The following is a 57,502-nucleotide window of genomic DNA, read 5'->3' as shown; positions in this document are numbered from 1 at the left end:
GGGGTCTTCGGTGATTCGCGACCACACGGTGGGCACGCCGAAGTACATGGTGCCGTGCGCGTCGGCGTACGCCTTCGGGGTGGGCTTGCCGGTGTGGACGAGCGGGCTGCCGGCCCGCAGCGGGCCCAGCACACCGAGAATCAGGCCGTGCACGTGGAACAGCGGAAGACCATGCACCAGAACATCTTTCGAGGTCCATCCCCACGCATCGACGAGCGCGTCCAGGCCCGCCGCGATGGCGTCGCGACTGAGCATCACACCCTTGGGCGCGCCGGTGGTGCCGGAGGTGTAGAGGATGAAAGCCGTTGCCTTCCCGGCCGGTTCGGCGTATCGATGCCAGGACCGCGCGTGCTTGCGCACCGGGATCACCGGCAGGTCGGAGCCCTCGGGAGCCTTGCCCAGCCAGGCCTGCGCACCCGAATCCCGCAGGATGTGCGCCAGTTCCGCACTGCCGGAGTCCGGCGGCACCGGCACCACGGTCACCCCGGCGATCAGGCAGCCCACCACGGCGAGCACGGTGGTGACGGTCGGTTCGGCCAGCACGGCCACCCGGCGCGCCTGGGCCACCCGTTCGGCGACGGAGGTGGCCGCGCCGAGCAGATCACTGCGCGACAACGTCTCCCCGTCGATGGTGACGGCATCCGGGATATCGGCTCCGGCGGCGATGGCGGCCGGGTTCAACGAGCTCAGCAACAGCGGCGACACGGGCCCACGCTACCGGAGCCGCTCGGCAACGAATCGCTTGCGAACCCGCGGAGCCGGTTGACAGGCAACCCGAGTGGGTAAGAAAGTTTCTATATAACTTTCTCATCCGAGGATGTGGTCGACGATGACCAGGCCGCTGCCCGACCCGTTCGAATCCGCAGCCCCCGCACCGGAGATCGACGTCCGCCGCTATCTGGACGGTGCGGCGGGCTTCTTCGGCGCGGCGGCGAACGTGATCATGCAGCTCTCCCACCCGCCGGTCGGCTACGGCGTGGTGGAGAGCCCGGTGGAATCCGGGAATGTCATGGTCCATCCCCTCAAACGGCTGCGCACCACCCTCACCTACCTGGCCGTGGCCCTGCTGGGCACCGAGAAGGACCGTGCGGCCTATCGGGAGGCCGTCGATTCCGTACACAAGTACGTCCGGTCCCGCACGAGCAGCACCGTGAAGTACAACGCCTTCGATCCCCGGCTGCAGCTCTGGGTCGCGGCCTGCCTGTACTGGGGTGCGCGTGATCTCTACGAGCGCATGCACGGACCGATGGACGACTACGACGCCGACGCCTTCTACCTCCACGCCGCCAGGCTCGGCACCACGCTGCAGGTGCGTCCGGACATGTGGCCCGCCGATCGCGCTGCCTTCGAGCGCTATTGGGACGAGAGCCTCGCCGAGACCCGCATCGACCCCAAGATCCGGGCCTACTTCGAGGATCTCATCGACCTGAAGATGCTGCCCCGCCCGTTCCAGCTGGCCTTCGGCGGCGTACACCGCTTCTTCGTGACCGGCCTGCTGCCGCAGCATCTCCGCGACGAGATGGGCATGACCTGGACACCGCGGCAGGACCGCGCACTGGCCCGGATGCTGCGGCTGGCCGGTGCGGCCGAATCGGTCGTGCCGGCGTCATTGCGGGCCTTCCCACTGAACGTCTATCTCACGGATATGCGTCTGCGGCGCAGGCTGGGCCTGCGGCTGGTGTGAAACCCGGTGCGGGTCAGAGGATCCGGAATCCGGGAATGATGTGGTCACGAGCGAACTGCCGCAGCGCGACAGGATCGTCGAGCGGAATGACCGTCTGCGGCGTCAGCGCCAGCGACAACGCCGCACGGGCGATCATCTCGGCCAGCGGCAGCGGATCATATTGCGGCAGTTTGCCTTCCGCCTGCAGGCGGGCGATGAACTCGGCGAGGTAATCGCGGCCGAGCTCGATGACCGGCGCGCCCTGCACGGTCAGATAGGGCAGCACCACCTCGGGTTCGGTCTTGAGCAGGCGGCCCAGCAGCTGATTGCCGCGCAGGCCCTCGATGAACGCGATGAACAGGACGGTGATCTGCTCCTCGGCGCTGGCGTCGCGTTCGACCGGAACCCGCACCGCGGCGTCGATGTCCTCGACGAGCTGGCGGGCCTGACGCAGGCCGACGGCTTGGATGAGGTCGTTCTTGCCCGCGAAGCGGCGGTAGAGGGTGGCCAGCGAGAGCCCGCCACGGCGGGCGACCTCCACCATGCTGGTGCGTTTGATGCCGAAGTCCAGGAACGCCATGAGCGCGGCATCGAGGACCTTGGCCTGGTTGTGATCCTCGGGGCCGGATCCGCGGACGAGCGGCAGCAGTTTGGCCAGTTTGGCCATGGTCCGGGCCCTTTCCGGTCGCAAAGAAACGGTGAGGCACTAATCTTCGCACATTGACATGACCTCCCCACGATGAGAGGGTGAGTGGGGAAATTTCTCACACTCTCCTCATGGGCGAGGAGTGACGACGAGGAGCCGAGTCAACGATGACCGCCCCCCTGCGCAAGTTCGACGAGTTCCCGCCGGCCCACGCGCCGATGACCCCGGAATCCGTGCGTGAGCACATCGACGGCGTCGCGGCCTTCCTCGGCGGCGCGGCCAATGTCGTCATGCAGCTGTCGCTGAAACCCATCGCGTACGGCGTCATGGAGAGCGACGTCGACAGCGGCAAGGTGACGCTGCACCCGATCAAGCGGCTGCGCACCACTCTCACCTATCTGTCGGTCGCGCTGCTCGGGAACGAGGACGACCGCCGCGACTACCGCGAGGCCGTGAACCGCTCGCACCGCAGCGTCCACTCCAAGCCCGGCAGCGCGGTCAAGTACAACGCCTTCGACCCCAAGCTCCAGCTGTGGGTGGCGGCCTGCCTCTACTGGGGCGTCGACGATCTCTACCACCGCATGCGCGGCCCCATGAATCCCGAACTGGCGGAAGCCTTCTACCAGTACTGCGCGCGACTGGGCACCACCCTGCAGATGCGTCCCGAGCTGTGGCCCGCCACCCGCGACGAGTTCTACGTGTACTGGGAGGAGAACCTCGCGACCAAGTCGATCGACGCTCCCACCCGCAAGTACTTCAACGACCTCGCCGACCTGAAGATGCTGCCCTGGCCCCTGCAGATCACCCTGGGCGGCCTGCACCGCTTCATCGTCACCGCCCTGCTCCCCCCGCACCTGCGCGAGGAGATGGCCATGACCTGGTCCGCCCGCGATGAGCGCATCTTCGCCGGCTTCCTGCGCCTGATCTCCGCGATCTGGACCCGCATGCCCACCCCGGTCCGCCTGTTCCCCTACAACTTCTACCTCGCCGACATGCGCCTCCGCCGCCGCCTCGGCCGCCCCCTGGTCTGACCAAACGCTCGGACTCTCAGGGGTTGCACGACTGAAACCCCGTCCGGAGGAGCGCCGCACGCTCGAGTGCGCGGCCCTGGCGCACGCCGGGAACGACCCGCGACCGCGAATTATCAGGCGCGGTCAGCCAGGGCACGGAGGAAGAATCCGAGGTTGGCGGGGCGTTCGGCGAGGCGGCGCATGAGATAGCCGTACCACTGGGTGCCATAGGGGATGTAGACGCGCAGGAAGTGGCCGTCCGCGACCAGGCGGCGCTGTTCGGCGTCGCGGACGCCGTAGAGCATCTGGAACTCGAAATCTCCTGGGTTGCGGTGGTTTTCGATGGCGAGGGCGAGGGCGGCGTCGATCATGGCCGGGTCGTGGGAGGCGATCATGGGGTACCAGGCGCTGCGAAAGAGGACGTCGAGGCAGCGCAGGTAGGAGACGTCGACCTCGGCGCGGCGCTGATAGGCGACGGTCGCCGGTTCCTGGTACGCGCCCTTGCAGAGGCGGACGCGGGTGCCGTCGGCGGCCAGGTCGCGGGCGCGGTCCTCGGCCTGACGCAGGTACGTCTGCAAAGCGACAGCGAGCCAGGGGAATTCGGCGCGGGCCTGGCGGACCGCGTCCAGGGTGCCGGCGGTGGTCGTGTGGTCCTCGGCGTCGACGGTCACCCAGACGTGGCGCTCGACGGCCTTGGCGCACAGCTTGTGCAGGTTCTCCGCGGCGATGGCCGGCCCGTCCTGACCCAGCGACTGGCCGAGCGCCGACAGCTTGAGCGAGACCTCCACCCGGGGAATGTCGGTGTGCGCGCCGGGCATCATCTGGTCGGCCTCGGCCAGATCGTCGATGAGCGAAAGGTATTCCGCCACCGCGGCATCGGCCTGGGCATGCTCGGTGGTGTACTCGCCCAGGAAGTCGACACTCACCGCGCGGCCGCTCGCCAGCAGCTCGCGCGCCACCGGGACCAGCTCGGCCCGGGTCTCCCCGGCCACGAACCGCCGGACCACGGCGGCGGTGGCCGGCACCCGGGTGATGGCGTCCTTCATCCGCGACGATCCGGCCGCGGCCAGGATCGCGGGCCGCAGTGGATTCATCGAGTCTCCATGTGGGGGTAGCGGTAGTCGGTCGGTGGAACGAAGGTCTCCTTGAGCGTGCGGGGCGCGACCCAGCGCAGCAGGTTGAGGTAGGAGCCCGCCTTGTCGTCGGTGCCGGAGGCGCGGGCCCCGCCGAAGGGCTGCTGCCCGACCACCGCGCCGGTGGGCTTGTCGTTGATGTAGAAGTTGCCCGCGGCGAATCGCAGTGCGTCCGTGGCGGTTTCGACGGCCTTGCGGTCGCGGGCGAAGATCGCGCCGGTGAGAGCGTAGGGCGAGGTCCCGTCCACCACCTCGAGGATCTCGGCGAACGAGTCGGGCGCGCTGTCGTCGTAGACGTACACCGACAGAATGGGCCCGAAGTACTCGGTGGCGAAGGCATCGTCGCCCGGGTCCTCGCCGAGCAGCACGGTCGGCCGCACGAACCAGCCCTCGCTGTCGTCGTAGCCACCGCCCGCGGGCACCGTGAGCCCCCGGTCCTTCGCCTTCTCGATGGCGGCCACGCACTTGTCGTAGGCGCGGTTGTCGATCACGGCCCCACCGAAATTCGACAGATCGGCGACATCTCCGTAGGTCAGCGACTCCACCTCGGCCAGGAAGTCCTGCCCCATGCGCTGCCACACCGACCGGGCGATATAGGCGCGCGAGGCGGCCGAGCACTTCTGCCCCTGATATTCGTAGGCACCGCGAATCATGGCCGTGCGCAAGGCATCCGAGTCGGCGGACGGGTGGGCGAGGATGAAGTCCTTCCCGCCGGTCTCCCCCACCAGCCGCGGATATCCGTGGTAGTGGCCGATATTCGAGCCGACGCTCTGCCACAGGTACTGGAAGGTGCGGGTGGAACCGGTGAAGTGGATGCCCGCCAACCGCGGATCGGCCAGCGCCACCTCCGAGAGCTGTGCGCCGCTGCCGGTCACCATATTGATGACCCCGGGCGGCAGGCCCGCCTCCTCCAGCAGCTTCATCGTGTAGTACGCCGAAAATGTCTGTGCCGGGGAAGGTTTCCAGACGACGGTATTGCCCATGAGCGCGGGCGCGGTGGGCAGGTTCCCGGCGATGGCGGTGAAGTTGAACGGCGTGATGGCGTAGACGAAGCCCTCCAGAGGCCGGTAGTCCATCCGATTCCACCCGCCCGCCGCCGATTCCGGCTGGATCGCCAGAATCTGCCGGGCGAAGGCGACATTGAAGCGCCAGAAGTCCACCAGCTCGCAGGGTGCGTCGATTTCGGCCTGCTGCACTGTTTTCGACTGGCCGAGCATGGTAGCGGCGGCCAGGGTCTCGCGCCAGGGCCCGGCCAGCAGGTCGGCGGCCCGCAGCAGAATGGCGGCCCGTTCCTCGAAGGGCATGGCCTGCCAGGCGGGCGCGGCGGCCGTCGCCGCCGCGATGGCCGCGCGCGCGTCGTCGTGGGTGGTGTGGGTGTAGGTCCCGAGTACCTGGCGGCGCCGGTGCGGCATCACGATGGTGTGCCGCTCGCCGCCGCCGGGCTGATGCTTGCCGCCGATCACGAGCGGCACATCCACGGGGTCGGCGGCGAGAGCGGCGAGCCTGCCGGCCAGCAGCTCGCGTTCGCGGCTGCCGGGGGCGTAGGTGTGCACCGGTTCATTGCCGGGAGGAGGGACAACCGTGACAGCGTCCATATCCAAGGCTAACGCGATCGCCGCTGCCCGACCGGAACGAACACGCCCCGGCCGGCCCCGCCGTCGGAATTTCTCCGTCGGCGGGGCCGCTTCCTCAGTGGAAGTCCTGCGAAATGATCGTCTCGATATTGCGTTCCGCGAGCGCGGTGATCGTGACGAACGGGTTGACGGTGGTGAGGCCCGGAATCAGGGAGCCGTCGATGACGTACAGGCCCGGGTACTGGGTGAGCCGCCCGTAGTTGTCGGTGGACACGTTCAGCACGCAGCCGCCGAGCGGGTGGTAGGCGAAATCGTCGCCCCAGGTCTTGTATTCGCCGAACAGGTCGGTCCGGTAGATGGTGCCTTCCTTGCTGTTGATCTTGTCGAAGATGCGCTTGGCGCAATCGATGCTGGGCTGGTTCCAGGCGGTCTGCCAGTTCAGGTCCACGCCACCGGATCCCGAGTTGTAGGAGAAGGTGCCGCGGTTCGGGTTCTTGGTGATGGCCAGGTACAGGCTGGCGAAGGTCTCGATGCCGGCCGGGAACGGCGACACCTCCGCGAAGGCGGGGCCGCCGCTGTCGGACCAGTTGTCGATGCCGACGCAGGGGATGCAGGACTGCAGGCTGCCGGTGGCGTCCCAGGCCTGGTTCTGCCGGGCCACCATGACATTGCCGTTGTTGCCCCAGCCGGCGCCGATCGAGTCCGGCAGATTGCCCAGCTTGCCGGTGGCCTTCTGCGTAACCAGCAGCTTGCTGGTGCCGACACTGCCCGCCGCGAAGAAGACCTTCTGCGCCGTAACGGTTTTCGCCTTCACGGTATTGCCGCTGGTGTCGATCTGGTTCATCACCACCGAGTAGCCGCCGCCGTTGGCCGGCGCCACGGTGGTGACCACGTGCTGCGGCACGATGGTCACCTTGCCGGTGCCCGACGCCGCCGCCAGATAGGTCTTGTCCAGCGAGTTCTTGCCGTAGTTGTTGCCGTAGATGACCTCGGCGTTGAGCGCCGACCGCGGGGCGGTACTGGCCTGCTCCTGCTTCATGTAGTTGAAGTCGTAGACGTTGGGCACGAAGGTGTACGCGAACCCGGACCGCTGTGCCTGCTTTATGCCGACCCGCGCGAACTGGTAGCAGTCCGCGCCCTGGAACCAGGTCTGGTCGATGTTGTTCACCTTCAGCGCGGCATTGGCGCGCGGGTAGTAGGTGCTGTACATCGAGCCGGCGTCCACCGACGGCAGGATGCTGGCGAAGTTCTCCTGCTTGGGCGTCACCGCCATACCGCCGTTGACCAGCGAGCCGCCGCCCACGCCGCGGCCCTGGTAGATCCGGATCCCGCTGAACTGCTCGGAATCCAGCACGCCGGTGTAGCGGGAGATGGACTTGTTGTAGGGCGCGCCCATGAAGTGGTTGACGGGTTGGTCGGTCTCGGTGCGCAGCCAGAAGGACCGGCCGTCCGGATTCAGCATGTTGCAGAAGACCTTGCCGTCGGACCCGGGCTGGCTCCAGGACATGCCCTTCTCGACCATGACTACGTTCTGCCCGGCCTGCGCGAGCCGCAGCGCCGCGACCGCGCCGCCGTAGCCGGTGCCGATGACCAGGATCGGCATCGTGTCACCGTCATTGATCGATCCCGTGGGTAGTGCCCGAGCCAGAGGCGCCTTCGGTAGTAGCGCAGCCGCCCCCAGAATGACACCTGTTGCAGCTAGGAACCCACGTCGGCTGACATTGCTGCCATAGACACTCTTACCGGGGGTTTCATAAGACAGACCACGCACTGAAAGACTCCTCATCGAGTTGCGATGAGAACTTGTTATAGAGGTTGTGAAGAGAACGTGTGTCAGTTTTGCGCAAAATTAGGGAGGCGACAACTGATTTCGCGAGATGGAGGTAACGCCCCGGGTACGCCCAGTATGGTTTCGGCACCCAACCGCCGGCACGGATTGCCAGCTATGAACGGCCGTCAGCCTCCCCGCTAAATATGCGGGGAGGCGGAGCAGTGAGACGATACTGCGACCCTGACGGGACTCGAACCCGCGACCTCCGCCGTGACAGGGCGGCGCGCTAACCAACTGCGCCACAGGGCCTTGCAAATCACTAGGCCACCGGGCCTTGCAACGTCGTAGACGCTATCACGGGCCCGGTGGTAACGGGAAATCAGCTGGTCAGACGATCAGCGGCCGCAGTGATTCGTTCGTCGGTGGCGGTAAGGGCAATGCGCACATGCTGATTGCCGCGCGGGCCGTAGAACTCGCCGGGGGCCGCCAGGATGCCGCGCTCGGCCAGCCAATCCAGGGTCGTGCGGCATTCCTCGCCGCGCGTCGACCACAGGTACAGACCCGCCTCCGAGTCGTCGATCCGGAATCCCGCGCGCTGCAGGGCATCTCGCAGCACGACCCGCCGCGCTCGGTAGCGATCCCTTTGCTGAACCTCGTGCGCGTCATCGCCGAGGGCCGCGGTCATGGCCGCCTGGATCGGGAAGGGCAGCATCATGCCGGAGTGCTTGCGCACCTCCAGCAGCTCCGCCACGAGCGCCGGATCACCGGTCACGAAACCGGCCCGGTAACTGGCCAGATTCGAGGTCTTGGACAGTGAGTGGATGGCGAGCAGGCCGGTGTGGTCGCCGTCGCTGACCTCGGGGTCGAGGATCGACACCGCGCGGCCCTCCCAGGCCAGCCCCAGGTAGCACTCGTCCGAGGCGACGATGGCCCCGCGCTCGCGGGCGAACTGCACCACCTTGCGCAGGTGGTCGACGCCCAGCACCTTGCCGGTCGGATTCGACGGCGAGTTGAGGAAGATCAGCGCGGGCCGCTCCGGGCCGAGCTGCGTGGTGCCGTCGGCGCGCACATAGCGAGCCCCGGCGAGCAGCGCGCCCACCTCGTAGGTCGGGTAGGCGACCTCGGGGATGACGACCAGATCCTGCGATCCCAGGCCGAGCAGCCGCGGCAGCCCGGCGATGAGCTCCTTGGTGCCGATGGCCGGCAGCACCGCGGCCGGGTCCACCCCCGTGATCCCGAATCGCCGCTTCAGCGCCGCGACAACGGCTTCGCGCAATTCGGGCGTACCGTGCGTGGTCGGGTAGCCCGGCACCTCCGCCACCGACGAGAGTGCCGTGCGGATCAGCGGATCCACCGGATCGACCGGCGTCCCGACCGAGAGGTCGACGATGCCGTCCGGATGCGACGCCGCCTTCGCCTTCACGGAAGCGATGGTGTCCCAGGGGAAATCGGGTAGCAGAGCGCTGACCCGGCCACGCGCGGTCAAATGCTCGTCCTACTCGCTGGCCATCGGCGGCAGCGCGGCGATGAACGGCGGGTCGTAGTCGACCTTGCCGACCTTGGTGGCGCCACCCGGCGAACCCAGGTCGTCGAAGAAGTCGACATTGGCGTTGACGTAACCGGCCCACTGATCCGGGGTGTCGTCTTCGTAGAAGATGGCTTCCACCGGGCAGACCGGTTCACATGCACCACAGTCCACGCACTCGTCCGGTTGGATGTACAGCATGCGGCCACCCTCGTAGATGCAGTCCACGGGGCATTCCTCGATGCACGCCTTGTCCTTCACGTCAACGCACGGTTCAGCGATGATGTACGGCACTGCCGCTCTCCTAGTCTGTCCTCACATGCGGGATACTCCGCCCGGCAAAACCCTATCCCGGCCAGCCAACATTACTACTGCACAGCCTGCCCTAACTTCCGCCCTCCGCAAACGGTGAGCGGCTCTCAGCCGTCCGCCAGCGTCACGGAGAGGCGGGCGAGCGAGCGGGTCCGTGGCACACCGTAGGTGGTGGTGCGCTGCCGGACCGGGCGGCCGATACCCGACGCGATCTGCGTCAGTTCCTCGACCGTCTTGGCTGATCCATGTTCGGAACCGGCCATGCGGGAGATGGTTTCCTCCATCAGCGTGCCGCCGAGGTCGTTGGCGCCGCCGTTCAACATGAGCCGGGTTCCGGTGATACCAAGTTTGACCCAGCTGGTCTGAATATTCTCGATCCGGCCGTGCAGCATGATCCGCGCCAGGGCATGCGCGGCCCGATTCTCCCGCACGGTCGGGCCGGGCCGGGAGGCGCCCGCGAGGTAGAGCGGGGCGCTCTGGTGCACGAACGGCAGCAGCACGAATTCGGTGAAACCACCCGTCTCGTCCTGGATTCCGCGCAGCACGCGCAGGTGTCCCACCCAGTGCTTCGGATTGTCCACGTGGCCGTACATCATGGTCGCGCTGGAGCGCAGGCCCAGCCGGTGCGCGGTGGTGACCACATCCACCCAGGCCGAGGCGGGCAGCTTGCCCTTGGTCAGCACCCAGCGCACCTCGTCGTCCAGGATCTCGGCGGCGGTGCCCGGAATGCTGTCCAGCCCGGCCTCTTTCAGCGCCGACAGCCAGTCGTGCACCGACTGGCCGCTGCGGGACGCACCATTGACGATCTCCATCGGGCTGAACGCGTGTACGTGCATCCCGGGGACGCGAGCCTTGATGGCGCGCACCAGATCCGCGTAGCCGGTGACCGGCAGCTCGGGATCGATGCCGCCCTGCATGCAGATCTCGGTCGCACCCTCGACCCAGGCTTCCCAGGCGCGGTCGGCGACCTCGGCCGGGCTCAGGGTGAAGGCATCGGCATCGCCCTTGCGCTGCGCGAACGCGCAGAAGCGGCAGCCGGTGTAGCAGATATTGGTGAAGTTGATGTTCCGGTTGACGATGTAGGTGACGTCGTCGCCCACGGCATCGCGGCGCAGCTGGTCGGCCAGCGCGGTCACGGCCTCCAGGGCCGGGCCGTCGGCGGTGGCCAGGGCCAGGTACTGGTCGTCGGTCAGGCCCGCGGGGTCCTGCTCGGCGGCGCGCAGGGCGGCCATCACGTCGGCGTCGATGCGCTCCGGGGCGGAACCGGCCAGCTCGAGCACCTGCTCGCGGATGCTCTCCCAGTCACCGAACGCACCTAGCGAATCATCGGCAATCCCCGCGTCGCTGCGGGATTCGGTCAGCCGGCCCTCGGCGTCGATGGCGGTGTGCAGGTCGATGCGGCCGGCCGATTCCCAATCCTGGTCGGGCTCCTGCCAGGGCAGGCCGGACGGCTTCACGTCGGCGGCCAGGCCGGTCTTCGGATCCATCAGTGCCGCAACATGTCCGGAAATCCGCGGATCGATCCACGGATGGCCCGCCAGCACATACTTCGGGTGGGCGGTGATGCGCTCGGTGAGGACATAGCCGCAGTCGGCGGTGATCTGCGCGAGGGTCTCCAGATTCGGCCACGGCCGTTCCGGATTCACATGGTCGGGGGTGAGCGGCGAGACCCCGCCCCAGTCGTCGATACCCGCCGCCAGCAGTGCCCGGCATTCTTCCAGCGACACCAGATTCGGCGGCGCCTGGATGCGCATCTTCGGCCCCATCAGCAGCCGGGTCACGGCGATGGCGGCCCGGAACTCCTCCATCCCGGCATCCGGGCTGTGGCGCATGGCGGTGTTCTGCTTGGCCAGGAAGTTCTGCACGATGACTTCCTGCACGTGCCCGAAAGCCTTGTGCACCTTGCGAATCGCGAGAATCGACTCGGCGCGCTCGACCACGGTCTCGCCGATGCCCACCAGGATGCCGGTGGTGAACGGCACCGACAGGCGTCCGGCGTCGGTGAGCGCGCGCAGCCGCACCGCCGGGTCCTTGTCCGGCGAACCGTAGTGCGCCTGACCCGGTTCGGTGAACAGCCGCGTCGAGGTGGTCTCCAGCATCATGCCCATGGACGGCGACACCGGCTTCAGCCGCGACAGCTCCTCCCAGCTCATCACGCCCGGATTCAGATGCGGCAGCAGGCCGGTCTCCTCCAGCACGCGAATCGCCATGGCGCGCACATAATCCAGGGTGGAGTCGTAGCCGCGCTCGTCGAGCCACTGCCGCGCCTCGGGCCAGCGCTCCTCCGGGCGGTCACCCAGGGTGAAAAGCGCTTCCTTGCAACCGAGTTCGGCACCCTGCCGGGCGACCTCGAGAATTTCGTCCGGCTCCATGTACATGCCCTTGCCCTGCGCGCGCAGCTTGCCGGGCACGGTGACGAAGGTGCAGTAGTGGCAGCGGTCGCGACACAGATGCGTGATCGGGATGAACACCTTGCGGGAGTAGGTGATCGGCAGCACCTCATCCGCGTAGCCGGATTCCCGCAGCCCGGCATCGCGCACCCGCGCGGCGGACGCGCACAGCTCCTCCAGATCGGCGCCGCGCGCGTGCAACAGCACCACGGCCTCGTCGAGATTCAGGGTCGCACCGTCCCGGGCCCGGCGCAGCGCACGGCGCATCGCGGAATCAGTGGGCACAGCGGAATCGGCGGGCACGGCAATATCGGTGGCCACAGCGGAACCGTCGGGTATGGCGGAACCCGTGGGCGCGGCCGAACTGCTGGTGCGCCTCGGCGGCAGGCTCGGGTTCGGTAGATCCGTCACGGTCTCGATCATGCGCCATCCATCCGGCTGTTCCGACTCGGGTGCCATGGAACGAGCCAACCTGCCGCCCACGTCCGGTATTCCGAGTTGATTATTCGTATCCTCGAGTTCATCTATTCAAATCTCGGTTCCGATGAAATAGCCTCGCGGGCGTCCACTTCGCAGAAGAAGAGGGAGACCTTCGTGCTCGCGAAAATCCGCCGCGCCGCTGTCGTCGCCGGCCTGGGCGCCACTGCCCTGCTGACCATCGCCACCGGCACCGCCGCCGCATTCGGACCGATGCCGCCCCCCAATCCGTACCTGGGACCGGTGGGCACCGCGACCATGCACGGCGACGCCGAGGCCTCCGACACCACGCCACTGCCCGGCGTCGGCACCGGCGGCGTCAACGCGGACTTCCACGAGGAGGGCGCGGCCTGCCCGACGATCCTGCAGGGCGCGGACGGCTTCCCGCAGGCGCTGTGCACGAAGATCACCGATCGCGCGCCGGAAGTGCTGCTGCTGGACCCGAACAACGGCAACACCCTCGCACACCTCGACCTGACCAAGGGCAGCCTGCTCGGCGGGGTCTACGCCTACCTGGACAACCACGACCAGATGGTCACCGTGGACGGCTCGGGCAGCCTGCTGCGGATCGGGCACCAGCGCGGCTCCGATGGCTCCTGGGCACTGTCGATCGCCTCCAAAACCGATGTGACACAGGCGGTCACCGGACACTGCGGCGGCGGCACCTGTGACGCGGTCAGTTCGGTGTCCCCCGACTACCAGGGCCGGGTGTGGTTCGCCACCGACAGCGCCGCGGCGGGATTCGTCGACACCGACGGCACCGCGCATTCGATCGTGCTCGCGCCCGGCGAGAACGTGGCCAACAGCATCGCCACCGCGCCCCAGGGCATGGCCGTGGCCACCGACCACGCGCTGTACCTGCTGAACGTGGACGGCAGCGGCAACCCGCAGATCGTGTGGCGGCAGGCCTACGACCGCGGTCCGGCCCGCAAGCCCGGCCAATTGAGCTGGGGCACCGGCGCGACGCCGACCTTCTTCGGCCCCGGCGCCGGCACCGAATACCTGGCCATCACCGACAACGCGGCCACCAAGGAGAACCTGCTCGTCTTCGACACCGCCACCGGCCGGCCGGTGTGCTCGGTCCCCGCCATCGACGGCACCGAGAACTCCCCCATCGGCTCGGGTAACAGCGTGTTCGTGGCCAGCACCTACGGCTACCCCTACCCGGCGCTGCCGCCCAACGCCGGCACCAGTCAGCCCGCGAGCGCACCGATTTCGGGCGGCATGACCCGCATCGATGTCACCGGCTCCGGCTGCACCGTGGTCTGGACCAACACCGTGCCCTCCTCGGCGGTGCCGCGACTGTCGGTGGCGGACGGCAAGATCTACACCTTCACCCGGCACTCCCTGCTCGGCAGCGGCAGCGGCGCACTCGGCAGTGGCAGCAGCAGCGGCAGCAGTGGCCTGGGCAGCGGCAGTGCGGGGGTGACCGACAACTACAGCTTCGCGGTGATCGACGCCAATACCGGCAAGGTCGACACCGAGCAGTTCGTCGGCGCGACCACCGTGAACGACACCCTGGAAATGGTCGGCACCATCGCTCCCGGCCGTATCCAATACCAGGGCACCACGACGGGCCTGTTCCGTATTACGCCCAAGTAGCGAACCCACGCCGCGGCGGAAAAACCGAGCGTCCGGTCCTCTCCAATAACGACCGCCTCCGTGCCCGGATTCATGCAAGCATGGGCAGCATGTCCCAGCCCCTCGCTCCCGGCGGCATCCTGGCCGACCCGTCGCGGCGTCCCAGCCCACGCGCCAAACTGCTGTGGGCGCTGAGCGCCGCGCTGTCGTGGGTGGTGCCGATCCTCGGAGTGGGGGTCTGGGCGCTGTTCGACACACACCGGCGCGGCCTGCAGGCACTGGTGTTCGGAATCGTGCTGCTGGCAGCGATATTCAGCATCGTGGCCATCCCGCTGTGGCGCTACGCCGTGCACCGCTGGGAGATCACCGACGAGGCCGTCTACACCCGGACCGGCTGGTTCACCCAGGAGAGCCGGGTCGCGCCCATTACCCGCGTGCAGACCGTGGACACCTACCGCGGACCGCTGGAACGGCTGCTCGGACTGGCCACCGTCACCGTCACCACCGCCTCCTCGGCCGGGGCCGTGCACATCAGCGCGCTCGCCCTGGCCGACGCGCGCGACACCGTCGCCCAGCTCACCGCCATCGCCGCACAGCACCGGGGGGACGCCACATGACCCAGCCGCCACCGCCAGATCCGGACGTGTTCCCGGATTCCTATCCGACGGAAGTACTTTCACCGATCACCGGGGGGTCGGGGCCGGGGACGCCCCTCGGCCCGGACGCCGAGAACTGGCAGCGGCTCGACAAGCGCATGCTGCTGGTCCACCCGGTCACCGAGCTCATCCGCTTCATCCCGGTGCTGATCGCCACGCTGGTGGCGGGTGCGAGCCGGGACAATCCCGGGTGGAGCCTGGCCGTGGTGGCGATCATCGTCGGCTTCGCGCTCACCCGCTGGTTCACCACCACCTATCGCATCACCCCCGACAATGTGGAGCTGCGCACCGGACTGATCCAGCGCAAACGACTGTCGGTGCCACGCAACCGGGTCCGATCCGTCGATGTGCAGGCCGACCTGCTACACCGGGTGCTCGGACTGGCGGTGCTGTCCATCGGTACCGGGCAGCACGCGGAGAAGCGGGAACAGTTCAAACTGGACTCGCTGGATGCCAAACTGGTGCCGGAACTGCGGCTCGCACTGCTGGCACACACTCGGGCGAACACGGAATCCGTTGATGCCCAAACGGTTACGACCAAGGGGGAAGCACCGGATGCGACGCCCGGCCACCCCGTCGTGGAAATCGCTCACTGGCAACCGGATTGGGTGCGGTACGCGCCACTCTCGTTGACCGGCTTCGCAATCGTCGCGCCGGTCGTCGGTCTGGCCTTCCAGTACGGGTTCGCCCAGCTCTTCCTGAGATCCGGCACGGTCCAGGATGTCGGGCACCGCAGCGCGACCGTCATCGCGGGGGTGATCGCGCTGCTCTTCGTGATCCTGGTCGTGGTAGTCAGCCTCGCCGCCTGCGCACGCTACCTGATGACCTGGTTCGGCCTGAAGGTACTGGACGACGGCAAGACCCTGACCGTGCGGCACGGGCTGTTCACCACCCGCCAGACCACCCTCGACCTGGCCCGCCTGCGCGGCGCGACCGTCAACGAGCCCCTGCTACTGCGCCTGGCCGGAGCCGCCGAACTCGAAGCCATCATGACCGGCACCAGCCCGCGGCAGAAGATCCTGCCGCAGGCTCCCCGCGCCGCCGTGCACCGCACCCTCGCCCATCTGCTGGGCACCTCCACCGTTGCGGCCGAAGCCACCCTGCCGGTACCGCCACTGGTGACCGTGCCGCTGGTCCCCCACGGCCCGGCCGCCCACCGCCGCCGGTACACCCGCACCCTGAGTCCGCTCGCGGCCATCGCGGCGCTGCTGCTCATCTTTTCCCTTGCGGGCGGCCACATCCCGCTCTGGATGTGGATCACACTCGCCATCGCCACGCCCATCGCGGCCGCCCTCGCCTGGGACCGCTACCGCGGCCTCGGCCACGCCGTGCTGCCCGCCGCCGACGGCAAACCGGCCTGGCTCATCACCCGCAGCGGCTGCCTGGACCGCGACCGCGACTGCCTGGAGGCCCCCGGCGTCATCGGCTGGACCGTCCGCCAGACCCTCTTCCAGCGTCGCGCGGGCGTGGCCACGATCGTGGCCGCCTCCGCCGCGGGCAAGAAGCGTTACCGCGTCATCGACCTGCCGATCGACCAGGCGTGGTCCCTGATCGACGCGGTCACCCCCGGACAGCTGGGCACCCCCGCCGGACGGTGACCGAACGGCTCGGCGGTGGATCGAATGCTCCACCGCCGAGCCGGAATTCAGCACGATCAGCCGAGCACCGGGTAGTTCGAGCGAATCACGTTCTGCGGGTCTCGCTCACGCTTGATCGTGCGCAGGCGGTCCAGGGTCGCCGCGTCGAAGGCCGCGGCGGCCGACTCCCCGGGGGCCAGGAAGGTGAAAGGCTTCTTGCCCGTCACCAGCGCGCCGAACTCGGCGACCAGCGCATTTGTCTTGGCGTGCACCGCCTCTCGCAGGTGGGGCAGACCGAGGCCGAGGGTGGAGACGAGGTAGCGGTCGGCGAGCGCACCGCGCGCACCCGCGGCCGGACGGGCCAGCGCGCCGCCCAGATGGCGGACCTGAAGGCTGACCAGCGGTGCGAGGGATTCGCCGAGAATGATCTTCTCCGCCGCCGGGGACAGGTCGTCGAGCAGCTCGCCGCGGGTGATGGCCGGGCTGGGATCGACCGGCTCCTGGGTGATGTCGCCGAGGTCGGCCACCGACCGGGCGGCCCGCGTGTCGGTGAGCGCGCCGCCGATCCGGTCCAGCGCGGACACCAGGGTCCGGCCCTGCTCCGGATCGCCCAGATAGGCGAGGTCCACGCCGACCATCTCCGGCGCCTGCGGGAACTGGAAGCGGTTGAACCACACCGACAACTCATCGGGGGCGCGAGAAGTCAACTCGCGGAAGGCTTCCCACACCTCGGGCAGCCGATCGGCGGTCCAGGTGATGCGGCCGCCGTACAGCCCCGGCGCCGGGAAGAGCTCGAACTCGAGGCCCGTCACCACGGCGAAATCGCCACCGCCACCGGACAATGCCCAGAACAGGTCCGGATCACTGTCCGCGGTCACCTGGGCCAGGCGGCCCTCGGCGTCCACGATCTCGAAGGCGCGCACCGCATTCGACGCCCAGCCGTGCTTGCGGCCGAACCAGCTCTTGCCGCCGCCCAGCGTGTACCCCGTCACGCCGACCACCGGATTGCTGCCGACGAGCCCGGTCAGACCGGCCGCGGCCGCGGCCGCCTGCACCTGCCCCCACCGCACGCCCGCACCGACCCGGGCCACCCGCGCGGCCGGATCGATCTCGAGCCGGTTCAGCGCGCCGGTCCGCAGCAGGATCGCGGTGTCGACGCCGCCCGCCGCGCCGTGCCCGGTCGGCTGGGGCACCACCGGACGGCCCACGGCACCCGCATAGCGGACCACGGCCGCCGCATCCGCGGCGTCGGCGACCTCGGCGACCGCCGCCACCGGCTGCGTCACGGCCAGGCTCCACGGCCGCGCGGCCTGCTCGAAGTCCGCGTCACCGGACTCCAGGACGCGGCCCCGGACAGCATTGCGGAGTTCGTCGAATCCCATCGTCTTCCCTCGTTCCTGATCGTGATTGCGATTCCCGAGGGGGACGAGACAGGGCGCCGAAGTGTGACAGCGCGGCGAAAAAGTCGAAAAACCGCAGGACGGTCCGGTCAGCCGCCGGTCCGGGCCAGGCGGACGGTCGCCCGGTAGTAGAGGTACATGCCCGCGGGCAGCAGGCCGCAGATGAGCAGCAGCATGGTCGGCCAGTCACCCATGAGCAGGGCGTACCCGCTGGGACTGAAACCCGCGCAGATCAGGAAACCCAGGACCCACACCAGGATCGGCAGGGCCATCACCCCGATCCGCTTGGTGATCACACCCATGCCCATCACCAGCAGCACGTTCACCACCGCGGCGGCCAGGGCCGTCAGCGGCACCGCGATCGCGCCGTCGGTCATGCTCGAGGCCAGAGTGCCCGCGGCCAGCACCGGCGTCGGCTCCGGGATGTGGGCCCGGCCAGCGTAGATCGGCAGGAACAGCACCTCGAACCCGAGCGTGATCACAGCGTCGGCCAGCAGCAGCGTGCCGATCAACGCGGACAGCACCGCGCGTACCGGTCCCGCCGGCATCACCGCATCGCCCGTCCGGGCACCGACGGCCGCCGTCACGGCACCGGCGGGAATCCGAGCAGCGTCAGCAGCTGACTCTGCATGTCCACGAAGCCGTAGAGCACCGAGAGGTACAGCTCGTGCTGCCACTCGAAGTAGGGGCGCTGGCTCTCGACGAACGCCGCGATCGCGTTCTGCAGGTCCCAGTTGTACATAGCCTCAGTCTCTCATTCCAGGCCACCGAGAAGATCATGTTCGCGGCCGTCGGGGCCCAGCGGGCCGCGCTCGCCACGCACCAGAATGTAATGCTCCTCCGGCAGCACCGGCTGGGCGACATCGTTCGACAGCGCGAACTCCCGGCCCGAGGGAGCCACCGTCACCTGGGTCGCGTGCGCCCGCAGGGCCGCGCGCTTGGCCGCCAGCACATCCGAGACATCCACCGTGGTGGTCACGGATTCCGCTGGCACACAGGCCAATTCGCCCGCGTGCGGCAGCCGCCAGCCGCGCGGCAGCGCACCCGGCAACTGATCCACCGTGCGGCGCTTCAACGACTCGGTGTGCATCGCCAGCACGGCGCGGTCGGTGACCGTCCAGTACACCTTCGGGACCGTCCAGCCCCAGTCCGCGGCGGCGTCGACGGCCGCCATGGTGATCTGGTGCGCGCGAACGTGATCCGGATGCCCGTAGCCGCCGCGCGGGTCGTAGCCGATCACCACGCGCGGGCGCAGCTCCAGAATCACCTGCACCAGAGCGTCGGTCGCCGCGGTGCCGGAGTTCACGAACGCGCGGGGATTGCGCGCCGACGGCGTCCCGGCCATGCCGGAATCCCGCCAGCGGCCCGCGCCGCCCAGGAAATGCGGCACCCCGGCATCCAATTCGGCCAGCGCCCTGGTCAATTCGAGAATGCGGTAACCACCCAGCTGATCGGCCTGCCCGGCCACCAGATGCGCGTAATCGTCGCCGATGACCTCGCCCTCTTCGCCGAGCGTGCAGGTCACCACGGTGACCGGGACGCCGCGCTTGCGATAGTGGGCGATGGTGCCGCCGGTGGTGATGGACTCGTCGTCCGGATGCGCGTGCACCAGCAGCAGACCGTGCCGGGAAGCATCGAGAAGATTCACGGCAGCCTCCGCCAGTTGGCGGCATCACCGAAGATGCCGGTCTGAATGGCGCCGCTCAGCGAGGCCCCGTCCACCCGCGGGCCCGCCGCGGCGACCTGGGTGTCCTGCACGATGGGCAGCACCGTCGCCAGCTCCCACAGCTTGGGCTCGGTCTCGCCGATCACCTTGCCCACATCGATGCCGCGCAAGGCCGCGTCGATGGCGGGCTGCAGGGTCGGATCGCAGACGCCGGGCACATTCGACGGGGACTTCTTCGCCCCGTCCGCGACGGTGGTGTCGGCGGTGTCACCGGGCGGCGCCACCGGCGTGCACCCGTACCGCGACGCCAGCACCGTGGCCGGATCCTCACCGGTGCGTTCCCAGCCGACCACGGCGTCGACCCCGACGTCGGTCAGCTCCTTGCCGTACAGCTGCGAGGCCGTGACACTGCGCACGACGACATCGATTCCGGCACTGCGCAATTGGTCGGCGGCGGTATTGGCCACCGCCAGCGTGGTGGTGTCGCCGTCCACCGCGCCGATCCGCACCGTCAGCGATTTACCGTTCTTGGCCAGCGACCGCGGCTGCGGGGCGGGCGAGGTCGCCGACTGCGTGGCCGGCGTCTCCGCGGCCCGCGCGAATCCGGCCTCGGCCAGCAGCCCGAACGCCTCCTCCTGGCTCAGGCGCGGCGGCTGGGTCGCGACATAACCCGGATCCGAGGGCGAAAGCACTTGCGCCCGAGCCGGTTCCACCCAGCTACCGGTCTGCGCGCCGACCGTGGCCAGCAGCACCGGATCCAGTAGCGCCAGCACCGCGCGCCGCACCCGGACATCGGCCAAGTCGCCGCTGCGGCCGTTGAGCGCCAGCTGCATCTCCCGCGACTGCGGCATGGTGGCCGTGCGCACCGACGGAATCGCCGCCAGCTGCGCCTGCAACGCCACACCGCCGTGCACCAGCGCCATCTGTGCGTCCCCGACCCGCAGCGACTCCGCCACCTGCGCGGGAGTTCCGCCGCGCCGCAACAGAATCTGATCCGGCACCGCGGGCTGACCCCAGTACCGGTCATTGCGTTCCAGCAGGATCTCCTCGCGGCCGCGGTCGGCCTGCTTGATCCGGAACTGGCCGCCGGAGATCCGGATGGTGTCGATCAACCCCTGCTCGAAACCCGAGTCCTTGACCAGATGCTGGGGCAGCAGATCCGAGAACAGCTGCCGCCAGGCGGGATACGGCTGCGTCATGGTGACCGTCACCGTCTTGCCGCCCGCCGACGAACTGACATCCGAGATCAGCCGATAGCCCGCGGGATCCACCGTGCCCGGCTGCGTGATCATCTGCTGCCAGAGGTATTTGAAATCCTCGGCCGCGATGGGCGCGCCGTCGGACCAGGACGCCTCGTTCTTGAGCTGGTAGGTGATGGTGAACGGCTCCTGCGCCGTCACATCCGCCGACACCATGAGCGCCGGATCCAGTATCCAGTCCGTGCCGCCGGGCACCCCCGGCGTCGGACCGGGCCGGAACGGGCTCGGCAACACCATCGACGCGACCGCCGCCGTCGCCGGCGACTGCTGCGACCGCAGATGCGGATTGAACCCGATCCCGATGTCGTCGACCGCGACCACGACGGAGTTCTTCCCCGGCTTGGCCGGCTGCGTCTTCGGACTGTCGGTGGATTCGATGGGCGGTGGCGGATTCGCGGTGCATCCGGTCGCGACCGCCAACAGGGTCGCCACCATCAACAGCACCGCGCGCCACGATGCGCGCATCCGGGCCCCCGTTCTCACGTTCGGCACTCTACTGGATCCGCTCTGTCCAATTTGCCCTCCGCTTCGCTCCGGGCGGGCTCGCGGCCCTGGAGGTCTCGTTCTTCCCTCCCTGCGCCCCCCGCTTCGCTCCTCCGCTCCGCTCAGTCCAGAACGAGACGGGCCTCGAACCCCTCAGCGCTGCCCAGCGGCCGAATCCTAGGGCGTAATCCGACTCGCCCACGCGCCGAACTCGGTCGGGCGTGGGCGGGTCTGGTTGTATCTGGGTCGGTCTTCTACTGGGCGGCCCGGTCGCGAGCCTTGCGGCGGGAGATCTCACGCTGACGGTCGTTGGCGTTCAGGATGACCTTGCGCACGCGCACGATCTCCGGGGTCACCTCGACGCACTCGTCGTCGGTGCAGAACTCCATCGCGCTCTCGAGATCCAGCTGCAGCGGCTTGGCCAGGGTCTCGAGCACGTCACCGGTGGCGGACCGCATATTGGTCAGCTTCTTCTCGCGGGTGACGTTGATGTCGAGGTCCTCGGCGCGCGGGTTGATGCCGACCACGTGGCCCTCGTAGGTGTCGGCGCCCGGCTCCACGAAGAACTGGCCACGGTCGGCCAGCTGGATCATGGCGAACGGGGTGACCGAACCATTGCGGTCGGAGACCAGCGAACCGGTGTGGCGGGCGCGGATCTCACCGGCCCACGGCGCGTAGCCGTCGAACACGGCGTTGGCGATACCGGTGCCGCGGGTCTCGGTGAGGAAGTCGGTGCGGAAACCGATCAGGCCACGCGACGGGACGATGAACTCCATGCGCACCCACCCGGCCGAGTGGTTGCTCATCTGGACCATCTTGCCCTTGCGGGCGGCCAGCAGCTGGGTGACGGCGCCCAGGTACTCGTCCGGGCAGTCGATGGTCAGCTCTTCGAAGGGCTCGTGCACCTTGCCGTCGACGGTCTTGGTGACCACCTGCGGCTTGCCGACGGTCAGCTCGAAGCCCTCGCGGCGCATCTGCTCGACCAGGATGGCCAGCGCGAGCTCACCACGGCCCTGCACCTCCCAGGCGTCCGGGCGGCCGATGTCGAGCACCCGCAGCGACACGTTGCCGACCAGCTCCTGGTCCAGGCGCGACTTCACCATGCGGGCGGTCAGCTTGTGGCCCTGCACCCGGCCGACCAGCGGCGAGGTGTTGGTGCCGATGGTCACCGAGATGGCCGGCTCGTCGACGGTGATGCGCGGCAGCGCGACCGGGTTGTCGACGTCGGCGAGGGTGTCGCCGATCATGATGTCCGGAATGCCCGCGATGGCGACGATGTCACCGGCCACGGCCTCCTCGCCGGGCTGACGCTCGACGCCGATGGTCTTGAGCAGCTCGGTGATCTTGACGGTCTTGACGCCATCACCGTGCATCCACGCGACGTTCTGGCCCTTCTTCAGGGTGCCGTTGTGGATGCGCACCAGGCCGATTCGGCCCAGGAACGGAGAGGCGTCGAGGTTGGTGACGTGCGCCTGCAGGGTGGCCTTCGGATCGCCTTTGGGGGCGGGAACGTACTTCATGAGGACCTCGAACAGCTCGTCGAGGTTCTCCGCGGCGGGCACCTGGCCATTGTCGGGGCGGCTGGTGGACGCCACACCCGCGCGGCCGGAGGCGTAGAGCACCGGCAGGTCGAGGGCCAGCTCGGCGGCCTCGGAGGCCTCGTCGTCGAGGTCGGAGGCCAGGTCCAGCAGCAGGTCGTGGGATTCCTCGACGACCTCCTCGATGCGGGCGTCCGGGCGGTCGGTCTTGTTGACCACCAGGATCACCGGCAGCGAGGCCGCGAGGGCCTTGCGCAGCACGAAGCGGGTCTGCGGCAGCGGACCCTCGGACGCGTCGACGAGCAGCACGACGCCGTCCACCATGGACAGGCCGCGCTCCACCTCACCACCGAAGTCGGCGTGGCCGGGGGTGTCGATGACATTGATGACGGTGACCGATCCGTCGGCGTTATGCCGGTGAACAGCGGTGTTCTTGGCGAGAATGGTGATGCCCTTCTCGCGCTCGAGGTCACCGGAGTCCATCACTCGGTCGACGAGTTCGGCACGTTCGGCGAACGCACCGGATTGCCGGAGCATGGCGTCGACCAGTGTTGTCTTGCCGTGGTCGACGTGCGCCACGATGGCGACGTTGCGGAACTCGACAGACGACACGTTTGATTCCTCCTGGTGAAAAAGTCTGTTGCCGACCCGGATGGGTCTCATGCGTGGGGCTGCCTACGACGAGACATGGCGAACTCCACCGGGCATGCGGCGAGCTACAGACTACCGGGCGCACTAGGTCACATGGTCAATGGGCAGAGGTTAGGTTAAGCTAACCAACCATGGGCAAGGTGAAGGCCAAACACATTTCCGGTCTGAAGCCGAAGAAGAAATGCTGCCGCAAGAAGACGCGATGCCTGAAATGCCCTGTTGTGATTATGCGGATGAAGAAGGCCGAAGCCGCAGGCTGCCGCGGCAAGGAACTCGAGAAGTGCCTGAAACTCGCGCGGGCGGCCTGAATCCGGAGTACACCGGAGTCATGAGTCCTGCGCTGCTCTCCGACGACGACATCGCCAAGGCCCTCACCGAACTGCCCGAATGGACCCGTGAGGGCAACAGCATCACGCGCACCATCCAGGCCCCCTCGTTCATGGCCGGCATCGAACTGGTGCGCCGGGTGGCGGCCGCGGCCGAGGCCGCCGACCACCATCCCGATATCGATATCCGCTGGCGGCGGGTCACTTTCACGCTGTCCACCCACTCCGCGGGCGGTCTCACGAAACGCGATATGGCTCTCGCTCACGAGATCGATCAACTGCACGCTCAGAGCTGAGCCGCCCGGCCCGGATCATCCACGCATAGAGGGCCAGCACCCCGATCGCGTTCGCCGCGCCCAGCCAGGCCAGATAACCCGGACGCGAGATATCCCACATCGACTGCTGCAGGGTTCCCAGCATCCAGGGCACCCCGATCACTGTCGTGAACAGCCAGTATGCGGCCATGAGGCGCGCGCCGGCGGCCTCGCGCAGCGGACCGTGGAGCAGCCACAGAATCAGCGGGATCAGGCAGACCCAGTGATGTGACCAGGAGATCGGCGACGCCATCAAACCGAACAGCTGCACGATGATCAGCGCGCCCAGCCGGTCGTCGGAACGCAGTGCGCGCCAGGCGAAGAACGCGAGCACGGCCGTCACCAGCACGGATGTCTTCCACAGCAGCCCGGACCCGATGTCGTGGCCGGCCAGGCGGCTGAGCGCCCCGCGCAGCGACTGATTGATCACCGAACCGACCGGCCCGATGCGGCCCGGGTCGCCGACCAGTTCCCCGAAGTACCTCCTGGTCTCCCCCGGCGTGAGCAGGAAGGTCAGGCCAATGGTCCCGGCGAAGGCCACCGCCGACCAGATCACCGCGAGCCACTGCCGGCGGGCCACGAAATACAGTCCGGTCACCGCCGGGGTCAGCTTGACCCCGGCACCCAGGCCGATCAACGCACCCGACACCCACCACCGGGCACTGCGCGCCGCAAGCATGGCGAGCAGCACCAGGAACACATTGACCTGGCCGTAGTCGAGGGTGGACCGCACCGGTTCCAGCCACATGCCGCCCGCGGTCCACGCCACCGCGGTGGTGCGCCAGGACCGTTCGTGCATGGCCTCCCGGCCCACCATCATCTCCAGCGAGATCCACACGATGCCGAACAGCGCCGCAGCCGTGGCCAGCAACCAGCCGACGGCCACCACGTCGAAGGGCAGGAAATGCAGCGGGTACAGGACGAGCGCCGCGAACGGTGGATATGTGAACGGCAGCGGAAATTGTGGTGACCGACTGGAATCGGTCCAGTCGTAGAGGTTCCCGCGGAACAGATTCGCGGCCCCTTCGACATAGACGTGCAGGTCCACGAGGATCAGATTGCTGGGCCAGAACAGCGCCCACAGCAGGCGGACCAGCACCGAGATGCCGAGGGCAGCGGCAGCCAGGCGGAAACGTCGATTCACAACACGGACTTTCGATCGGGTGGGTCACCGACCGGAATTCACGGCTGGCGAGCACGCCTTTTCGGCGCTCGATGAGCGTAGCCGGACCAACGACCGTCCCGCGCACCCCAAATATTAAGGGCACCACCGACATTCGAGGCGCCCGAGATATTCGGGGCGCGGATCTCGCGCTGAAAATCTCACCTCACCGGTCGGACAGCTCTTGCTCACGAGATCGATCGACCGGATGCCCGGGGCTGAGCCGGCCCGCCCGGATGATCCAGACATAGAGCGCCAGCACGCCGAGCACGTCCACCGCGCCCAGCCAGGACAGGATGCCCGGACGCGAGATGGTCCAGATCGAATCCTGGAAGAAGCCCAGCACCCAGGGCACGCCGATCAGCGTCACCACCAGCCAATAGCCGGCCAGCACCCGGGCGCCCGCCGCCTGCCGCAGCGGGCCGTAGCACAGCCACAGGATGACCGGCAGGAGCCAGATCCAGTGGTGCGACCAGGAGATCGGCGACACCATCAACCCGAACAGCTGCACGATGATCAGCGTGCCCAGTCGATCGCCGGAATCCAGTGCGCGCCAGGCGAAGAACGCGAGCACGGCCGTCACCAGCGCAGCCGCGATCCACACCGGCCCGGACACCACGTCGTGACCGAGCAGCCGGCTGAGCGCGCCGCGCAGCGACTGATTGGTCGCCGACCCGACCGGCCCGACGCGATGCGCATCGCCGAGTAATTCGCGGAAGTACTTGTTGGTCTCGCCGGGGGCGAACAGATAGGTCAGCAGAATGGTCCCGAAGAAGACCACCGCCGACCAGATCGCCGTGAACCAGCGTTTGCGGGCCGCGAAATACAGCCCGGTGACGGCCGGGGTCAGCTTGATGCCGGCGGCCACGCCGACCAGCGTGCCCGACACCCACCAGCGCGCGCTGCGGACCGCGATCATGGCGAGCAGCACCAGGAACACATTGACCTGGCCATAGTCGAAGGTCGAGCGCACCGGCTCCAGCCACATGCCGACCGCCGTCCACGACACCGCGGCGGTGCGCCAGGACCGTTCACGCATGGCCTCGCGGCCGACCATCATCTCCAGCGCCAACCACACCACGCCGAACAGCGCCGCCACCGTGGCGAGCAGCCATCCGATGGCTACCACGCCGAAGGGCAGGAAATGCAGCGGATAGAACACCAGCGCCGCGAACGGCGGATAGGTGAACGGCAGCGGAAAGTCCGGCGTCTTACTGGAATCGGTGTAGTCGTAGAGATTCCCCCCGAACAGATTCGCGGAGCCGTCCACATAGACGTGCAGGTCCACGAAGTTCATGCCATTGGGCAGGAACAGGACCCACACGAGACGGGCCAGCACCGAAATACCCAGTGCCGCGGCGGCCATGTGGAAGTGTCGATTCACGGCACTGTCTTTCAGCTCGGGCGGGTCACCGGCCGAGTGCACGGCTGGCGAATGCGGCTTGCGGGCCTCGCGAATGCGGCGTTGCGGTGGCCCCGGCAAGCGTAGTCGCCCAGCAGAATGTTCCGTGCAGCGCGGACCCTTCGCTATAACATTTGCATCACCGACCCCATCTGCAACAGGCACTGTGGTCGTCCGTTCGATAGCGTCAGCTGATCGAGTTCGCCAAGATCACACCGCGGCTGTACAACACGGCAGCCCGGTCCCTAGAGTGGCGCGGAGCGATGGCTCCATCGCTGCTAGATGTCCCTGAAGGTAAGGACGGCTACACCAGTGCTTCGCACCCGAGGATCGCGGTTCGCAATGTCCGCATTGGCCCTGGCGGCCTGCGCCACCGTCGCCGTGCCGACGGCCTACGCGAACCCCGCGCCGGCACCCAGGAGCGCGTCGATTCCGATGATCCCCGAAGGGGTTCCGGTCGACGCGCTGGCCTCGCTGGTCCCCGCCATCATCGGCGCGGCCACCGGTCCCGCCGATATCGCGGACGCGGGCCCCAAGAACGCCATTCTCGCCCAGGCCAAGCAGCTGCTGGAGGCCAGCAACCTGCCGCCGCAGGTGAAGACCACGCTGCTCGCCGTCATCACGTTCCTCGACGGCAGTGGCGGCGGCGGCCCGGACATCCCGAAGGACGGCCCGGTCATCTCGCAGTTCCTGTGGCCGACCATCGGCAAGGGCTGCATCTCCCCCACCGCCGACTCGGTGGGCACCGCGCTGGCCGTCGGCGGTCCGGCGCAGCTGCCCCCGCCCGGACCGGCGCAGGGCCAGGCCGGTTTCGTGTTCACCGCGCTGGGCACCAAGCAGCCCACCGATGTGCAGCCCGCCCCGATGACGGTGCAGTGGCTGAACCTCGACACGCGCGCCACGGCCACCCAGAACCTGACCAATGACGCGCACATCAACCCGGACGGCCCGGCCACCCTGTCGGCCATCGCCAACACCGGTTCCGGTCGCGTGGTCGCCATCGTCTCGGGTTCGCTGACGACTCAGGCCGATCCGGAGTCGCAGCCGATCACCTGCTCGTTCCTGCCGACCATCGGATTCTTCACCGTCGCCTAGCGGACACCCCGAGGTAGCCGAGAATTTCGCCCCCGTTCTCCTCCGCAACTATGCGGAAGGGACGGGGGCGAAATCGTTTGCACGGCCGGTTCCCTGTGGTAGACCGACATCTATGGCCGCTGTGACCAACCCCGTACGGGGACTGCATTCGCGCCGGTCGATCCTCTCGATTCGTTCCGAGGGATCGATCCTGTCGATCGGCTCGGCCTATTCGATCCTGTCCATCGGCAGCGTGGGCTCGGTGCTGTCGATCGGGTCGGTGGGCTCCTTCGGCTCTCTCATCTCCTCGGCTTCCTTCGGCAGCCTCGGCTCCGCCTTCTCGGCGCTGTCCCGCTGGTCCCTGTTCTCCTGGAACGGGAACGGTGAGGTCTTCGCCGACGGCAGCGGCGAGGACGAACACACCGACCCCCACCTCATGCTCCGGGTCGTCCCCGAGGAGCCGGACCTGGCGACCGACCCGACCTGCCACTGCCAGACCTAACGGGTTTCCTTCAGCATCGTGTGCCGCTGCCGAAGGCAGCGGCACACGAGAGCCAGGAGAGTCGGGTTACCACCATTGGCCGTACTGCGGGGCGAGTACGGCGTTGACGTCCACGGAGACGCCGTCGACCTCGCGCTTGTCGATCTCGAACTGGTGCAGGGTGGCGGCGGGGTGGACGTAGCCCTTCGGGGTGCCCCAATTGTGTTGCCAGAAGAAGGAACACAGGCCCGCGTCGCGAATGTTGTCGATGGTCGGCGAGTTCGCGTAGACGCCGGTGCGGTCGTGCCCGATGACGGTCTCCCAGCCGCGCAGGTACGGCTCGATGAACTGCTCGAAATCGTCGTCGCCGGGGTTGTCGTCGATGGAGGCGTAGATGGGCGCGGTGTCGGGCCCGCCCGCGGCCCTGTGCAGGATCAATCCCCGTGCGGCGTGCTGCAATCCGGCCGCGTAACCGCCGCGCCAGTCGGCGGTCGGGCCCTTGCCGAACTGGTAGCAGGAGACCACCGACAGGCCCGCGGCGCGCAGGGCGTCGACCTCGCGGGCGAGCAGCGGTTTGCCCGCCATCCATTCGGCGCCGGGCCGCCGGTCGGAAACGTAGCGGATGACGCCGATATGGCCGTCGTCGCTGATGGATTGGGCGGAGGGGACGCCGCCGGCGTAGTCGAGGAGGGTGCCGAGCTGTTGCCTGGCTGCCGCAGTGGCGGGTGGCAGGGTCAGTCCGGCGGTGATTCCGGCGGCGAGAGCCGTGGCGCCGGAGAGGAAGTTCCGTCGATTGACATGGGCAGGACGCATCACGGGCTCCTTCGCACACACTCGCTGGTCGAACATTCCAGTCGTGACGATGGGGAGACGGTGTCTCACCGGTGACCGGTGGAACTACTTGCGGCGTGCCCGGCGCACCTTCCCCGATGAAAACAAGATCATCCGTGCGCCGGGAGCCCTGAACGTGCCCTCATTTCACCATATTCACATTGGAATCGCCAGGCTCATCGAGCACATCGGCACCATATGTCACATCGGGGTGAAACCGGGCAACGACCGGCCGATGGCTAACCAACAGCTATCGAATTGCCGAGGCCGGGGACCTCAGACGCGCGTCGAGTCCAGCCGAGCGCCCACATCGATGGTCCGGCGCGACACGTCGGCCACCTCGGCGCGCACGACCTTCGCCACCTGGGCAGCGATCTGCTTGCGCATGCCGGCCAGCTTGCCCAGCGCGGCCGCCCGCCAGCCCTCGGCGGTCATCTCCAGATCGATGTCGCGGGCGCGCGGCGGCACCGCGTCGATGACGATCAGCAACGGCTCGGCGGCACGCGCGGTCAGGGCCACGGGCACCTGTACCTCGGCCCGATAACGGTTGGTCTTGAGCACGTCCACGGAGATGTCCAGGCTCACCGGAATGGTGAGGTCGAAGCGCACCAGCGCCGGATCGTGGGAGTTCGCGTGCGCCTCCGCCGCCGCGGCCGCGGCGGCCGCCGATTCGGCTGCGGCATGGGGCAATTCGGCGATCCGCGGCTCGGGCACGGGCGTGACGGTGACCGGACCGGCGGCGGCGACCCTCGGTAGTCGCACACTGCCCTGCACCCAGACCTCGGCCTTGTTGCCCGGGCCGGTGCGCAACGGGCCGACCTCGATGGGCTTGCCCGCCATCGATTCCACCACCTGGCGCACCCGTTCCGCGGTCACGATGCGCGCGAAGAACCGGCGGCCGAATTCGTCGTAGCCGATCCACTCGTGGGTGGGCCGCCCGCGGTAGGCCGAGCGGGTGCCGTCCATGATGGCCTGCACGTCGAAGGTGCGGCCGCGCTGCGAATCCGGGTCGGCCAGAATGCCATTGATGCGATTGGCGACCTCGCGCTGTACCAGTTTGGCGATGGGGTCCAGCAGCAGTTCCCAGGCGGTGCCGATGGCCTGCGCGCGCATGACGAAGCTGACGTCGCGCCCGGTGACCGGGGGAATGTCGACGACGATGAGCAGCGGATCGGCGGTGCGGGCGTGCATGGAGAGGTCGATCTCCACCACCGCCTCCAGCCGCAGCCGCTGCCCGCCGAGGGTGACGTCGACCCGCAGTTTCACCGGGAGCATGACGTCGAAGTGCACGTGCGGCCCGCGCCGGATGACGGTGGGTTTGCCGATGCTGCCCTTGGCCACGAAGCGGGCGAGCCCGGCGGGCCCGATTCCGAAGGGGCCGATGGTGATTCCGCGCCCGGCCACGCTGGAGACCGCCGACTCGATCCGGGTTTCCGTCACCGCCGCCGCCACGAAACGCTCGCCGAATTCGGCGTAATCGATCCAGGTCGGTTGGTCGGACGACGTCATCAGCTACTTTCGTCGGGCGGGGACCCCTGTCCTGCCGATGAGGGGGCAGCAGGACAGGGATCAATCGACGACGCTGCCGGGCGCCGCCGAAACCCATCGTAAGCGGAAGGCGCGCTCAGTAGTACACCCCGCCCCGCGTGTTTCCAGAATGTGGAATCAGCGTGTTCCCAATCGTCCGAAGCCGACCAGCCCTGAGGTGCCGGACGGGCGGAATTTGTGGATGGCGACACCGCCGGATTCACCGGCCTCATTGCCGCCCACCGTGGTGATGGTATCCGAATCCGCGGCGATAACGATATTCGTGTGCTGATGGAACACACTGGAATCCGAGTACATCACCACATCGCCGACCCGCGGTAGATATCCGTTGTTCGCCTGCTCGAAACGATGCTGTCCCCGGTAGTACTCCTCCAGGGTGTACACGCCGGGAATCCGCCAGGATCCGGAATTCGGATTGCTCAACGGTTGTCCGGCCGCGCGCATCACCCAGCTGACGAAGTCTGCGCACCAGGGTTCGGCAATGCCCTCGGAGTATTTGTCCCTACCGCTCTGTTCGTCGAATTGCTGTCGCAGAACATCGACCACCTGCGCCTGCCCGGGACTCAACCCGGCGGAGTCGACCTGCGGAAAGTCGTGCAGCAGACGCCCGTCCATCTCCCGCGGGCCGTAGGACTCCTCGTGCCGGTGCTGCTGCCACCACCGCACGCCGAGCACTCCCCCGGCACTCAGCGCCGAAATCACCACCAGCGCAACGGTGCTCACCACCAGCCAGCGCCGCCGTCTGCGCTGCGGGCGCTCGAGCTCGACTGTCATTCGGTCCTCCCCGTTCCGGCCGGCCGTCGGCCTCATCAGTAAGGACGTTCCACCCGGCCGCGGAGTTCCCTCAGGGTCGGCGGACCAGCCGGCTGCGGCCCATCGGTCCGAGGCGGCTGACCTGCATGAGCCCGACGCCCTGGGGCGCGAGTTCGGCCAGCTCGGATTGCAGTCTGTCCTGCAGTTCCTCGGCGGCGGCGCGGTGACCGGCGGCCCGCTCGTGGTCGCCGAGGTAGGTGGCCAGCTCGGCGAGGATGCAATCCATGGGCCCGAGCACCGAGGCGCCGGTCTCCAGACCGCAGACGGTGCCCGAGTACGGCAGCAGCTGCTGGTAGACGCCCAGCGCCATGGCCGGATCCTCGAGGGCGATGGCGAGGCGGGCCTTCACTCCGGTGAAGGTGGACCAGAACTGCGGGGCCGGTGGAGGTGCGGCCGCCAGCACGCGACGGGCCTCCTCCGGGCGGCCCGAATGCACCAGAGCCAGTGCGTAACCGTGGATGAACAGCTCCGGTTGGAGGGCGGTGCGCTCGCGCAGATCGTTCAGGTAGACGGACATGTCGTCGCGCAGCCAGCCGATGGAGACGGCGATGCCGACGTGCAGCGCATTGCCGTCGCGGGTCGGTTCGGCCGCGCCCTCTCCGGAGTGCGCCACCAGGTCGTCCAGTTCGCCGGAGCCCTCGCCGAGCAGGCGCAGCACCTCATCGGTATTGCCGCGCAACAGTTCCAGCACCATGCCGAAGGGCGCGATGGCGTCCAGCAGGTGCCGCAGCTGTCCGTCGGTGGCGTATTCGCCGGCCCGTCCGGCATGTTCGGCGGCGGCCACCAGGTCGGCGTCGGCCAGGGTGACGCGGAACAGCAGATAGTGTGCGAGCGCGCGGAATTCGGTGAGTTCGGCCGCGGTGGACACCTCGAGCAGCCGGGTCGCATACCGTTCGAGGTCGTGGGCGCGCAGGAAGCCGCCCGCCGCGAAGGCCGCGAACGCCTGCGCGTTGAGCACCGTGCACAGCAGGTCCGGGTCGTCGAGCGGTTCGGCCAGGGCCATGGCCGAACCGGCCAGGATGCGGGCCGCCGAGGGTTCCTCGACGGCGCGATCGAAAACGGCGGTGACATGCAACAGAATTCGCGTGCGCACCGGCAGCCCGGTATCGGCGCAGGCCAGGCGCAGCGGTTCGCGGATGCGCGGGTCGGGGGTGTGCCAGTCGTGCACCGACCAGATGAGCGGCGTCGGCCAGCAGGTGACGGCGTGCGCGAGCAACTCCGTCCCGCCCGGCGATGACGCTGTGCCGCCGAGTGATTCGGCCAGATCGAGCGCCTGCTCGCGGGCCGCCCGCGCGGCGATGTGCTGCCCGTCGTAGGCCAGCGCCACCACCAGCTCGCAGCGCGCCTCGAGCACCGCGAGCCGATCCGCGCGCGCGGCTCCCGCGCCGGTGTGCCCGGCCAGATCGTGCAGCGCGAGCACCGATCGCCACCGGCGCACGGCGTCGGCGCGCATCCGCCGCTCCACACACCGCCGCGCCGCCGCGCGCACGTATGGCAGAGCCACCGTGGCGGTTTCGGCATCCGCTCCCAGCGCCGCGTGATGTGCCAGCGCGTCGATGTCCCGCCCGCGCGGCACGTATACCGCATCGTGCGCGGAACTTGTTCCGGCGTCATCGAACTCGGGGAATCTGCCGCGGCCGGGCGGTGCCGCCGTGCCTGGGTCCGCGATGCCCGCGGCGTCCGGTTCCGGCTGTCCGGCCGACGAGTCCGTGGCCACCTCGTCGGCCCCGCGGAGGGCCGCGAGCGTCCGGTCGGTGCGACGCGCGGCCCTGGGCCGTGGCGACCCGAGGAGCGCCGCGACCAGGTGATCCGCTCCCCACAGCGCGCTGAGCACTCGATTCCCCATGCCCGGAAGGTCTTCCGTCCCGGCCGGGGTCTCGGATCGTCCCTCGTCCTGGCCGGGCGCGACCGCCGCGCGGGTCGAGCCCGGCGCTGCCGGGCCCGGTTCCGGGTCGCTGCGCAGGTATTCGAAGGCGGCCCAGTGCATTCGGGTGCGGCGCAGGGTGGGGAGGTCGTAGTAGACGGCTTCGCGGACCAGAGCGTGGTCGAAGGTCACGCGGCCGGCCCGGTCGGTGCGCAGCAGGCGCGCGGATTCGGCGGTGGCGATCAGGTCGATGACGGTGTCGGCGGGGCGGCCCGCGGAGGCTGCGAGGGTGGTGATGTCGCTGTCCTCGCCCCAGACCGAGAGGTGGCGCAGCAGGTCCACGACGTCGGCGGGGAGCTGGCCGATGCGCCGGCCCAGCAGGTCGCGCACGCTGTCGGGCAGGCCGTCGGTGGTGCCCTGGGTGGCAACGAGTTTGGCGAGTTCACGCACGAACAGCGGGTTGCCGCCGGTGCGCCGGCGTAGCAGTTCCACGGTGCGGTCGTCGGGGGCGGCGAGCCCGGCGGCGACCGCGGCGCGACGGGTGCCCGCCATGTCGAGGCCGTCGAGTTCGAGGCGGGCGGCGGTGAACAGGGCCAGGGCGGCGGCGGTGTCGCGGACGCCCGGGCCCGCCTCGGTGCCGCGCAGGGTCGCGACGATGAGGATCGGGCGGTCCCGCAGCCAGTTCACCACCTGCCGCAGCACCTGCAGGGTCGCGGTGTCGGCGCCGTGCACGTCCTCGAGCACGATGGCGATCGGCCTCCCGGCCGAGCGTTCGCGGCAGGAGCGGACCACGCGCCGGGCCAGGGTGAAAGCATCGGCGGCGGTGAAGGTTTCGGGGTCGGCGGCGTCGAGGCCGGTGAGCACCTCGGCCCAGGCCCAGGCGGGCGGCGCGGACTCGACCTCGGGGCAGCGGCCGAACACGGTGGTCCAGCCGCGGTCGCCCAGGTGTGCGGTGAGGGCGGTGGCGAGGGTGGTCTTCCCGGCGCCGGCCTCACCGGAGAGCCAGACCAGCCGCACGTGCCCGGCGGACGCGGCGTCGGCGGCGGCCAGCACGGCGGCGCGCTGCGCGCCATATCCGCTGTCCGGCAGGGGTTCCGGATCGGGCAGCGGTTCGGGTTCGGCGGGCCGCACGGGTGCGGGCGGGGTGACCGTCTCGGTGTCCACCGAGTGGGTGAGGATGGCGGTCTCCAGATCCCGCAGTCCCGGACCGGGATCCACCCCGAATTCCAGGGTGAGGAATTCGCGGCTGCGGCGCACCGTGGCGAGCGCGTCCAGCGACTGTCCCAGTCGGTACTGGGCGACGGCCAGCAGCCGCGCACATTCCTCGCGTCCGGGATGTTCCTCCAGGATGGGCCGCAGCGCCAGCACCACCTCGGCGGGCCGGTTCAGTTCCAGCGCCGCCTGGGCTCGCAGTTCGGCGGCGGTCAGTCGCAGGGCCTGCAGGCGGGCGGCTTCCTGTGCCGCCCAGGGCATTCCGGGGAAGGATTCGAAGGCGCCGCCGTGCCAGCACGCCAGGGCGGCGTCCAGCACACGCACCTGCTCCAGCGGGTCGGGTCGCCCGGCGGGGTCGCGCATGGCGGCCTCGTGCCCGTGCAACAGTTGTTCGAAGTGCCAGGAATCCACTTGGGAAGGCTCGAGATTGAGCGCGTAGCCGTGTGATTCGGACACGATGACGCGCGAGTGCGCTCGGCGCGGCCGGTCCGGCTCGAAGACCCGGCGCAGGTTGTGGATGTACACCTGCAGCGCGGCAACGGCTTTGGCGGGCGGGTCACCGTGCCAGAGGTCGTCGATCAGCCGTTCGGTGGGCACCACCCGGCCACCTGCGGCGACCAGTCGTCCCAGCACCGCGCACTGCATGGGCGCGCCCGGAGGCACGCGCTGACCGTCGATGCTGATGTGCAGTGGGCCCAGCACCCCGATGCGTATGAGCGCCATGTCGCTGTGCGACCCCCGTTACCCACTTCGAATAAAACCAAACAGGATCCTCTCAATATGACAGAAATTCTGCGACAGTACCCAGTCTTGTGACGGGGCTTAACTCGATACGAAGACGGTCCGAAGAGTTGTCCCGCACACTGCCTAGGGTGTTCGACCCCTCCCCGCCGCCGGACGCCGATCTCGCGGTCCTGCACAGCCTTCCGCATCCGGCCTGCCTGCACGACGGCGGCTACGACGTGGTGGCCGCGAACGAACCCTTCCGGAACCTGTTTCCGGGCACCGGTCCGGGCGCGAATCTGATGACGGCGATCCTGCTGGAACCCATGGCCCGCTACCGGCTGGGCGACTGGGAGGCCGAGGCGCAGGTCATGGTGTCGGCCTTCCGGTCCGCCGCCGCCGACCTGCGGCCGGATCGGGTCGAGGAGATCGTCAATCTGGCGCGCCGCTCCCCCGACTGGGATCGCTTGTGGCACAGCCATGTCATCCCCCCGGAGCCGCGCGAGCGCACGGTACTGATGAACGATCCGGTGACTCGCCGGGAACGCCGGATGTACGTGCAGACCTTCGAGTTCCAGTCACCGCAGCGGCCGTGGTGGCTGCTGACGGTGGTGCCGTTCGACTAGCCCGGTCAGGCCTCGGCGGCGGGGACCTCGAACCAGCCGTCCTCGGGTTCGGCGTAGCCGTGGTACATGAGCGGTATGCGCTGGTCCACACCGAAGTGCCGATAGACCGCGAGCATGGTGCTGCGCACGGCCAGGTCGTGGAAGTCGTCGATGCGCCGCGGGCCGAGCCAGTGCTCGGGGAGCAGTGCGAGCCGGGTCATCTCGTCCTGATCGTCCATGTCCAACCCGATGGGGCCGGGGTCGACGATGAAGTGATCGTGCAGCACCGCGTGCACATCGTGCGGATCGTGCTGCCCGGCCGCGAAGGCGAGGAAGCGGGTGCGGATGGCGGGCGAGCCGTGCTCCTGCAGCCACTCGATGAGATGCGGGTTGGGGCGCGGAATCGACCTCGCGGACAACGGGGTCTGCTCCAGCAGGTGCAGGATACTGGCGCCGGGCACGCGGGGTTCGGGGACGAGGAAGAGGCTGAGCACGGGGGATCCGGAGAGACTGTCGCAGAGGCAGACCTTGGTGCGCATGGGGTTGGTCATGCGCCACTCCTTACGCGGGAGGGGTTGCTGGCTTCGTCATCCGAATCGTGCCGGCCCGCCGAGTTACCAGACTCGGACAGATCTCTCCTCGACGCCCGACCGGTGCAACACCCGGAATTATAGTCGCCGAACACCGATCAGACCGACCGGTCTCACGGTCGATCCGATCGGTCATCCGGTTGCCGTACGGCCCGGTTACGCGCCCACCAGACGGCTGCGCTCGCTTTCTCGGGCCGGCAGCGCCGCCAGCTGGCCCTCGATGGTGGCCCGGACAGTCAGCCACTCCTCATCCAGGATGGAGTAGAAGGCGGTGCTGCGCACCTCGCCGTCCAGCCCGCGCGAGTGCGCCCGGCGCACCCCGTCGCTGGTGGCGCCGAGACGCTCGATCGCCAAGCGGGACCGGAGATTTCGGACGTCCGCACGCATGGCGATGCGCCGCACCCGCCACACGTCGAAGGCGTGCTGCAGCAACAGCAGCTTGGACTCCAGATTGATGCCGGCGCCGCGCGCCTGCGGAGACAGCCAGGTGTTCCCGATCTCGGCGGCGTCGGGCACTGCCAGCAGGGGATCTCCTGTCGGCATGCCGTGCACCAACGGCCACACCACCGGGCCCTGCCAGTAGTCGAAACGGGTGAATCGGGTCGAGCCCAATACCCGTCCACTGGCGACGGCGATGATGGCGAAGGCCAATGAGGTTCCCGCGGCATGCCCGGAAAGGGCCTGAGCGATGTATTCCAGCGCCTCATCCACACCGTGTGGGACAGGCGTGAACGCGTAGTCATCGCGATTCCCCGCAGCAGCCTCCGCAAGACCCGAAGCATGCTGCGGCGCAAGGGGTTCCAGCCGTACCAGACGGCCGGTCAGAGTTACGGGTACGGGCACGTTCCCTCGATCTTTCGGAAGGGGTCGGGGGCTCGCGTCAGGCAATGGCCGCCCCGGCCACACACTCCGGAATCGACGAACCAGCCCTGGCGCGCCAGTAGCAGCATCGGATAGTGGGATGAACGATAGCGGAACACCAGCGCACCGCGCTGCAGGCGGCATGTAAATTTCATGCGCTCTACCGCGCGTCGCACGGGCTATTTCACAGGTGTCTTACAGCCTTTCCGGCACGGCCATCCGCTACCTGCCGGCGACCCCCTTTCGGGCTGCCGGAAATGCGAATACCTATGCGGTGGAAGGTATTACTACGCCGGTCTTGCCCGCCAGAAACCGTCGTGTACCGCCCTTGCCTCCGCGAGCTCGATCGGGCCGATGACCGGCAGTGCGCGCTGACCGGCGGCGAATACCGCACGACAGGGCAGCGCCATCGTCGGGTTCTCGGGATCCGCACCGGTCAGGGCCAAGAGCTGGTCCTCACCGAGCGCATAAACCACCCGCCCGATATTTCCCCAGTAGATCGCCCCCGCGCACATTGCGCAGGGTTCGGTACTGGTGTAAAGAGTGCAGCCACGCAGAAACTCGGCGTCATAGGCGGTGCTCGCCAGCCGCACCAGATTCGTTTCCGCATGTCCCGTCGCGTCACGCGCGGTGATCACCGTGTTCTCCGCCTCCAGCAACACCCTTCCCCCGGGCTCGGCCAGCACCGCCCCGAATGGATGATTGCCGTGCTCACGCGACCGCCGCGCAACGCCGACAGCCGTCAGCAGATTTTCCATATCCCGCTCGCTGAGCGATTCGACCACCCGAACACCTTGCCACACAACCACTTCGGCGGCACCGGAGGGGTTCGAAGATCGCCGGGAGGCGGGTCGCGGGCCGCAAACGCGGGTACCTCTTGCTTTTAACAGGCACCTCACCCATTCTTAACACTAGTTGAACTAGCTTTAGGGAGGCGGCATGGCGGGCGCGGAGGAACGGCGGAGCACGGCGGATCCCGTCGAGATCCGGCTGGTCATCGGCAGCGAAAGGGTGTCCCGCGACCGGGTGCTGGCATGGGAATCACGCCGCGCCCGCGTGCGCCATCAACTCCGGGATCGGGACGGCGGGATGGAGGCCCTGCTGACCGTGCAGTTCCCGGGGGTGTTCCCGGCCCGGCTGATTCGCGAACACCAGTGGCACCTGGCCACGGAGTTCAGTAATTGGATGATCGCGGCGGGTCCGGTCGCGGCCGGATCGTCGCCGATGCGGTGATCACGGCCGCGGACCGGAGATCGCGCCGTCGAGCAGCAGATCGACGAGGCGCACGCACAGCTGCGGGTCGATCGGTTCCCGGGTGACCAGCGTGCGGAATTGCAGTGGCGCGATCAAGGTTTCGAGCAGCAGCCGCGGGTCGGTCCCCGCGGGCAGCTCGCCGCGGTCGACGCCGCGCTCGACGATCGGCCTGGTCAGTTCGAGCCGCATGGTCCAGAACGCCTCCCGCACGCGCGCCCACCGCGGTTCGCCACCGCCGAACGACAGCGCCTGATTGAGTGCCCGGCCGTGCGGCGTGCCGAGGTAGGCCGCGACGGCATCGAGCAGTGCGTAGAGGTCGGTCCGGATCGCCCCGGTATCGGGCACCGGTATCCGCTGCTCGCTGTAGCTGAGCAGGGTGTCGATGATCAGCTCGTCCCGGCTGCCCCAACGCCGATAGATCGTCGTCTCGTGCACCCCCGACGCTGCGACCACATCCGATACCGCGAACTCGCCAACCCCCTTGTCCGCCAGCACATTCAACGCCGCCTCGAGCACGGCCTCCCGCACCCGGGCAGATCTGCCGCCCGGCCGCCGCCGAACCTCGCCATCTGTCACCGAACCTCCACAAACACAAGCCGAACTGGCGTTTAGTAGTGTAGGCCGGGGGGTTGTCGCCGGGAGATCATCGGCGGAAGATCGATTGGACAGCTGTTCCGGGTCGGGGTCTGAATCGCCATCGCTCATCCAAGGAACGGAACTCGGAAATGAAGACCACAATTGCCTCGATAATCGCCGCGACCGGCATCGCGATGTCGCTCGCCGGGCTGGCCGCTCCCACCGCATCGGCCGCTCCGCCCACCCCCGTGCCGGTCACCGACACCCTCGGCTCGGTCACGTTCTGCTTCGGCGTCCCGCTGGGCTTCTTCTTCTTCAACATCTGCATCTGACGCGCAGAGCGAGGTCACGGCCCAACCGCGCACCGCGCGGTGGGCCGCTCGCTCGGACGCGGCCATTTCTCGCCCGTCTCCGAAATCACTGTCGCACAACCCCTTCAACTGCGACCGATGCACAGCGGGCACAGTCGGATCCGAGCCGAGTGGGATTCCGAAGCTGGATCGACCGTTCACGACCGTGGAACGCAGCCCGGTGATCTACCCGCGACAGGCTGGAGCGTCTGCTCGCCTCGCGGCTACAAACTCGACCGCACCGTCACCGATGTGCCGCAAGTCACGGTCGGCATCGTGCTCAACGGAGCGGATCACAAGGAGGTCGCACCATGGTCACAGCTACGGGGCGAGTGGCATTGGTGACAGGGGCCAGCAGCGGAATCGGCGCGGCCACCGCGCGTCTGCTGGCGGCGCGAGGAATGCGCGTGGTGGTCAATTACCTGCACAGCGAGGCGGCGGCCGAGGAGGTCGTGGCCGGGATCGGAGAGGCAGGCGGCCACGCGCTGGCTGTACAGGCCGATGTCCGTGAGTCCGCCGCGGTCGAGAACTTGATCGAACAGGTGCAGGCGCAGTGGGGTGGCGTCGACGTGCTCGTGCACAACGCACTCACCCCGTATGCGATCAAGTCGTTCCAGGACATGACATGGAAAGAACTGGGCGGCAAGCTCGATGACGAAATGCGTGCCGCGTTCACCGTTACCAAGGCCGTCCTGCCGACCATGACCGCCCAGGGCTGGGGGCGCATCATCTATATCGGCACCGGGCTCAGCCGCCGGCCCCGAGCGGGCATGATCGCGCTGGGCACCGCCAAAGCCGCACTCGCGCAGTTCGCTCGCTACCTCGCCCAGGAACTCGGGCCGTGGGCCATCACGGTCAATGTGGTGGAGCCCGGCCCGGTGGAGGACACCCGCATCGCGGGTGTGCTCGACGACGGGATCAAACGGCGGCAGGTGGCCGCGACACCGCTGGGCCGCCTGGCCCTGGCCGGGGACGTCGCCCAGGCGGTCGCGTTCTACGCCAGCGAGGACAACTCCTTCATGACCGGCACCACCGCCGCGGTGAACGGCGGCATGGCCATGTACTGACGAGGGAAGAACGCTCATGGACACGATCGATCTCGCCTACGTCGGTCGGGGATTTCACGAGGAACTGGTTGCGTATATCGCCGACCAACAGGACTTTTACGCCGACGAGGGCGTCCACGTCGCCCTGCGTGACGGCTGCACCTGGGATGAGGAACGACTGCGGCGGTGCGCCACCATCGGGCTCGGCCGGGCCCTGCTGTCCCGGTTGACCAATGGAATTCCCTGGGTCGCGCTGACTGTCAACACCCACCGGCCACTGTTCTGGATCCTGGCCCGCTCCGGCATGACCTCGCCGGCCGGCCTGTCCGGCAAACAGGTCGCGGTACACGCGCCCCACACCGCGCCCGGATGCTTTGCGCGGATCGCGTTACGCCGGGTCGGTCTGGACCCGGACCACGACATCCACTCGATCGCCCGCCCACCCGGCGACTACGGGATGGACCTGCGCATGCTGCACGACGGCACGATCGATGCCGCCGTCGTCGGCAGCACCATGGCACCCGAAGCTGTTGCCGCAGTTGAGGGCTGGCAGGTAGTGGCCTGGGTCGGCGAACTCCTCCAGATCCCCACCGTCGGTGTAGCCGTCGATCCGACCTACCTCAGTCCCGACGCTCCCGCGGTCCAGGCCGTCGTACGAGCCCACCGGCGTGCGCTGCAGGTGATCCACGACGACACCGATACCACGGTGCGACATCTGCGAACCTTCCTCGGCAGACACACCGCGGACGAAGTCCGAGCCCACTACAAGGCTTTCATCGCACCGTATTTCACCACCGACGGCCACGCCGACCTCACCATCGGCAATACCGCGATCACTGCGGTAGCCACCGAACTCGGGGTGCCCGTCACCGTCACCGCGGCCGACTTCTACCGCACCATCTAGCAGCCGGATGCGGCGATGCTGAGACGTATTCGACAGAACCACAACAGGTTTCACGGAACCAGACAGGTCGATACACCACCCGGAAGGACATCTCATGAAACTCGCAGTCATCGGCGGCACCGGACTGATCGGGTCGCAGGTCGTCGAGGATCTGAACGCCGCCGGACACCTGGCGATACCGCACTCGCATTCCACCGGTGTCGATGTCATCAGCGGCAACGGATTGAATGAAGCCCTGGCCGGTGCCGACGTCGTCGTCAACCTGACCAATTCCCCGACCTTCGACGAGGCCTCTCCGGCGTTCTTCCAGACCCCCATGGACAATCTCCTGGCCGCTGCCCGCCGCCAGGGCGTGGGCCATTTCGTCATCCTGTCGATCATCGGCGCGGACCAGGTGCAGGACCTGGACTACTACCGGGCAAAAGTGCTGCAGGAGAACATCCTGGCGGCCGGGTCGATCCCCTACTCCATCGTCCGGGCCACACAGTTCATGGAGTTCATCGACGCCGTGCTGTCCTGGACCACCGACGGTGACACCGTCCGACTGCCCACGACACCGATCCAGCCGATCGCCGCGAAGGACGTCGCCGCCGCGGTAGCGGAAGTCGCGACCGGCGCCCCGCTGAACGGCGCCCGCCACATCGCCGGACCCGACATCTTCCCCCTCGACGAACTGGGCCGAATCACCCTGGCCCGCAAAGGCGACAGCCGAACCGTAGTAACCGACCCCACCGCCGGCATGTTCGCCCAAGTCAAGGGCGACGTCCTCACCGATAAAGACGCCCACCTCGCCCCGACCCACTACTCCGACTGGCTCTCCTGACCCGCTTCCGCAATTGGCGAAATCAGAAAAGGCTTCACTCGAATTGATCGAGGCGGCGTCTGGGTGCGTCCCATCGCCGGTTCGAGGATCCGAACAGGTAGCAACTACCCGTGACCGACCCCACCCGCCGCGGCACCAGCATCGAGCCTGGTCTCCTTAACAAGGCACGACGGCAGTACCCCGAGGCCTTCGACCCGGCAGCACGGGGTGAGGAAGTCAACGGCACGTCGAACCACGCCGCTGGGTTCGGATTCCAGCGGTCGGTGCGGAAGCCTGACCGTAGCGAGTAGTCGACCACTCACCCGATCCGAGGATGATCGACCGTGTCACCGTGCCGATCGGGCAGCGAAATACACTGGTACACAACATCTTCAGCCGACTCACCAACGGCCACATTTCGGCCCGGACAAGGCCGGGTCAACAGATCGGGCCTGGGCCGCGGTTGCCTCGAGCAGATCCCGCAGCAGGGCGATTCCATGAGGCTATCCAGGAACGAGGTAGCGCGCCCGTAGTGAGCTGCTGGTATGCGGCATGGGGGTGCAGCGGTGGGCCGCGGGAAGCCCGGCCCGAGGCCCATCCGCCGACCTCAGACCGCGGCGAGCTCATGCTGCAGCACTTCGCTCGCGGCGCGTTCACCCGAGCGCACGGCTCCGTCGACCCAACCGCACATGACGGCCGAGCTCTCGGTTCCGGCCCAGTGGATTCGACCGCACGGTTCGCGCAGCGTACGGCCGAACTCGGTGAGCACACCGGTCGGCGTGTGACTGAGCATCCCGCCACCGGAATAGCGCTCGGCACTCCAGTCCTGCTCGATGTAGTCGACTGGGACACCGGCTTTTTCGCCGAATCGCGTGACCAATTCGTGGAGTATCGCCGTCCTGCGTTCGGCGGGATCGAGTCGACCGATCTGCCGTGCGATGGGCCCTTCGGAAATGACGCACAGGACCCCGGGCCGCCCGGCGTCGGTGCAGCCGTCGATGGTGACGGTGGCCGGCGATCCCGGCGCGGCCGACTGGCCCGACAATCCGTCGCGCCGCCAGAACGGCTCGTCGTATACGACGGAAATCTTGATGATCGAGCCACTGGGCACCCGCTGATGCAGGAACGAGCGATCGACCGGCAACATCGGCTCGTACCGGATCTGACCTGCGATCGCCAGGGGGACGGCCACGATCGCCCGACGTGCGCACACCGTCGACCCATTCGCATGCACCCTCACCCCGGCGGCGTCCTGCTCGATGCTGTGCACCGGCTGCGACAGGTGAATCGAGTCGCCGAGCTGGGCCGCCATCGGCCCGTAGATCGCACCCATGCCCCCGACCGGCCGGGCGTCCTGGGCGCCGCCCTTGACGCCGAAGACGAAGTTGGGCCCACCTCCCGATGCCATCTGATACAGCGCGAAGAGCATCGATACTTCCGAGGCGGCCGAGGTGTAACTGCCCGCGATGGCAGTCTCGAGCAGATCGTGGGCGGGCTTGGACCAGACGGTGCGATCCAGCCACTGCGCCAGGCTCATCCGATCCCACTTGTCGGCCTTCTTCGCCTCCCACGGCGCCTCGAGCGGGATCGACCTGCACATGTGCCCCAGCTCGACAAAGCTCGCGCCGAGATTCATCGACGCCCAGGGGCTCATCGTCCACGGGATCGTGCCGCTGTAGCGGTACTGCTTGCTGTCGACGACCATCATGGCCTCACCGTCGGTGTACTGCTGGTAACTCCGTACCCCGAACTCGTTCATCAAGGCCTGGATGCGGTCCTGTCCCGGCCCTATCCAGGCGCCACCGCGGTCGATCCAGCAACCATCCGCGCGCACCTCGGTGAATGTGCGCCCGCCGAGCCGGTCGCGGGCTTCCAGCACCACCACCGATCGCTCCGCCTGCTTCAGCCGCAACGCAGCCGTCAATCCCGCGAATCCGCCACCGATTACGCAATAGTCGAAGTCCGTCATCGAGAGCCGCCTTCGTCTCGAAGTTCTCCTGGCCACCATCGGGCCACGGCACCGCCCGCACCCACGACTTGACGGATGCGAACCACCTTCGATCAGACCCACACCAAATCAGCAATTCTATAGCAAATAACACGGGCGGATCGGACCAACGAAGGTAATGACAGTTACGTATGACCCCGCCGGGACATCAACATTCGCCGATCGCAGTTGAGTGGGCCGGAGCGCGGTGTCGGGACTCTCCACTGCTACCGCGGCAATCTTCAAAGCGCGAACGCACGCTGATGCCGCATCCCGCGCGGTATCGGCCGGAGTGGGCGCGGCCAACAGCGAGACCGACTGCGGCTCAGGACATCCTCTTCTGACAATTGTGCGATGTTGGACAAGCGTTCCGTGTCCAAAGTCTCGCGCGCGGTCAGGTATCGAGTGATTGCCGATCGGCGAGCCAGGTCTGTGGGTTTTCGCCGGTGGCGAGGAAGATGGTGCGGCGTCCGACTTGCACGGCGTGATCGGCGAACCGCTCGTAGTAGTGGGCGAGCAGAGCGAGATCGACAGCGGCAGTGACTCCGTCGTGCCAGTCCGGACCGCGCACCGTAGTGAACAGTTCGCGGTGCAGTTCGTCCATCACGTCGTCCTGCTGATCGAGTCGTGCGGCGTCTTCCGGATCACGGGACTCCAAAACCGCTGCGGCGCTGGTGACTATGGCAACCGCCGCCGCACCCATGTTCGCAACAAGGGGGCGGACCGAGTCCGGGACTGCATTGCCGGGGTGCCGGCGTCGGGCGGTCCTGGCGATGTGGCTCGCCAGGGTGCCCATGCGGGCGAGGTCGCCGACGAGCTGGAGGGCGGTCACGACCTGGCGCAATTCACTGGCGACCGGGGCTTGCCGGGCCAGAAGATCGACGGCGGCCTGTTCGCAGTGATCACGCATGGTCTCGATCTCCGCGCACACGTCGATGGCGTGCTCGGCCTGTTCGATGTCGGCGTCGAGCAACGCGTTCGTCGCCGACGCGACCGCGTCGCGATCACGCAGACTCATCGCAACGAGCAGCGTGGCGAGACGAGCGAGACTCGCGTGATACTCGGTCCGCATAGCTCCATCCTCGTCGAACCACGACAATTCCGCTGACCAGCGGAAAGAAGCTGACGGCGCGGCTCGGTCAATGTCTCCGCCCATCCCGCGGACTCCGACTCGGCGGTCTCGAAGGTGCGTCAACCGGTCGGCGCGAACCCTCGGAAGATCAATCGTCGGGGCGGGTGACCGACCGCCGGCAGTGCGGCCACCCAGCGACGCACGAAGACGCCTGTGGTCTCAACGGGTCTGCGTGGGTGCCGACCCGTTGAGACCACACTGACTTGTCGGCTTACTTCAGCGCTGGCCCGGGGTCGCCGAGTAGATGTGCCCGGCAAATTCGGCGAGTTGATCATCAGGCAGATGCCTGGCCAGATCTGCCTCGCTGATCATGCCGACCATCCTCTTGTTCTCGATCACGGGCAGTCGCCGGATTCGATGGCTCACCATCTCGTGCAGTACGTCCTGCACGTCGGCATCGGCATCGATCCAACGTGGCGTGCCCTCGCACAACTCGGCGCAAGACATCTTCGCTGGATCACGGCCGTCGGCAGTGCATTTCACGACAATGTCGCGGTCTGTGATGATGCCGATCATGCGCTCGTTCTTGTCGCCGATCGGCAAGGCTCCGACGCCTAGTTGGCGCATCACCTGCGCCGCGCGCTGAACGGTGTCTGTGCTGGTCATCCAATGCGCACCCGGGTGCATGATGTCGCGAGCGGTAGTCATGGTCACCTCCAGATAGGGAGCTACGGACCTCTCCAACGGTAACGACGTCGTGGTCGGCGGCGCAGCAGAATCGATCGTCCTGTCCAGCTTGCTACGTAGGGCAGCCGGGCTTGGGCGCCGTATTCAGCAAGACCGCATCTGGGCGGATGGGCAGGTCTCCTTCGTGGAGTTCCTGCGCTACAAGGAGCTGACCAACAACTCCTAGCCCACATGTGAAGCGTCGGCAGCTGCCGCGACGGTCCGATTGCTGCTCGAGCCGGGTGGATCAGAAGAGTCCGCGGGCCGATCCACCCGGCCGCTGAGCACGACGCACCTCTGGAACGTGGGGGCGGTCAGGGCATCGATCTCGCCGCCGATGGTGCAGACGTGGGCGTTGTCGAGTGTGGTCATGGCCGAGGCGGTCATGACCACACTCGACGCTGGGGCGAGACCCTTGTCCATCCGATGTGGTCAGCGGGGGATGCGCTCGTGCAGGGTGAGCAGGATGTGGTCGAATGCCGACACCGTGGCGGGCTCGGCCGGTGGCACGGCGGGCAACTCACGCAGTAGCTGCTCGGCCAGGGCGCGGAGTTTGGTGTTGGTTTCCTGGGAGCGCCACACCAGCAGCTTGAACGCCTGTTCGTCGCTGATGCGGTACATGCGCATCAACACACCCTTGGCCTGCTCGATCACCGCCCGCGCTTCCACCACCTCCGGCATCCGCGCCTCGAGGGCGTCGTGCTCGGCACGGATGAGGGTGCCGGCCAGGTCGACATAGAAGCCGGCGGTGCCGACCGCGCGGCCCTGATCGAGGATGCGGTCGGCGACCACCATCACCTGATGCTCGACACCGTGGGTGTCGATGAACCGGTGACGGCTCGAGAACGGCTCACCCAACTCCACCGAGCGGGCGATCGTCTCGGCCACCTTGTCGCGGTCGTCGGGATGTTTATGTGCCAGAAGCATTTCGGTGGTCGGCTCGATCTCGCCGGGGGTGTAGCCGTGCATGCGGTACAGCTCCGGCGACCACTCCCAGCGGCGGGTGGCGAACCAGAACCGGAAACTCCCCGTCCGCGGCCCCGGATACGCTCCCGCAGCCCACACCAGCGATTCCGCGGGCAATTCGGCATCAGAACCCATAACCGGATTATCGCGCCGGGATGCTGATGCGCTTCACCTCGCTCGGGGAATGTGCGCAGGGCGCAGGCCTTGGGGTGTCCGTGCCCGCGTGATGAACCCCGGGAATCTGCTCGGACCGTTGCCTGCCGTTGACCTTGAATATCTACTCTGGCGCAGGTCGGCCCCTCTGTGGTGGCGCAGGCCCCTCGGCATTGCCCTGGGCGTTCGTGGCATTCCTCGCGCGCGGTCGACCTCGGCGTACACCGCCGCCGAATCGACCTCACCGGTAAGCCATTCCGCAGAAGGATGGTGGCAACACAGCTGCCCGCACAGGGCCGGACAGCTCGCCAAAGCGATTCACGCACTCCAGAACCGCGAACTCGAAGCCAACCATGGATGAAAAGGCTCACTGGATGGATCACATGCGACCCGTCATATGAAACCTCCCGAATCGGTCACTGAACCGGTAACCCGGATCGGTCACTGAATCGGTAATAGGACATCCCGTGCCAATGTGTGAACTGTCCACGGTGGCCGCATCGATTATCGCTACGGTTGAAGTCACCACCGCAGGACGGGTTTCGAGTGCCTTCGGACACGCCCGCTCCGAGGTAGTGCCGCCCCGGCGGGGCATGGCTGCGGATCACGGCGTACATCGGTGATCGTTCGAAGCTGCTCGCGTGGCATCAAAGAGGTTGCACACCAATGGAACTCGTAATTTTGCCAATTTGATCATGTCGGGCATGATCTCGGCGTACGAGTTTCCGATTGGGGAGTTATCAGATGTCTTTGTCACGCAAGATCGCCTTCGGGGCCTTTGCATTCGCGGCTTTCGCCACCACCACGGCCGCAGTGGGTACCGCGCACGCGGAGGGGGATTCCTTCGGTGCCCTGGCCGCGTTCATCGATGGGCCCACCGGCCAGATGGTGCGCTACAGCTGGGGAATTGCTTCCGACCCCGCCACTGCGGATGCTACCGCGCTGAACGATTGCGGGTCCTCGAACTGCGTGGTCGTGCTGCGCTTCCAGAACGAATGCGCTGCTGTCGCCAGGTACAAGGGACACCCATCGGTCTGGGCCGTCGGCCCCACACGGGCCGACGCCGAACGCAACGCGGTCACCACTCTGGGCCCTGACACGGGACTGCTCGGTGCATTCAGCATTCCCCAGCTCGGCAAGTCGGCCTGTACGGCGAACACGCAATAGCCCTACCAGCAGTCGCGGAGTGCAACCACCAACATCTGGATCAGTCTCCGGAAGTCGAGTGTCAATGGCCGGATGGAAGTCTCCGCTGGTGGGCAGGTGAAAGTCCCCGCTCTCGTGCTGTGTGTTGTGATCGATGACTGCCCGTTATCGATCACAACCATTGGTTAGGGCCGAAGCGGCCGAGCACGAGAGGCCGGAAGATCCACCGCCCGAGTTGATCCCAGGGCCGGCGGAACGTCCGCAACTCCGATGACCGATCGGCTTTTATCGCCCGAAGACCCACTCAGCTCAGGGTCGCGCCACCGCCAAGTCCGTGCGCGAGAATGGCGACCGCCCCCGAGGACGCGCCGACGGCAGCGCCGCGCAGGCGCGCGGTGTGATCCGTCGATGAGCGCACCGCGTCATGCTACGATGTCGTGTCGTCGTCGATGTTTCCAGGTCGTATGACCTGGGTCTCCACAACATCTCCACACACGGCGCGAACCATCTCCACGCCGGTTGCCTAATGTCGGCTGCATGGAAACCAGTGCGCGCCGGATCCTGGTGGTCGAGGACGAGCCGACCATCGCCGAATCGATCGCCGCCCGCCTGCGCGCCGAGGGTTACGTCGTCGACATCGCCCACGACGGGCCCGCCGGGGTGGCGGCCGAGGCGGCCGGCGACCCAGACCTGGTGGTGCTGGATGTGATGCTGCCCGGTTTCGACGGACTCGAGGTGTGCCGCCGCATCCAGGCGCGCCGCCCGGTCCCGGTGCTCATGCTGACCGCCCGCACCGACGAGACCGACATGCTCATCGGGCTCGGTGTCGGCGCGGACGACTATCTGACCAAGCCGTTCTCCATGCGGGTGCTCGCCGCCCGCGTCCACGCCATGCTGCGCCGGGTGGAACGCACCGCCGCGACCGTGGCCACCATCCTCGTCGGTGACCTGCGTATCGACACCGATCAGCGGCGGGTGTGGCGCGCGGACAGCGAAACCCAGCTTACGCCACTGGAATTCGAACTGCTCGTGCATCTCGCGCGGCGGCCGCGCACGGTGCTCGCGCGCGAACGGCTACTCAGCGAGGTGTGGGGGTGGGCCGACGCCTCGGGCACGCGTGCGGTGGACAACCACATCAAGGCGTTGCGCCGCAAGCTGGGCGCGGACCTCATTCGCACCGTGCACGGCGTCGGCTACGCCCTGGAGACCCGATGATCGGCGAGACCGAGGCTCCGGTGACCGGGGTGCGGGCGCTCGCGAACCGGGTGGCGGCACGCTTGCCGCGGCCCCTGGACCGGGTGCCGTCGATCAAGGCGAAGCTGGCGATCCTCATGGTCGGCTCCGGCACGGCCGCGTTCGGCTACTTCGCGATCCGCATCGGCGTGTTGCCGCCGCGCGCCACCGTCGTCGCCATGGTGTTCGCGCTGCTGATCTCCCAGGTACTCGCCCACGGGATGACGATGCCGTTGCGGGAGATGACCGCCGCGGCCAAACGCATGGCGCAGGGCGACTATTCGCGCCGCGTGCGCGCCACCTCCCGCGACGAGGTCGGCCAGCTGGCGGTGGCGTTCAATCAGATGGCCGCCGACCTGGCCGCCGCCGATCAGCAGCGGCGCGAGTTCATCGCCAATGTGTCCCACGAACTGCGCACCCCGATCACCGCCCTGGGCGCGGTGCTGGAGAACCTGGTCGACGGTGTCGCCCAACCGGATCCGGCCACCCTGCGCACCGCCCTCGCCCAAACCCAGCGGCTGAGCCTGCTGGTGTCGGAACTGCTCGCCTTGTCGAGCATCGAGGCGGGCGCGATGCGCCTGGACCGCGAACCTGTGGACCTCGAGCCGCTGCTGAGCGAGGTGGTCGCCGAGGCGGAGGTGATGGCCGCCGCCGTGGACCGTCCCGTCCGCTTCACCGTCACCGTCGCCCCCGGCCTGACCGTGCACGCCGACAGCGCCCGCCTGCACCAGGTGCTGCTCAACCTGCTCGACAACGCGACCCGTCACGGCCCCGCCCACGGTGAGGTCCGCGTCCACGCCCATACCGCCCACGGCCGCACCGTCATCGAGGTCTCCGACGACGGCCCCGGCATCCCTGTCGCCGAACGCGCCCGCGTCTTCGAACGCTTCACTCGCGGCGGCCGCGCCAGCGGTGGCGGCACCGGCCTGGGTCTGGCCATCGCCCGCTGGATCGTCGACCTGCACGGCGGCACCATCGCCGTTGCCGACCCCGGCTCCCGCATCCGCGTTACCCTGCCCCCACCCTGACCGGACAGGCACTTCACACCCATTCCCGACCGGAACCCCGGCGGCGCACCGCGCTCCCCGGGCCGGTCCCGCACACCCGATGGAGGAACACATGCCCGACAAACCCACACCCACACCACCTCCCGATCCCACAGCACCGGCATCGGTGAGCTCGTCCGCCACCGAACCGGGGACTGCGACCGGCGAATTCGCCGCGCCTGTCGCCCCTCCGGCGGCGGCGACCGAGCGCGCCGCCGCGCCTGTTCCCGAACGGGCCGCAGCCACCGAGAACTCGGCTCCGCCTGTGGCGGGAGGGGCGATTGCCGATCCCGCAGTCGCCGATCCGACCCGACCTCTCGTCTCAGCGGCCGCGGTACCGCCGCTGGCGCCTGCGATGTCGGGTGCCGCGCCGGCGGGAGCCGGTGGTCCCGCTCCGTGGCCGGCCGCGTGGCCGCCCCATCCCGCCGCGGTTCCGCAACCCGGTGTGTCGTGGCCTTATCGTGCTGCGCCGCAACGGATTCCGTCGCGGTCGGAACGGGTTCCGGTGCCGAACGGGTTGCTTGCCGCCACGGCCGCTGCGGGGTGTGCGGCCGCGGTTCTGGTACCCCTGGATCGTCCCGGCATCGGATGGCTGCTCGCCGGACTCGCGATCGCGGGCACGGTGTACGCGGTCGATCGTGCGGCGCGCAACGCGGTCCGGGACGACGAGGACGACTCGGACCGGGATGACTCCGACCGCGACGATCGGGAACCGCGGCAAAGCCATCCGGCCGATACCGATCCCGGTGAGGTGGCCGCGGCGCGGGCGGCCGATGAGGCCGGCACCGATCGGACGCCGGCCGAGGCGTATTCGTCGCAGGGGAACGGTCCGGCTGCCGATTCAGCCGGCCTGTTGTCCGGTCGTCTCGCGGAGGTGCCCTGGGGTCGTGTCTGGTGGACGGGTGTGGCCTTGGCCCTGCTGTCGGTGGGTGCTTTCCGGGCCGCGCCATGGCTTTTCGTGCTGTGCCTGGCCGGTGCGGCGGTGGCCGGGTCGCTGGCGGTGGTGCCGCGGTCGGCGTACGGGGCCTGGTTCGACGTGCTCGCGGTGCCGTTCGCGGGCCTGAATTCGTGGCCGTGGCTGTATCGGGCCATGACCGGCACCCGGGAGCGGGTGGGGACGGGCACGCAGCGCGTCTGGTGGTCGATCGGTGTGGCGGCGGCGCTGCTGCTGATCGTGGTGCCGTTGCTGGCGGGGGCCGACGCGGTCTTCGCGGGTCTCGTGGACGGGCTGATCCCGGCCGTCGACGTTCCGGCGGTGATCCGGTGGGGTGTGGTGTTCGTGGTCGCCGGGTCCGGGGTGGCCGGGGCGTTGTACCTGCTGGCCGGTCCGCCTCCCGCGGCGGTGGACGACGACTCGTTCTCCGATCGGGGCCGGGGCGTGCGCCGATTCTCGCCGCTGGAGTGGGGAATCCCGGTGGGCGCGTTGACGATCGTGTTCGCGGCGTTCGTGGCCACCCAGGTGGCGGTGCTGTTCGGTGGCGACGGCTATGTGCAGCGCACCGCGAGCCTCACCTACGCCGAGTACGCGCGCAGCGGCTTCTGGCAGTTGTCGATCGTGAGCCTGCTGACCCTCGCCGTGATCGGGGTCGTGCTGCGGTTCGCCGCGCAGAACGGTGCCGCCGAGCGCCGCTGGCTGCGGATCGCGATCGCCGTGGTGATCGGCCTGGCGTTCGTGATCGTGGCGTCGGCGCTGCACCGCATGTGGACCTATCAGCAGGCGTACGGGTTCACCCTGCTGCGGCTGCTGGTGGAAGTGTTCGAAGGCTGGATCGCCTTGGTGTACCTGCTGCTGCTCGCCAGCCTGGTGCGCCTGCGCCGGTACTGGGTGCCGCGCGTGGCCGTCGGCGCCGCCCTGACGACCCTGCTCGCCTTGTCGGTCCTGAACCCGGAAGGTTTCGTCGCAGACCGCAATATCGCGCGCTGGCAGTCGGGCAAGTCCCTCGACACCGACTACCTGTCGGACCTGTCCCCGGACGTGCTGCCCGCCACCGACCGGCTGCCCGACCCCCAGCGCTCCGCCATCGCGAACGCCGTCCGCGAACGCGTGAAGGACGATTCCTGGCAGGGCTGGAACTACTCGCGCGCGACCGCGTCCCGCTGATCAGCCGAAGCTGACCGGTGTCCAGCTTTGCCCCGCGTCGCGGGTGGCGAGCATCATGGTGGGCACCGGCCCGCTTCCGGGGCGGCCCAGCACCACGAAACCGGTTGTCTCGGTAACGAACTCACCCGACAACGGCTGCCAGCCGCGGTCGGGTGTGGTGTAGGCGGTGGTCCAGGTCTCGCCGCCGTCGGTGGATGTCAGCAGGCATTCATCGACGGCGGCGACCAGATGGGTGGCATCGGCGGGCAGTAGCACGGCCTTGGCGGACCGCGACGGGGACAGCTGCCAGGTCTCGGTGAACTGACGCCACCGTCGACCGAGGTCACCACCCGGGTGGTGCTGCCCTCGGCGGACGGCGGGAGACCGCACAGCGCCACGAGCCGCTTCTCCGATACCGCGTGCCAGTCGGCGGGCCCGCTGCTCCCGCATGGCAGCTGCCACGGCGTCCACGTGGCGTCGACCAGCCGTGCGCCGTTCTTGCCGCGGCCGGTGACCACCATCCAGGCACGGCTTCCGGTAGCCGACACCTCGGGGACTGGGTAGGGGCCGACGGCTCCGGGCACCGACACCTCGATGGGCCCGGTCAACGCATCGCGGGTGATCGGGCTGGTGAACACTGCGGTCTGCTCATCGGCCTGCGTGGCCGCCACCCACACGGTGCCCTCGGACACGGTGAGCGACCACGCCGGTTCCGCCGTCTTGATCTCGATATCGGTCTCGCGCCAGGTGGTTCCGCCGTCGTGGGTGGCGAACAGCTTGTCGCGAGTCCCGATCCAGCCGTTGCGGGCGTCGGCGAACTTCACCCATCCACCGTGGTGACCGGCGTCGCGCAGCGGGGTCGGGAGCGGCGTCTCCCGCCAGGTGCGCCCGCCGTCGGTGGTGTGAGTGCCGGCCCTCCTCGATAGCGGTGGCCGTCGACGCACTGTCAAGCCGCATACCGCGCTGACCGAACCGGCGAGACCGCGGTGCCGGCGGAAACGACTGAGCAGAGTCTCTACCTGCAGCGATACACACGCTGCTCTATTTCTTCGCAGAAGTTCAGACGTTGAAGCGGAATTCGACCCCATTGACATGCCATATCTGCACGTCAAACCCCCTGCTCACACATCGAGTCACGTTCCGAAGCAGAATAACCTCTGCGCCTCTCCTCGACCCAACCGGCGCTGGCGCCTCGTGAGATCCGACGCGCCGGCCGCATCGTCCGGCTGACTCTAGCGAACTCAAGTGCGCGCTCATGCCGAATGCCGTGCGATGGGCCTAACCCTGTAGTCGGCGCGTCCGACCACCAGTTTCCTGACGGAACACAGGTCAGGTTGCAGGTTCAGGCCCACTGACGCGCAGTGCTGACCTCGCCACTCCGCCGCATCGTGCGCTGACCGAACCAGCCAGCGTGGCCCGATCAGCGACGCAACCGACTGTGGCACAGCGATATCCGCTCATATCGATTGCAGAGCTCGTTCCCGTCGCCCACCGTGTCGATCTACTCGGACCGCAACCGATCGGCCGACCTCCTCAGTACCGTTCGGGTTCTCACCGACAGCGTGTCGCTCTCGGCCAGCCGGTCTACCCTGGGCACGATTCGTGGTAGACCGGGCATCGCCTGCCCCACCTGCGATTCGAGCGCGGAGGCGCCTACTTGTGCGGGTTCCTCACCAGGACGAGGCAACGTGACAGGTGGCGGCGGCGGAGCCGCTGGTGCTTCCTGTCCGGAAGGCATGCACAGCCGCGCTCCCCGTCAGGCCGATCACCGGGGCTCCCCCCAAGTCGGGAGGAGTGTAATCGGTCGACATCTGGCTGGTGATCACGCCGTTCGCACTCTTTTGCATGGCGACGACATGCAACGGTATGTCGTAGCAATCGAGGTCGATCTGAACCTCGTAGGTGTCACCGTAAAGCTTCGTCGGGAAGGGGCTCCCCCCGAGGACGATGCCGTCGAGGGTGACCCACACCGGAGCCGAGTCCGTAGCATAAACAGCGATGTACGCGCTGCAACCCGGGCCGTCGATCCCGCCTTTGGCGCAGTACGCCGCGACTTTGGTGATGTCGGCAGAGGCCGGTGCCGCCCCCAGCGCGAGACTGGCTGCCGCCGCGGCAGCCAGGACACCGAACCCCTTGCGGGCCAGTGGCTTCAGCTTCATGGCTGGTAGATCTCCTTGCCTCCCCCGGAGAAAGGCCACCGGGTGTCAGAGAGCTTAACGACCCGGCCAACATTCAGAACCGAATTCGTTTCACAAATTGGGGCGTTGACACCACGAACATCCCAGGGCTGCGGCCTCCGTCCGCCAACCGCGACCGGCCGACCTGTAATGCCGCATACCGCGCTGACCGAACCGGCCAGCGCGACCCTCTCTGAATGCATGTGGGGCTGTGGTGTTGGGGTACACCCCAGCACCGCACTTCGACGTGCGCCGAGAAGTGTGACTCGCAGCGGTAGATGGCGGTGTTGTCGCGCCCTCAGGTGGCACCGGCGCCCGGAACCTGTTGCGGCTAAAACGTCCGCTACTGCCGAATGCAGGATGCTCGTCAGCTGCCTCAAGCCGCCCGTCCAGGGTCTGCAGCCCCTGGACACAGCCCGCCTCTACGGCGGCCGCCGCTACCTTAGGTGAGCCGGGTGTCGGCGAAGACCATCATCGCGTCGCGGTAGTACGTCGCAAGCCCCGCAGCGATACGGTCGAAATTCTCGGCGTAGGCCGGATCATCGTACGTACGGGCCAACGCCTTGAACGCACGAGCATCCGGCTCCCAGCTCGCGCGCATGAGCTGGTACGCCGTCTCGATCTCTGCCTGTACGGATGGGTCGCTTACCGCTGTCTTGGATGCCATGAACTCGGCCATCCGAATCATCGCTGCGGTCGTTTCTCGTTGTATCCGCTCGATGTCCTCGGCGCTGAGCGAGTCGATGAACTGTTGCGACCGCTGCCGGACCTGTTCCTGATCCGGCCAGTCGTTACTTTGCACTGCCTCGTACTGGTTCGGGTCGAAACCTTCGAAAAGGTTCTCCGGCCTGTTGATTTCGGTCACGGCTCCTGTTCCCTTCTGGCTCTCGAGTTCCTCGATGGTGCGGGCAAGTGTGTGTGCCACCCGAGTGAGACGATCACGCTTGTGCGTCACCCTCGCGTGGTGCTCGCGCAACCCCTGCACGTGGTCGGTTTGCCCGTCGAGAATCGCCGCGATGGCATCGAGCGGCATATCCAACTCGCGCAACACGAGAATCTGCTGCAACCGCAGCAGTTGCTCCTGCTCGTAGACGCGGTAACCGTTACTGCGAATACTGGCGGGCGAGAGCAGCCCGATCTCGTCGTAGTACCGCAACGTGCGCGGCGTCACGCCAGACATGCGGGCAATCTCGGCAACAGACCAGGACACCCGTCCTCCTACTTGGAACTCGGCCGGCCGATCCGGCACCTCGACGCTAAACATGCACGCAACGTGAACCTCAAGACCCGCAGGCCCCAGAGCGGCACGGCAGGGCGGAGCCGAACGCACTAATCTGCCGCATACCGCGCTGACCGAACCGGCCAGCGCGGGGGCATCTGAAGATCAACGGGCCCTGCCGATTCGACGCCGACGGAACGTCCGCGCGCGAGCCGAGAATGGGCGCTTCACCTGAAGCTAACTTGTGGCACTGCGTGACACGAAAGTCCAGGCGAGATCGTCAAATCGCGATCTAGACGGCTCGGAAGGTCTGGTTGGCGATCAAGTACGCGTCATCCGCCGAAGACCTGTGCAGCGTGAATGACGTCTCGAACGGACGAGTATCTTCGGCCCCGTCCAGCACGAGATCTCCAGTCACACGAAGAAGCGCAGAGACATCGGTGTCCGACTCGACGTCAAACGCGTTGGCGCTGTATCCAGCCCGCGGGAATCGGACGAGCTGTTCGAAGATGGCCGCGGTGCCCACGTACGGGGTGTCTCCGACCGTGAGTTGCGCATCCTCGGCGTACCAAAGCTCCAGTGCGCGTTGTCGGGCCGTGAGCTGCGCGAAGTAGAGAGTGGCGAAAGCCTTGGCATGCTCTTGAGTGAAGCATTTCTCGACGGTGTCGTTGACCATGACAGTTCTCCTGATCAATTCCAGGAAGTGATTCGCGCAGATGTCGGGCCGGTTCTCCGCCGTTGTCGCCAGCGCCGCCACCAGAGCATGCAGGTCCTGCGTCGCAGCCACCTGAGCAGCCAGATAGTCGCGATGCGCGGCCAGCACCCGCGCCATCGCCACGGTGCCCGCGAGCACGTTCGCGATCTGGTCCAATCCCAGACCCAACTGCCGCAAGGCCAAAACCTGATACAGGCGCGCGACATCGGCTTCGGTGTAGAGCCGATGACCGGCTTTGGTGCGCCCGGCCGGGCGGACCAACCCGATGCGGTCGTAATGATGCAACGTCCGCACCGTCAATCCGGCCTCGGTCGCGAGCTCACCGACCTTCCACACCTGCTCGATTCCCGTCTCGCCCATCCGATTCCATCTCACTTCCACCGACGCACCTCGCGCGGGTACCGCCGACGCTAGGACCTGACGTGACGTCAGGAGCAAGCCGAAACTTCCTCCAGAATCTCGCGACAACAGTGCTGCGGGAACATCCTGTATTGCCGCTGATCGTGCTGATTGAACCGACCAGTGCGGACTGCGCGAAGATCAACGGGGCAAGCTGATTTGAAGTCGGCGAAGCCTATGCATCTGCTCCAGGGCGGGCGATCTTGGTCATTTGACCTTGAGTGGGTTCGAGGTCCGAAGATTGTGGCATGACAACCACGGACCGGTCGCCCTTCACTGACCGACTCGCCGGGGCATGCACTGTCCTGCCGTACATGGCTCGATTCGACCACGCGGCCCGGCCCCATCCAAAGACCAACGCCCCGAGATCATCTCGGGGTTCGTGTATGCGAAAGAGGGTTTTGGCGTCCATCGGCACAGGCGCCGTTCGCGCTGTTCAGCCCCGCGCCGATGCCCAGACGCGAAACAGAGCGAGCGCCTCGGTCAGATTGCGCGGACCACAGGCCAGGTGGAAGGTCTGCTCAGCCGTCCAG

General features: G+C 67.9%; 53 protein-coding genes and 1 tRNA gene (1 of these 54 cut by a window edge). 19 read left to right on the top strand and 35 right to left on the bottom strand.

Annotation, left to right across the window (positions count from 1 at the left end; translation table 11 throughout):
• Window positions 1-696, bottom strand: the 5' portion of a protein-coding gene (locus AB0L60_RS04170; RefSeq protein WP_364608486.1) for an acyl-CoA synthetase. The gene continues 714 nt to the left of window position 1, outside the view; 696 of the gene's 1,410 nt are visible here — the first part of the coding sequence; it begins with the start codon at window positions 694-696; the stop codon falls past the left edge of the window.
• A 133-nt stretch (window positions 697-829) separates the two neighbouring features.
• Between AB0L60_RS04170 and AB0L60_RS04165 the strand changes: the two genes are divergently transcribed.
• A complete protein-coding gene (locus AB0L60_RS04165; protein WP_364606998.1) occupies window positions 830-1,684 on the top strand; it encodes an oxygenase MpaB family protein in 855 nt (284 codons plus the stop codon).
• A gap of 13 nt (window positions 1,685-1,697) precedes the next feature.
• Here AB0L60_RS04165 and AB0L60_RS04160 read toward each other — a convergent pair whose 3' ends face one another.
• Window positions 1,698-2,330, bottom strand: a complete 633-nt coding sequence (locus AB0L60_RS04160; protein WP_364606995.1) for a TetR/AcrR family transcriptional regulator — start codon at window positions 2,328-2,330, stop codon at window positions 1,698-1,700.
• A gap of 146 nt (window positions 2,331-2,476) precedes the next feature.
• Between AB0L60_RS04160 and AB0L60_RS04155 the strand changes: the two genes are divergently transcribed.
• On the top strand, window positions 2,477-3,340 hold the full coding sequence (locus tag AB0L60_RS04155; protein WP_364606992.1) for an oxygenase MpaB family protein: 864 nt from the start codon (window positions 2,477-2,479) through the stop codon (window positions 3,338-3,340).
• 113 nt (window positions 3,341-3,453) lie between these two features.
• On the opposite strand, the gene AB0L60_RS04150 is transcribed toward AB0L60_RS04155, so the two are convergent.
• The 7 genes from AB0L60_RS04150 to AB0L60_RS04120 form a co-directional block, all read right to left on the bottom strand.
• On the bottom strand, window positions 3,454-4,413 hold the full coding sequence (locus tag AB0L60_RS04150; protein ID WP_364606989.1) for a proline dehydrogenase family protein: 960 nt from the start codon (window positions 4,411-4,413) through the stop codon (window positions 3,454-3,456).
• On the bottom strand, window positions 4,410-6,047 hold the full coding sequence (pruA, locus tag AB0L60_RS04145; RefSeq protein ID WP_364606986.1) for an L-glutamate gamma-semialdehyde dehydrogenase: 1,638 nt from the start codon (window positions 6,045-6,047) through the stop codon (window positions 4,410-4,412). The genes AB0L60_RS04150 and pruA overlap by 4 nt, the downstream gene beginning before the upstream one ends.
• 94 nt (window positions 6,048-6,141) lie before the next feature.
• Window positions 6,142-7,629, bottom strand: coding sequence for a GMC oxidoreductase (locus tag AB0L60_RS04140; protein ID WP_364606983.1), 1,488 nt, complete (start codon window positions 7,627-7,629; stop codon window positions 6,142-6,144).
• Window positions 7,630-8,032: 403 nt separating this feature from the next.
• A tRNA-Asp gene (locus tag AB0L60_RS04135) sits at window positions 8,033-8,106 on the bottom strand.
• A 70-nt stretch (window positions 8,107-8,176) separates the two neighbouring features.
• Window positions 8,177-9,283, bottom strand: a complete 1,107-nt coding sequence (dapC, locus tag AB0L60_RS04130) for a succinyldiaminopimelate transaminase (protein ID WP_364606980.1) — start codon at window positions 9,281-9,283, stop codon at window positions 8,177-8,179.
• Between the two features lie 9 nt (window positions 9,284-9,292).
• Window positions 9,293-9,616, bottom strand: a complete 324-nt coding sequence (gene fdxA, locus AB0L60_RS04125; protein WP_040812194.1) for a ferredoxin — start codon at window positions 9,614-9,616, stop codon at window positions 9,293-9,295.
• A 125-nt stretch (window positions 9,617-9,741) separates the two neighbouring features.
• Window positions 9,742-12,447, bottom strand: coding sequence for a bifunctional FO biosynthesis protein CofGH (locus AB0L60_RS04120; RefSeq protein ID WP_364606976.1), 2,706 nt, complete (start codon window positions 12,445-12,447; stop codon window positions 9,742-9,744).
• Between the two features lie 171 nt (window positions 12,448-12,618).
• Between AB0L60_RS04120 and AB0L60_RS04115 the strand changes: the two genes are divergently transcribed.
• From AB0L60_RS04115 to AB0L60_RS04105, 3 genes are all read left to right on the top strand, one after another.
• A complete protein-coding gene (locus tag AB0L60_RS04115; protein WP_364606973.1) occupies window positions 12,619-14,103 on the top strand; it encodes a hypothetical protein in 1,485 nt (494 codons plus the stop codon).
• Window positions 14,104-14,192: 89 nt separating this feature from the next.
• A complete protein-coding gene (locus AB0L60_RS04110) occupies window positions 14,193-14,699 on the top strand; it encodes a PH domain-containing protein (RefSeq protein ID WP_364606970.1) in 507 nt (168 codons plus the stop codon).
• Window positions 14,696-16,336, top strand: coding sequence for a PH domain-containing protein (locus AB0L60_RS04105; protein ID WP_364606967.1), 1,641 nt, complete (start codon window positions 14,696-14,698; stop codon window positions 16,334-16,336). The genes AB0L60_RS04110 and AB0L60_RS04105 overlap by 4 nt, the downstream gene beginning before the upstream one ends.
• 56 nt (window positions 16,337-16,392) lie before the next feature.
• On the opposite strand, the gene AB0L60_RS04100 is transcribed toward AB0L60_RS04105, so the two are convergent.
• From AB0L60_RS04100 to typA, 6 genes are all read right to left on the bottom strand, one after another.
• Window positions 16,393-17,697 carry an FAD-binding oxidoreductase gene (locus AB0L60_RS04100; RefSeq protein WP_364606964.1) on the bottom strand — a complete coding sequence of 435 codons (1,305 nt, stop codon included), beginning with the start codon at window positions 17,695-17,697 and terminating at the stop codon, window positions 16,393-16,395.
• A gap of 107 nt (window positions 17,698-17,804) precedes the next feature.
• Entirely contained in the window at window positions 17,805-18,302 is a 498-nt protein-coding gene (locus tag AB0L60_RS04095; protein ID WP_364606961.1) for a hypothetical protein, read from the bottom strand.
• Window positions 18,299-18,457 carry a hypothetical protein gene (locus tag AB0L60_RS04090; protein ID WP_326306468.1) on the bottom strand — a complete coding sequence of 53 codons (159 nt, stop codon included), beginning with the start codon at window positions 18,455-18,457 and terminating at the stop codon, window positions 18,299-18,301. The genes AB0L60_RS04095 and AB0L60_RS04090 overlap by 4 nt, the downstream gene beginning before the upstream one ends.
• A 12-nt stretch (window positions 18,458-18,469) precedes the next feature.
• On the bottom strand, window positions 18,470-19,363 hold the full coding sequence (gene mshB, locus AB0L60_RS04085) for an N-acetyl-1-D-myo-inositol-2-amino-2-deoxy-alpha-D-glucopyranoside deacetylase (protein ID WP_364606957.1): 894 nt from the start codon (window positions 19,361-19,363) through the stop codon (window positions 18,470-18,472).
• Entirely contained in the window at window positions 19,360-21,105 is a 1,746-nt protein-coding gene (locus AB0L60_RS04080) for an ABC transporter family substrate-binding protein (protein ID WP_364608483.1), read from the bottom strand. The genes mshB and AB0L60_RS04080 overlap by 4 nt, the downstream gene beginning before the upstream one ends.
• A gap of 272 nt (window positions 21,106-21,377) precedes the next feature.
• The gene (gene typA / locus AB0L60_RS04075; protein WP_364606954.1) at window positions 21,378-23,273 is read right to left on the bottom strand and encodes a translational GTPase TypA; all 1,896 of its coding nucleotides are present in this window, start codon (window positions 23,271-23,273) and stop codon (window positions 21,378-21,380) included.
• Between the two features lie 170 nt (window positions 23,274-23,443).
• Between typA and AB0L60_RS04070 the strand changes: the two genes are divergently transcribed.
• Both AB0L60_RS04070 and AB0L60_RS04065 read left to right on the top strand, forming a co-directional pair.
• Window positions 23,444-23,620 carry a hypothetical protein gene (locus AB0L60_RS04070; protein ID WP_364606951.1) on the top strand — a complete coding sequence of 59 codons (177 nt, stop codon included), beginning with the start codon at window positions 23,444-23,446 and terminating at the stop codon, window positions 23,618-23,620.
• A 20-nt stretch (window positions 23,621-23,640) separates the two neighbouring features.
• A complete protein-coding gene (locus tag AB0L60_RS04065) occupies window positions 23,641-23,934 on the top strand; it encodes a 4a-hydroxytetrahydrobiopterin dehydratase (protein WP_364608480.1) in 294 nt (97 codons plus the stop codon).
• Here AB0L60_RS04065 and AB0L60_RS04060 read toward each other — a convergent pair.
• Together AB0L60_RS04060 and AB0L60_RS04055 are read right to left on the bottom strand one after the other, a co-directional pair.
• Window positions 23,876-25,096 carry a mannosyltransferase gene (locus AB0L60_RS04060; RefSeq protein WP_364606948.1) on the bottom strand — a complete coding sequence of 407 codons (1,221 nt, stop codon included), beginning with the start codon at window positions 25,094-25,096 and terminating at the stop codon, window positions 23,876-23,878. The two genes, AB0L60_RS04065 and AB0L60_RS04060, sit on opposite strands and share 59 nt — an antisense overlap.
• Window positions 25,097-25,280: 184 nt before the next feature.
• Entirely contained in the window at window positions 25,281-26,498 is a 1,218-nt protein-coding gene (locus AB0L60_RS04055) for a mannosyltransferase (RefSeq protein ID WP_364606945.1), read from the bottom strand.
• Between the two features lie 360 nt (window positions 26,499-26,858).
• On the opposite strand from AB0L60_RS04055, the gene AB0L60_RS04050 reads away from it, so the two are divergent.
• Window positions 26,859-27,611 carry a hypothetical protein gene (locus tag AB0L60_RS04050; RefSeq protein WP_364606942.1) on the top strand — a complete coding sequence of 251 codons (753 nt, stop codon included), beginning with the start codon at window positions 26,859-26,861 and terminating at the stop codon, window positions 27,609-27,611.
• Between the two features lie 112 nt (window positions 27,612-27,723).
• The gene (locus AB0L60_RS04045; RefSeq protein ID WP_364606939.1) at window positions 27,724-28,092 is read left to right on the top strand and encodes a hypothetical protein; all 369 of its coding nucleotides are present in this window, start codon (window positions 27,724-27,726) and stop codon (window positions 28,090-28,092) included.
• 66 nt (window positions 28,093-28,158) lie between these two features.
• Here the strand turns inward: AB0L60_RS04045 and AB0L60_RS04040 are convergent, their stop codons facing one another.
• The 4 genes from AB0L60_RS04040 to AB0L60_RS04025 form a co-directional block, all read right to left on the bottom strand.
• Complete coding sequence (locus AB0L60_RS04040; protein WP_364606936.1) at window positions 28,159-28,884, bottom strand: DUF1906 domain-containing protein; 726 nt, start codon at window positions 28,882-28,884, stop codon at window positions 28,159-28,161.
• Window positions 28,885-29,178: 294 nt separating this feature from the next.
• Complete coding sequence (locus AB0L60_RS04035; protein WP_364606933.1) at window positions 29,179-30,411, bottom strand: hypothetical protein; 1,233 nt, start codon at window positions 30,409-30,411, stop codon at window positions 29,179-29,181.
• A 156-nt stretch (window positions 30,412-30,567) separates the two neighbouring features.
• Entirely contained in the window at window positions 30,568-31,224 is a 657-nt protein-coding gene (locus AB0L60_RS04030; protein ID WP_364606930.1) for a CHAP domain-containing protein, read from the bottom strand.
• Window positions 31,225-31,294: 70 nt separating this feature from the next.
• Complete coding sequence (locus AB0L60_RS04025; protein ID WP_364606927.1) at window positions 31,295-35,062, bottom strand: BTAD domain-containing putative transcriptional regulator; 3,768 nt, start codon at window positions 35,060-35,062, stop codon at window positions 31,295-31,297.
• Window positions 35,063-35,211: 149 nt separating this feature from the next.
• Here AB0L60_RS04025 and AB0L60_RS04020 point away from each other — a divergent pair, with 149 nt between their 5' ends.
• Window positions 35,212-35,688, top strand: coding sequence for a hypothetical protein (locus AB0L60_RS04020; protein WP_364606924.1), 477 nt, complete (start codon window positions 35,212-35,214; stop codon window positions 35,686-35,688).
• A 5-nt stretch (window positions 35,689-35,693) separates the two neighbouring features.
• Here the strand turns inward: AB0L60_RS04020 and AB0L60_RS04015 are convergent, their stop codons facing one another.
• The 3 genes from AB0L60_RS04015 to AB0L60_RS04005 form a co-directional block, all read right to left on the bottom strand.
• Window positions 35,694-36,218: a hypothetical protein gene (locus AB0L60_RS04015; RefSeq protein WP_364606921.1), complete on the bottom strand. Its 525-nt coding sequence runs from the start codon at window positions 36,216-36,218 to the stop codon at window positions 35,694-35,696.
• A gap of 195 nt (window positions 36,219-36,413) precedes the next feature.
• Window positions 36,414-37,100 (bottom strand): GNAT family protein, encoded by a 687-nt coding sequence (locus AB0L60_RS04010; RefSeq protein WP_364606918.1) that lies wholly within the window; start codon window positions 37,098-37,100, stop codon window positions 36,414-36,416.
• 305 nt (window positions 37,101-37,405) lie between these two features.
• Entirely contained in the window at window positions 37,406-37,903 is a 498-nt protein-coding gene (locus AB0L60_RS04005) for a nucleoside deaminase (protein WP_364606915.1), read from the bottom strand.
• 154 nt (window positions 37,904-38,057) lie between these two features.
• Here AB0L60_RS04005 and AB0L60_RS04000 point away from each other — a divergent pair, with 154 nt between their 5' ends.
• The gene (locus tag AB0L60_RS04000) at window positions 38,058-38,351 is read left to right on the top strand and encodes a hypothetical protein (protein WP_364606912.1); all 294 of its coding nucleotides are present in this window, start codon (window positions 38,058-38,060) and stop codon (window positions 38,349-38,351) included.
• Here AB0L60_RS04000 and AB0L60_RS03995 read toward each other — a convergent pair whose 3' ends face one another.
• Entirely contained in the window at window positions 38,352-38,948 is a 597-nt protein-coding gene (locus AB0L60_RS03995; RefSeq protein ID WP_364606909.1) for a TetR/AcrR family transcriptional regulator, read from the bottom strand.
• A 149-nt stretch (window positions 38,949-39,097) separates the two neighbouring features.
• Between AB0L60_RS03995 and AB0L60_RS03990 the strand changes: the two genes are divergently transcribed.
• The 4 genes from AB0L60_RS03990 to AB0L60_RS03975 all read left to right on the top strand — a co-directional run bounded on the left by AB0L60_RS03990 (window position 39,098) and on the right by AB0L60_RS03975 (window position 42,071).
• Window positions 39,098-39,280, top strand: coding sequence for a hypothetical protein (locus AB0L60_RS03990; protein WP_364606906.1), 183 nt, complete (start codon window positions 39,098-39,100; stop codon window positions 39,278-39,280).
• 329 nt (window positions 39,281-39,609) lie between these two features.
• Window positions 39,610-40,365, top strand: coding sequence for an SDR family oxidoreductase (locus tag AB0L60_RS03985; RefSeq protein WP_364606903.1), 756 nt, complete (start codon window positions 39,610-39,612; stop codon window positions 40,363-40,365).
• A gap of 16 nt (window positions 40,366-40,381) precedes the next feature.
• Window positions 40,382-41,248 (top strand): ABC transporter substrate-binding protein, encoded by an 867-nt coding sequence (locus AB0L60_RS03980; protein WP_364606900.1) that lies wholly within the window; start codon window positions 40,382-40,384, stop codon window positions 41,246-41,248.
• Between the two features lie 94 nt (window positions 41,249-41,342).
• Entirely contained in the window at window positions 41,343-42,071 is a 729-nt protein-coding gene (locus AB0L60_RS03975; RefSeq protein WP_364606897.1) for an NAD(P)H-binding protein, read from the top strand.
• A gap of 586 nt (window positions 42,072-42,657) precedes the next feature.
• Here the strand turns inward: AB0L60_RS03975 and AB0L60_RS03970 are convergent.
• The 5 genes from AB0L60_RS03970 to AB0L60_RS03950 all read right to left on the bottom strand — a co-directional run bounded on the left by AB0L60_RS03970 (window position 42,658) and on the right by AB0L60_RS03950 (window position 46,936).
• Entirely contained in the window at window positions 42,658-44,019 is a 1,362-nt protein-coding gene (locus AB0L60_RS03970) for an FAD-dependent oxidoreductase (RefSeq protein ID WP_364606894.1), read from the bottom strand.
• A 412-nt stretch (window positions 44,020-44,431) separates the two neighbouring features.
• Window positions 44,432-45,109, bottom strand: a complete 678-nt coding sequence (gene phoU / locus AB0L60_RS03965) for a phosphate signaling complex protein PhoU (protein ID WP_364606891.1) — start codon at window positions 45,107-45,109, stop codon at window positions 44,432-44,434.
• A gap of 276 nt (window positions 45,110-45,385) precedes the next feature.
• Window positions 45,386-45,817: a CBS domain-containing protein gene (locus AB0L60_RS03960; RefSeq protein ID WP_364606888.1), complete on the bottom strand. Its 432-nt coding sequence runs from the start codon at window positions 45,815-45,817 to the stop codon at window positions 45,386-45,388.
• 201 nt (window positions 45,818-46,018) lie between these two features.
• On the bottom strand, window positions 46,019-46,222 hold the full coding sequence (locus AB0L60_RS03955; RefSeq protein WP_364606885.1) for a hypothetical protein: 204 nt from the start codon (window positions 46,220-46,222) through the stop codon (window positions 46,019-46,021).
• A gap of 45 nt (window positions 46,223-46,267) precedes the next feature.
• Window positions 46,268-46,936 (bottom strand): PAS and ANTAR domain-containing protein, encoded by a 669-nt coding sequence (locus tag AB0L60_RS03950; RefSeq protein ID WP_364606882.1) that lies wholly within the window; start codon window positions 46,934-46,936, stop codon window positions 46,268-46,270.
• Between the two features lie 762 nt (window positions 46,937-47,698).
• Here AB0L60_RS03950 and AB0L60_RS03945 point away from each other — a divergent pair.
• The 4 genes from AB0L60_RS03945 (at window position 47,699) to AB0L60_RS03930 (ending at window position 52,480) form a co-directional block, all read left to right on the top strand.
• On the top strand, window positions 47,699-48,121 hold the full coding sequence (locus AB0L60_RS03945) for a DUF4189 domain-containing protein (RefSeq protein WP_364606879.1): 423 nt from the start codon (window positions 47,699-47,701) through the stop codon (window positions 48,119-48,121).
• A 516-nt stretch (window positions 48,122-48,637) separates the two neighbouring features.
• Window positions 48,638-49,315, top strand: a complete 678-nt coding sequence (locus tag AB0L60_RS03940) for a response regulator transcription factor (protein ID WP_364606876.1) — start codon at window positions 48,638-48,640, stop codon at window positions 49,313-49,315.
• Window positions 49,312-50,361: an ATP-binding protein gene (locus AB0L60_RS03935; protein WP_364606873.1), complete on the top strand. Its 1,050-nt coding sequence runs from the start codon at window positions 49,312-49,314 to the stop codon at window positions 50,359-50,361. Before AB0L60_RS03940 ends, AB0L60_RS03935 begins: the two co-directional genes overlap by 4 nt.
• Window positions 50,362-50,884: 523 nt before the next feature.
• Window positions 50,885-52,480: a DUF4173 domain-containing protein gene (locus AB0L60_RS03930; protein ID WP_364606870.1), complete on the top strand. Its 1,596-nt coding sequence runs from the start codon at window positions 50,885-50,887 to the stop codon at window positions 52,478-52,480.
• On the opposite strand, the gene AB0L60_RS03925 is transcribed toward AB0L60_RS03930, so the two are convergent.
• From AB0L60_RS03925 to AB0L60_RS03905, 5 genes are all read right to left on the bottom strand, one after another.
• Window positions 52,481-52,735 (bottom strand): hypothetical protein, encoded by a 255-nt coding sequence (locus tag AB0L60_RS03925; RefSeq protein WP_364606866.1) that lies wholly within the window; start codon window positions 52,733-52,735, stop codon window positions 52,481-52,483. It abuts the gene before it with no gap.
• Window positions 52,678-53,283, bottom strand: coding sequence for a hypothetical protein (locus AB0L60_RS03920; protein WP_364606863.1), 606 nt, complete (start codon window positions 53,281-53,283; stop codon window positions 52,678-52,680). Before AB0L60_RS03920 ends, AB0L60_RS03925 begins: the two co-directional genes overlap by 58 nt.
• Before the next feature lie 846 nt (window positions 53,284-54,129).
• A complete protein-coding gene (locus AB0L60_RS03915; protein ID WP_364606860.1) occupies window positions 54,130-54,618 on the bottom strand; it encodes a hypothetical protein in 489 nt (162 codons plus the stop codon).
• 460 nt (window positions 54,619-55,078) lie between these two features.
• Window positions 55,079-55,900 (bottom strand): MerR family transcriptional regulator, encoded by an 822-nt coding sequence (locus AB0L60_RS03910; RefSeq protein ID WP_364606857.1) that lies wholly within the window; start codon window positions 55,898-55,900, stop codon window positions 55,079-55,081.
• 247 nt (window positions 55,901-56,147) lie between these two features.
• A complete protein-coding gene (locus AB0L60_RS03905; RefSeq protein ID WP_364606854.1) occupies window positions 56,148-56,930 on the bottom strand; it encodes a MerR family transcriptional regulator in 783 nt (260 codons plus the stop codon).
• Window positions 56,931-57,502 lie beyond the last annotated feature (572 nt).

Origin of the sequence: Nocardia sp. NPDC051981 (assembly GCF_040680715.1) — a bacterium.
In the GTDB taxonomy this organism is placed as follows: domain Bacteria; phylum Actinomycetota; class Actinomycetes; order Mycobacteriales; family Mycobacteriaceae; genus Nocardia.
This window is presented reverse-complemented; position numbering and strand designations above follow the sequence as displayed.

Coding starts and splice junctions, on each gene's coding strand:
- AB0L60_RS04165 (WP_364606998.1), top strand. CDS start 830: ATGACCAGGCCGCTGCCCGACCCGTTCGAATCCGCAGCCCCCGCACCG.
- AB0L60_RS04160 (WP_364606995.1), bottom strand. CDS start 2,330: ATGGCCAAACTGGCCAAACTGCTGCCGCTCGTCCGCGGATCCGGCCCC.
- AB0L60_RS04155 (WP_364606992.1), top strand. CDS start 2,477: ATGACCGCCCCCCTGCGCAAGTTCGACGAGTTCCCGCCGGCCCACGCG.
- AB0L60_RS04150 (WP_364606989.1), bottom strand. CDS start 4,413: ATGAATCCACTGCGGCCCGCGATCCTGGCCGCGGCCGGATCGTCGCGG.
- pruA (WP_364606986.1), bottom strand. CDS start 6,047: ATGGACGCTGTCACGGTTGTCCCTCCTCCCGGCAATGAACCGGTGCAC.
- AB0L60_RS04140 (WP_364606983.1), bottom strand. CDS start 7,629: ATGCCGATCCTGGTCATCGGCACCGGCTACGGCGGCGCGGTCGCGGCG.
- AB0L60_RS04120 (WP_364606976.1), bottom strand. CDS start 12,447: ATGATCGAGACCGTGACGGATCTACCGAACCCGAGCCTGCCGCCGAGG.
- AB0L60_RS04110 (WP_364606970.1), top strand. CDS start 14,193: ATGTCCCAGCCCCTCGCTCCCGGCGGCATCCTGGCCGACCCGTCGCGG.
- AB0L60_RS04105 (WP_364606967.1), top strand. CDS start 14,696: ATGACCCAGCCGCCACCGCCAGATCCGGACGTGTTCCCGGATTCCTAT.
- AB0L60_RS04100 (WP_364606964.1), bottom strand. CDS start 17,697: ATGGGATTCGACGAACTCCGCAATGCTGTCCGGGGCCGCGTCCTGGAG.
- AB0L60_RS04090 (WP_326306468.1), bottom strand. CDS start 18,457: ATGTACAACTGGGACCTGCAGAACGCGATCGCGGCGTTCGTCGAGAGC.
- AB0L60_RS04080 (WP_364608483.1), bottom strand. CDS start 21,105: ATGCGCGCATCGTGGCGCGCGGTGCTGTTGATGGTGGCGACCCTGTTG.
- AB0L60_RS04070 (WP_364606951.1), top strand. CDS start 23,444: ATGGGCAAGGTGAAGGCCAAACACATTTCCGGTCTGAAGCCGAAGAAG.
- AB0L60_RS04065 (WP_364608480.1), top strand. CDS start 23,641: ATGAGTCCTGCGCTGCTCTCCGACGACGACATCGCCAAGGCCCTCACC.
- AB0L60_RS04050 (WP_364606942.1), top strand. CDS start 26,859: ATGTCCGCATTGGCCCTGGCGGCCTGCGCCACCGTCGCCGTGCCGACG.
- AB0L60_RS04045 (WP_364606939.1), top strand. CDS start 27,724: ATGGCCGCTGTGACCAACCCCGTACGGGGACTGCATTCGCGCCGGTCG.
- AB0L60_RS04040 (WP_364606936.1), bottom strand. CDS start 28,884: ATGCGTCCTGCCCATGTCAATCGACGGAACTTCCTCTCCGGCGCCACG.
- AB0L60_RS04035 (WP_364606933.1), bottom strand. CDS start 30,411: ATGACGTCGTCCGACCAACCGACCTGGATCGATTACGCCGAATTCGGC.
- AB0L60_RS04030 (WP_364606930.1), bottom strand. CDS start 31,224: ATGACAGTCGAGCTCGAGCGCCCGCAGCGCAGACGGCGGCGCTGGCTG.
- AB0L60_RS04025 (WP_364606927.1), bottom strand. CDS start 35,062: ATGGCGCTCATACGCATCGGGGTGCTGGGCCCACTGCACATCAGCATC.
- AB0L60_RS04015 (WP_364606921.1), bottom strand. CDS start 36,218: ATGACCAACCCCATGCGCACCAAGGTCTGCCTCTGCGACAGTCTCTCC.
- AB0L60_RS04000 (WP_364606912.1), top strand. CDS start 38,058: ATGGCGGGCGCGGAGGAACGGCGGAGCACGGCGGATCCCGTCGAGATC.
- AB0L60_RS03990 (WP_364606906.1), top strand. CDS start 39,098: ATGAAGACCACAATTGCCTCGATAATCGCCGCGACCGGCATCGCGATG.
- AB0L60_RS03985 (WP_364606903.1), top strand. CDS start 39,610: ATGGTCACAGCTACGGGGCGAGTGGCATTGGTGACAGGGGCCAGCAGC.
- AB0L60_RS03980 (WP_364606900.1), top strand. CDS start 40,382: ATGGACACGATCGATCTCGCCTACGTCGGTCGGGGATTTCACGAGGAA.
- AB0L60_RS03975 (WP_364606897.1), top strand. CDS start 41,343: ATGAAACTCGCAGTCATCGGCGGCACCGGACTGATCGGGTCGCAGGTC.
- AB0L60_RS03970 (WP_364606894.1), bottom strand. CDS start 44,019: ATGACGGACTTCGACTATTGCGTAATCGGTGGCGGATTCGCGGGATTG.
- phoU (WP_364606891.1), bottom strand. CDS start 45,109: ATGCGGACCGAGTATCACGCGAGTCTCGCTCGTCTCGCCACGCTGCTC.
- AB0L60_RS03960 (WP_364606888.1), bottom strand. CDS start 45,817: ATGACTACCGCTCGCGACATCATGCACCCGGGTGCGCATTGGATGACC.
- AB0L60_RS03955 (WP_364606885.1), bottom strand. CDS start 46,222: ATGACCGCCTCGGCCATGACCACACTCGACAACGCCCACGTCTGCACC.
- AB0L60_RS03950 (WP_364606882.1), bottom strand. CDS start 46,936: ATGGGTTCTGATGCCGAATTGCCCGCGGAATCGCTGGTGTGGGCTGCG.
- AB0L60_RS03945 (WP_364606879.1), top strand. CDS start 47,699: ATGTCTTTGTCACGCAAGATCGCCTTCGGGGCCTTTGCATTCGCGGCT.
- AB0L60_RS03940 (WP_364606876.1), top strand. CDS start 48,638: ATGGAAACCAGTGCGCGCCGGATCCTGGTGGTCGAGGACGAGCCGACC.
- AB0L60_RS03935 (WP_364606873.1), top strand. CDS start 49,312: ATGATCGGCGAGACCGAGGCTCCGGTGACCGGGGTGCGGGCGCTCGCG.
- AB0L60_RS03915 (WP_364606860.1), bottom strand. CDS start 54,618: ATGAAGCTGAAGCCACTGGCCCGCAAGGGGTTCGGTGTCCTGGCTGCC.
- AB0L60_RS03910 (WP_364606857.1), bottom strand. CDS start 55,900: ATGTTTAGCGTCGAGGTGCCGGATCGGCCGGCCGAGTTCCAAGTAGGA.
- AB0L60_RS03905 (WP_364606854.1), bottom strand. CDS start 56,930: ATGGGCGAGACGGGAATCGAGCAGGTGTGGAAGGTCGGTGAGCTCGCG.